We start from the raw sequence: 57,275 nt of genomic DNA, 5'->3' as shown, positions 1-57,275 counted from the left end.
CCGGATGGTCGACGTCGCCGAGAAGCCGCCGACGCAGCGGCGCGCGGTCGCCGTCGCGCGCGTGCGCATGCGGCCCGAGACCGCCGCTCGCCTCGCGCGTGGCGACACGCCGAAGGGCGAGGTGCTCGCGACGGCGCGAATCGCCGGCATCATGGCCGCCAAGCGCACGCCGGAGCTCATCCCGATGTGTCACGCGATCGCCCTGACGCACGTGGCCATCGCGCTCGACGTCGACGAGGCCGCCGCGCGCGTTTCGATCACGGCGAGCGCCGAGGCCACGGACAGGACCGGCGTGGAGATGGAAGCGATGGTGGCCGCGTCGGTCGCCGCGCTCACGCTGTACGACATGCTCAAGGGCATCGATCGCGAGATGGTCGTCGAGGACGTGATGCTGGTGGAGAAGAGCGGTGGTCGATCGGGACACTTCCGGAGGTCGCCGTGAGCGCGACGCGTATCCGCCGCGAGGCGCTCTCGCTCGACGAGATCATCCAGATCGTGGCGCGCCCCGAGGCGGGCGCGATCGCCACGTTCCTCGGCGTCGTTCGCAACACGAACGACGGCCGCGCCGTGAGCCTGCTCGAATACGAGGCCTACGGCACCATGGCCGAGGCTGAGCTCCAGCGGATCCTCGAAGAGATCGAGCGTGAGATTCCGGGCGTTCGTGTCGCAGCCACGCACCGCATCGGCGCGCTCCACGTCGGCGACGTCGCCGTCGCATGCGCCGCGAGCGCCCCGCATCGCGGCGAGGCGTTCCGCGCGTGTCGCGAGCTCATCGATCGCATCAAGGCCAGGCTCCCGATCTGGAAACGCGAGCACGGCCCCGACGGGCCTTACTGGGTCGGCTGGGAGGACGCGCGCTGCGCGCCCGACCACGGCGAACACGGACATCACGCGCACGCGCACCACGGCCGCGCGCACGACGAGAAGCGCTGACCTCAGAACGCGTCGATCCGGATTGCTTCGAGCTCGCTCCCGTCCTCGACGCTCCCTTGGCTCGCGGGCACCACCACGAGCACCTCCGCCTCGGCAAAACTCGTCACCGCGCCCGACGCCTGATTCGGCAGGATCCGCGCGCGCATCGGCCCCGTGCCCGGCTCGATCCGCGCGCGGACGAACTCCTCGCGGCCCGGCGTACGCTCGTACGAGCCCACCACCACCACGCGCTCGCGCTGCGGGAGCGGCGCCGGGTCACCTTGCAACGCTCGCACGAGCGGCGCTCCGAAGAGCAGCCACGTGAGCGACGCGCTCGCGGGATTGCCGGGCAACCCGAGCACATGCGTGTCCCCGGCGCGGCCCACGGCGATCGGCTTTCCCGGCTTGATGGCCACGCGCCAGAAATCGAGCGTCACGCCGGCCGCTTCGAACGCGGGCCGCATCACGTCACGATCCCCGACGCTCACGCCGCCGATCGTCACCACGAGATCACTTCCGCGCAGCGCCTCCACGACCGCCGCGCGCGCGACGTCGAGGTCGTCCGGCACGTACGCGCCCACGCGCGCGATCGCCCCGATCTGACAGGCTGCAGCCGCGACGAACACGCCGTTCGACTCGGCGATCGATCCGGGTTTGCCCGGCTCGCCCGGCGATCGCAGCTCGTCGCCCGAGCACAGGATCGTCACCACGGGCCGCTGCGCGACGAGCACGAAAGGACGATCGAGCGCCGCCGCGAGAGCCGCGTGACCCGGCCTCATCCGCGTGCCCCGCGCGATCGCCACCGCGCCCTCCGCGAGATCGGATCCACGTCGACGGATCCACGCGCCCGCTCGTGGCGCCTCGCGGATCACGATCACGTCGCCGCGCCGCTCGACGTTCTCCTGCATGATCACGGTATCCGCGCCCTCGGGCAGTCGCGCGCCCGTGAAGATCCGGCACGCGCTCTTCGGCGCGAGCGCGGGCCTCTCGCCGCCAGCCGAGCTCTCGCCGACCACGGGCAACTCGAACGGCCCGCCTCCCTCGACATCCGCGGCGCGCACCGCGTAGCCATCCATCGAGCTGTGATCGAACGCCGGCATCGGCGCGCGCGCGACGAGGTCCTCCGCGAGCACGCGCCCGGCGGCCTGATCCACGCTCACGCGCTCCTTGCCCACGGACTTCGCGGCGGCGAGCAGACGCGCGAGAGCGTCGCGATACGAAAGCATCAGTGCTTCCTCCCATGCTTGCCGTGAGCATGGCCGTGCGCGGCGTGTTTCCCGCCTCGCCCGGACGCCAGCGCGATCGCGTGGGCCAGCGTCGGTGCGAGCAGCGCATCGACCGCGAGCTCGACGGCGCTCGGGCTGCCTGGCAGCGCCGCGATCACCTTGCCTCGCACCACGCCGGCGATGGCGCGCGACAGGATCGCGCGGGGCCCGATCTGATCCCACGAGAGCCTGCGGAACGCCTCGCCGAAGCCGTCGATCGTCTTGTCGAGCATGGGCGCGATCACCTCGATCGTCCGGTCCCGCGGCGCGATCCCCGTCCCGCCCGTCAGCACGATCGCGTCGGCCGCGTCCGCGTCGCAGACGTAGTGGATCGCCTCGCGGAGCTCGTCCGGCTCCTCCCGCAGGATCGCGTGCGAGACGACGGTAAAACCCGCCGCCCGCAGGCGATCGACGAGCACGCGGCCGCCCACGTCGTCGCTCGGCGTGCGCGTATCGCTGAGGGTGAAGGTGGCGACCTTGAAGACCTCGGGTTTTTCGTTGGTGCTCATAAATTCAACGACTCCTCGGCTCGATGACGACCGAGCGGTGCGGCATCGTGAGCGCCTCTTCCATGGGGCCCGGATCGAAATCGAAGTGCCGCTGCCGGAGCGGCCGCTCGGGGAACAGCAGGCGCAGGCGTACGTGCGGCGGCGCTGTCGGGGGCTTCTCGGGCGAAAAGAGCGTGCGCGCGATCTTCCCGCCGGGAAATGGCGAGATCACCGTGATGTCCGTCGCCCCGCGCGCCACGAGCGTGTCGATGAGCGTGTTGTCCGCGGCGCCTCCGTCGAGGTGCACGTCTCCGTCGAGCCGCGGCACACGCGCGTACACGACCGGGATGAAGCACGACGCCACGAGCACGTCGTGCATGTCGCGCCGCTCGTGGTTCGAGTGCACGACGAGCGCGTCCTTCCTCCCCGCAAAGAAGCGCCGCGCGTGTGTGGTCGCCACGAGCAGCTCCGTCTCCGTCCCGTGGAGCTTCTTCTCGGGCAAGAAGCGCTCGAGCGCGCCGCGCAGCACCGCGCTCATCCCGAACGGGCTCCACTCGCTTTGCAGGTAGCGCCGCGACACGACGGGCGTCTTTGCCATCGACCGCCAGAGGTCCGGTCCCGCGGCCGCGAGGCCCGCGACGAGCGCCGCGCCGGAGATGGATCCCGACGAGGCTCCCGCCACGAGATCGAAGCGCTCGCCCGCGGCCACGAGGCGCGAGAGCACGCCGAACTGGAACGCCGCCCGGCAGGCGCAGCCGGGCAAGGACAGCGCTCGCACGCCGAGGTCTTATCAGAGCCCGTGTTCGACGTCACCCTTCGCCGGGGCGGCGGCCTTCGGCGCGGAAGCGTGAGGCTTGCTGCGCGCGTCCATGGCGTCGGCGCGCGCGCTGCGCTACGCACGTCCGCGTGGCAGAGCCGCTGATCCCCTACATCACGCTCCCCGAGATCCCGCTCGGTTTCCTGCTCGACGTCCCCGTCCTGGGCAAGCTCTTCGACCCGGCGCATCCGCCGTCGATCAAGCCGTTCGGCACGCTCGTCGCGCTCGGCGTCTACATCGGCTCGGTCATCACGATGCACCGCGCGAAGGAGCGCAACCTCGACACGAAGAAGATGAACGAGTTCATCTTCTGGGTCGTCGCCGCGGGGTTCATCGGCGGGCACGTCCTCGACGCGATCTTCTACCACCCGCAGCGCGTCGCTCGTGATCCGCTCTACCTGCTGATGCTCTGGGATGGCCTGTCGAGCTACGGCGGCTTCATCGGCGCGATCATCGGCTGCTTCGCGTACAAGTTCATCAAGCGCGAGAAGGTCCTCGCGTACGCGGACGTCGTCGTCGCGACCTTCCCGATCGCCTGGATCTTCGGTCGGGCCGGTTGCTCCGTCGTGCACGATCACCCGGGCCGCCTCTCCGACGCGTGGTTCGCGGTTCGTTACCCGATGGGCAGCGGCTGGGTCGGCCGCTACGACCTCGGCCTCTACGAGTTTTTCCTGACCATCCCGCTCGCGATCATCGTGACGCTGCTCTGGCGTCGCGGCCCGCGGCTGCCGGGCTACTTCACCGGCGTCATCTGCATGGCGTACGCGCCCGTGCGCTTCGTGCTCGACTTCTTCCGCGAGGAAGAGGGCGCGAGCATGCTCGGCGGCGATCCGCGGTACGGCGGCCTGACGCCCGCGCAATGGGCCTGCTTCGGCCTCTTCGCGATCGGCGCCTACTTCACGTTCGTGCTCGCCAAGGACAAGACGGCGGCGCCCACGGACGGCGGGCCGCCCGCGGCTGGCAAGAAGAAGCGCAAGAAGAAGGCTCGCCCCGTGGAGAACACGGCTGCGGACGAGAGCAGTGAAAGCAGCGAGAGCGGGGCGACGGGTCAGGAGAGCTGAGGGGCGGAGCGTGCGTCGCTCGACGCGATCCACGGCGTTCGTGGCTCGCGTCGAGCGTAGCTGCCGAGCATCACTCCGCGTCGAAGAGCGCGGGCTCGGCTTCGATCTTCGGCTGGCTGTTGGCGCGGAAGTTCCGCGGGAACCACGCGTCGGGCGCGCGTCGGATGTTGTGGCGGTCGGCGAACTTCGTGAACAGGTCGAACCACTCGAGCCCGGGCAGCTCGCTGATCTTCTGATCGACGCGCGCGATCGCCTTGCCGTCGAGGCCGTCGAAGAGGAAGCGGATCGTGTGAAGGACGTCTTCCTTGGAGCACATACCGTCGCCGACGGGGGTCCAGGCGAGCTTCAGCGCCGCGGAGACGATCTTCGCCGTCATCGGATCGCGCTGCAGGCGGCGCTTCGCATGCTCGCGATAAAACGCGTAGTGGCGGAGCTCCTGCTTCATGATCCGCTGGCAGATCTTGTTCAGGATCGGGTGATCGATCCGCTCGATGAGCGCCTGGTAGGCGCTGTACGTCGTGAACTCCTGGATCGTGCCCCAGACCATGTGCACGCCAGGCCAGTGCGTCGGGAAGAGCTTGCCGAGCATGTTCTGCCCGAACTCGTCGATCCGCTCGCCGGGGCTGCGCGAGAGGAACATGTCACGCCGGTACGTCGGAGAAAGCGGCTCGCCCAGCGCTTCCATGAACCTGCGGAAGGCACGTCCGTGGAACTCCTCCTCGTACATCCACACGCAGAGGAAGGGCGCGATCTCCGGCTCCTCGTACACGGCGTTCGTGGACATGAGGGCCTTGGTGTAGAAGAACGTCGAGTTCTCCGTCAGCAGGAAATACCGCAGGCAACGGATCGCCTCGGGGGTCATCGGGTGCTTCGGGACCTCGGACCAGTCGATGTCCGAAAGGTCGACCCTGCCAGACGAATCCATCAAGCGCTCGATGTTGAAGTGCTCCGCCATCGCGTTTTGAACCTCGGGGAACGGGTCGTAACACGATTTACGTCCGACGACGCAAGCGGATCCTCCGTCCCGGTCGCCCGGGCGCCGAACGTCTCACGACGCCTGTTTTTTTCGCTGCGTAAAGCCTTTCGCCGCCCTGATTTCAGCGACCGAACGGCGATGAGACGGGAGGGGTCGGCGAGGCGGCGGAGGCGGGGGCTCGGGGGCTGCCGCGGAGGAATCGACGCGCTCGGGGACGAACGGGCCGAGAGAGGCTCCCTTGACGCGGGAAGTGGGCCATATATCGTGGGCTGTAGCTCGTCCCAGGAGGTACGGTCCTCGCCATCGTGATGCGAGGCAAGTCTCCGAGGGGAGAGTGTTCGAGGCGAGCAAGAGGGCGCGAGCCTCGGAGGCGAGGCGCTAGGATCGATGGTGCGCAGGTTTTTCGATGGCTGAAGATTCTCGTAAGTTGTTCGTAGCAGGGTTGCCCGACTCCATTACCGAAGATGTTCTCCGCGGGCTCTTCGAGGCGACAGGAGGCAACGTCGTCGAGGTGAGCCTGCCGAAGGATCGCGCGACGGGTCGGCCGCGCGGTTTCGGGTTCGTGACGCTCGCGACGAGCGAAGAGGCGAACGCCGCTCGCGAGTCGCTGGACGGCTCGTTCCAGGGCGGCAAGTCGATCTCCGTGCGGCCCTTCCAGGCCGAGCCTCCGCGCCGTGAAGGCGGCGTGGGTGGCCCGCGGCCGATGGGCGGCGGCATGGGCGGCGGTGGTGGTGGCGGCGGTGGCGGTGGGCCTGCTGCGGCAGCGCCTGACCGCACTCTCTACGTCGGCAACCTCCCGTACGACGCAAGCATCGAGGAGGTCGAGTCGATGATCACCTCGACCGGTGCGGGCCCCGTCGTGCGCGTGCACTTGCCGATGGACGCGGACGGACGCAAGCGCGGCTTCGGGTTCGTCACGATGGCGAGCGCCGAGGCGGCGAAGGGCGCGATCGAAGCGCTGCGCGGCGTGGACGTGCGTGGCCGTCGGCTCGTCGTCAACCTCGCGCATCCCAAGGGCGAACGTCCGGCTGGCGCGGAGCGTTCCGGCGGCGGCGGTTACGCCGGCGGCGGCGGCGGTTATGGCGGCGGCGGCGGCGGTTATGGCGGCGGCGGCGGCGGTTATGGCGGCGGCGGTGGCGGCTACATCGGCGGTGGTGGTGGGTCGAGCGGTTACGCCCCCGCGCCTCCTCCGCCTCCGCAACGCAAGACGTTCGACGATCGTCGTCGTCGTGGCGGCGGCGGTGGCCACGACGGGGACGGCCCTGGGGGTGGCGGCGGACGTCGCAACAACAAGAACTGGGGCCGCGACGACGACTGGAGGGACGGCGGAAAAGACGACGAGTGATCGAGCTCGGCGAGCGGCTGAGCGTCAGCTCGGGCTCGCCCGTCACGGCTCGTTGGCGATCTTTGCCCAAGGTCGTGCTCGCCGACGTTGACAGCGGCGGGAAATTCCGTAGGTTACCGCCCTCCTTTGCGCCCCCCCGTCGTGGTGGGTCGTGGAGGGCGGGTTTCGCGGCACCTCACGCGAGCGTGCCTGTGACCGAGCCGGCGCGAAACCGGTGAGTTTCAGGAGACAGCCATGCGCGACATCATCAAGCTGACGTGCGGCAATTGCAGCCGGGCGAACTACCACACGACGAAGAACAAGCGGACGATGTCGGACAAGTTCGTCATCAAGAAGTTCTGTCCGGTGTGCCGCAAGCACTACGAGCACAAGGAAGGCAAGATCTCGAAGGGCTGATCGGCCTTTCCCGGATCTGCCTGTGCACGTGTGAATGTGATTGACGGGTGGATCCATGGCATGGCCATGGGTTCGCCCGTGCTTGCTGCTGAACGGGTGCGCCCGACCTGAGCAGGTGCTCTCGTTGCGACACCCCACCATGGATGATAGGACCGCCGTCTGCCCGTGCGGCATGGATGCACGTCTCGGGCGGACCGGACCCCAAGCTTCGAAGGCGATGCGATGATCTTCGACTGGCTCTACGGCCTGTTCTCGAACGATCTCGCGATCGATCTCGGCACCGCCACGACGCTCATCTACGTGAAGGGCAAGGGCATTGTCTCTTGCGAGCCTTCCGTGGTGGCCGTGCAGCGCGACAACCGCGGCGGCAAGAAGGTGCTCGCGGTCGGCCGTGAGGCGAAGGAAATGCTCGGGCGCACGCCCGGGAACATCCAAGCCGTGCGGCCGCTGCGCGACGGCGTCATCGCCGACTTCGAGATCACCGAGGCGATGTTGCGTTACTTCATCGCCCGCGCGCACAACCGCCGCACGCTCGTCAAGCCGCGCATCATCATCTGCGTGCCCTTCGGCATCACCGAGGTCGAGAAACGCGCGGTGAAAGAGAGCGCGGAGGGCGCGGGCGCGCGCGAGGTGTACCTCATCGAGGAGCCCATGGCGGCGGCCATCGGCGCCGGTCTTCCGATCACCGAGCCCTCGGGCAACATGGTGGTCGACATCGGCGGCGGCACGACCGAGGTCGCGGTCATCTCCCTCGCCGGCATCGTCTACTCGCAGAGCGTGCGCGTCGGCGGCGACAAGATGGACGAGTCCATCATGGCGTACATGAAGCGCAAGTACAACATGGCCATCGGCGAGCAGACGGCCGAGCGGATCAAGATCACGATCGGCAACGCGTATCCGCTCGAGCAGCAGCTCACGATGGAGGTCAAAGGGCGCGACATGGTCGCGGGTATCCCGAAGACCGTGGTCGTGAACTCGGACGAGATCCGCGAATCGCTTGCAGAACCAACGAACGCGATCGTCGACGCCGTGCTCGTCGCGCTGGAGCGCACGCCCCCCGAGCTCGCGGCGGACATCGTGGACAAGGGGATCGTCCTCACCGGCGGCGGTTCCCTCCTGAAAAATCTCGACGTGCTCCTTCGCGAAGAGACGGGGCTGCCGGTGATGGTCTGTGACGATCCGATCAGCGCCGTCGTTCTCGGCAGCGGAAAAGCGCTCGATCACCTCGAGCTTCTGAAGGAAGTCACGATCAGCTGACCGGAGCGCGTGTGCAGGTAGCGTCCGCGCGTCTCTCGTGGCATCGAGGGAAGAGCGGGGACCTCCCTCGCGTTGTCTGATGCCGCCTTCCCGGCGGCAGCGCCGCCCGAAGCATGAACTTCAAGCGTTACCGCGACCTGGCCATCGTCCTGCTCGCCCTGGCGGTGCCGTTCTGGTTCCTCCGGGCCAGCATGCGTGATCCAGGCAAGGTCACGGGCGCGGACAAGGTGATCGTCCGGATCGCGACGCCTCTCCAGTATGCCGCGGCGACGCTGGCGCGCGGGCTCTCGAACATCTGGGGCGACTACATCTACCTGGTCGACGTCAAGGAGGACAACGCGCGGATCGCCTCGCAGAACGCGCGCCTCCGCGAGCGCGTGCGCAAGCTCGAAGCGCTCGAGGAAGAGAACCGGCGGCTCCGGCGCCTGCTCGATCTGCGCACGAGCGTCCGCACCGACGTCGTAAGCGCGCAGGTCGTCGGGAAAAACACGAACGAGTTTTTCCGCGTCGCGCGCGTCAGCCTCGATCGCGAGTCGCGCGATGTGCAGCCGAACCTGCCTGTGATCTCGCCCGACGGCGTCGTCGGCACGACGCTCAAGGTGTCGGGTGACACGATCGACGTGCGGCTCGTCGTCGACGCGGGCAGCGGCGTCGACGTCGTCGTGCAGCGGACCGGCGCGCGTGGGTTCGTCCGCGGGACGGGCGACGAGACGAAGTACCTCTGCAGCGTGGAGTACGTGCAGCGCACCGATGAGGTGGAGGTCGGCGATCTGCTCGTCACGAGCGGCGTCGGGAAGCGGTATCCGAAGGGCATCCCGGTCGGCAAGGTGACGCAGGTCGTGAAGCGGGACTTCGGCATCTATCAGCAGGTCTACGCGACACCTGCCGTGGATTTCTCGCGGCTCGAGGAGGTGCTGATCGTCACCTCCGCGCCCACGGAGGAGGCCCAGCCGGCCCCTGCGGCGTCAGGCTCGTCCACGCCGCGGCGGTAAGGTCGGGAGGAGAGAGGACGATGCGAAACACCGCATTTCTCGCTGTCGGCGTCGCCCTTCTCATCATCCAGTCGAACCTCTACCGGCTGATCGGGCGGCTGCAGATCGCGGGGATCACGCCGAGCCTGCTCCTGCCGCTCGTGGTGTTCATGGGCGTGCACGAGTACTCGATCGCGCGCGGCGCGGCGCTCGCGTTCTTGCTCGGCTACCTGCTCGATCTGTTCTCGGCCGCGCCGATCGGCCTGTTCACCTTCATCACGGTCGCCACGTTCGTCGTCGCGCGCGCCGCGGGCGTGCGCCTCGCCGCGCAGACGCTCCTCACGAAGGTCGCGCTCGCCTTCGCCTTCGCGCTGCTCGAGGGCGTGCTCATCATCGTGCTCACGGCGATCTTCGGAACCGACACGGCGAGGCCGCGCGCGCTCGCGACGCTCGTCGCGCCGCACGCGATCGGGACGGCGCTCTTCGCGCCGCTCGTCTTCAGCCTCGCCGAGCGCGTGCATCAGGCGACCATCAACGTGCCGAGGCCGGGGGAAGGAGGGCAGCGATGAGCCTTGTCGTTCAGCGCTCCGACGTCAGCGAGTTCAGGCGCCGCTTCCGCTGGATCGCGCTCGCAATGGCGGTGCTCCAGCTCGTCCTGATCGGGCGTCTCTTCCAGCTCCAGATCCTCGAGGGCGCCGACAACAAAGCGATCGCCCGCGAGAACATCGTCCGTCGCGTCACGCTCGCCACGACGCGAGGGCTCATCCGCGATCGGAGCGGCAAGATCCTCGCGGCGAGCCGGCCCTCGTACAACCTCTACGTCGTTCCCGAGCGGATCGACATGCAGGTCGTCTGGCCGAAGCTCGTCGAGTACCTCGGCGTCGGCGTGGACGAACGCGCGCGGCTCGAAGCGCTGCTCACCACGATCCGCGCGAGCGAAGGGCCCCGGAAGAGCCAGCAGATCCTGCTGAAGGAAGACATCTCGCGCGACGCCGTGGCCACGCTGCGCACGCACGACGCGGAGCTGCCCGCCGTGGACGTCGTGCCCGTGCCGGTCCGCTACTACCCGTACGAAGAGGTCGGCGCGCACGCGCTCGGCTACATGGTCGAGGTCGACGCGGAGAAGCTGAACCAGCTCCGCAGCGCGGGCTACGTCGAAGGCGATCGCGTCGGCGCGACGGGCATCGAGCGCGCATGGGAGAGCTACCTGCGCGGCACGCGCGGCTGGGAAAAGGTGCTCGTCGACGCGAGGGGCCGGCGCAGGCCCGGCGGCGAGGGGATCATCGAGGAGCCGCGGCGCGTCGATCCGATCCCGGGCCGCGATCTCCGGCTCACGCTCGACGCCGACATCCAGCGCGCGATCGACAAGGCCATGCGCGGCGAGCTCGCGGGCGGCGTCGCGCTGATCGACGTGCGCACGGGGCGCATCATCGGCCTCTACTCGAAGCCGAGCTACGACCCGAACGCGCTCTCGGGCGGATCGGGCAAGCAGGTCATCCGCGACGCGTTTCGCAGGCTCTACTCGGATCCGCTCAAGCCCGCGCTCGACAAGACGATCTCGGGCGCGTATCCGCCAGGCTCGACGTTCAAGCCGTTCACGGCGCTCGCGGCGCTGGAGAAGGGGCTCATCGACCCGCGCCAGGCGACGAACTGCCGCGGCGCGCTGACCTTCGGCAAGCGCACGTTCCGGTGCACGCACGTTCACGGACCGGTGGATCTCCACCAGGGGATCGCGGAGTCGTGCAACGTCTACTTCTACCGTCTCGCGGCCGAGCTCGGCGTGGGCATGGACGTCATCGCCGAGATGGGTCAGCGCTTCGGCCTCGGCGCGAGGACGGGCCTCGGCGTGAACGCGGAGGCGGCCGGGCGCATGCCGACGCGCGCCTGGATGACCTTGCGCAACAAGGGCCAGTTCCGCCTCGGCTTCGGCCTGAACGCGGCGATCGGCCAGGGCGCGACGACCGTGACCGTCCTTCAGCTCGCGCTCGCGTACGCGGCGCTCGCGAACGGCGGCACGCTCTACCAGCCGCAGATCGTGCGTGCGGTCGAGACGAGCGCGGGCACGGTGGTGCAGGAGTTCGCGCCGCGTGTGCGGCGGCAGATCGACGTGAGCCCCGAGAACCTCTCGCTCGTGCAGAAGGCGCTCTACGCGGGCGTGAACTCCGAGGAGGGCACCGCCTTCAAGGCGCGCGTGCTCGGCGTGGACATGGCAGGCAAGACGGGCACAGCGCAGGTCTCGCACAAGCTCGCGCGTGGCGCCGAGGCCGAGCGCGTCTGGTACTTCAACCGCGAGCACGCATGGTTCGCGGGCTACTCGCCGTCGCGCGCGCCCGAGGTCGCGGTCGTGGTCCTCGTCGAGCACGGCGGCGCCGGCGGCAAGCACGCGGCGCCCGTCGCCTTCGAGGTCGTCCGCGCCTACAACGAGCTCGCGCGCGAGCGCGGCCCGCGCGCCGGCGTGAACAACGCGGGCAACACGCGCACGCAGCCGAAGCCTGATCGTGGAGGCTCCCCGTGATCCGCGGCGACGTCTCCCCCCGCGCGAGGGATCACTTCGACTGGCCGCTCTTCATCGCGGCGGCGCTCATCGCCGTGCTTGGCGTGGTCAACCTCTACAGCGCGACCAGCGTCTACCAGGGTGTGCGCGCCGAGCTCTACATCAGCCAGATCTACTGGCTCGTGCTCGGCGGCATTCTCGGCGGCATCCTCGTCGCCATCGACTATCGCCACCTCGAGCGCCTCGGCTACGCCATCTACACCTTCGGCGTCTTCTCGCTCATCCTCGTCTTCATCTTCGCGAAGGACTTGCGAGGCTCCAAGCGCTGGATCGAGTTCGGCGCTTTCCGCTTCCAGCCGAGCGAGTTCATGAAGGTCTTCCTCGTCATCGCACTGGCGAAGTTCCTTCACGACGATCCACGCAGCGAAGGGCGCACGCTGAAGGACCTCCTCGTACCCGCGCTGCTCACGGGCGTGCCCGCGCTGCTGATCCTGAAGCAGCCCGATCTCGGCACCGCCTCGATTCACGTGCTCGTCTTCCTGATGATCGCCGCGCTCACGCGGGTCCGGTGGAAGAGCGTGGTCACGTTCATCGTGACCGTCGCCTGCGCTCTCCCCATCATCTGGAACTACGTCCTGCTCGACTACCAGAAGGCGCGCGTCACCGTCTTCTTGCGGCCCGAGGACGACATCCTCAAGACCGGCTGGCACGCGCATCACTCGCGCGTGGCCATCGGCAACGGTGGGCTCTTCGGCAACGGGTACATGAAGGGCACGCAGAACCAGTTCAACTTCCTGCCCGATCAGTTCTCGGACTTCCCGTTCCCGGTCTTCGCAGAGGAGTGGGGCTTCGCCGGCAGCGTGCTGCTCGTGCTGCTCTACGGCTTTCTCTGCCTGTGGTCGATCCGCATCGCCTCGCTCGCCAAGGATCGCTTCGGCGCCGTGCTCGGCGTCGGCTGCGGCGCGATCCTCTTCTGGCACGCGTTCATCAACGCAGGGATGGTCTGCGGCATCCTCCCCGTCGTCGGCGTGACCTTGCCGCTCTTCTCCTACGGCGGCTCCAGCGTGACCACGATGCTCATGTGTGTCGCGCTGCTCATGAACGTGTCGATGCGTCGCTACTCGGTCGTCCCCGCGCCTGATCGCCTTTGAGAGGGTGATCGGGAGCGTGGCGCCGGGGTTTCACCCCGGACCCGACGAGGGGCTGTCCGCCCCTCGACCCGGACCAGGGCAAGCCCTGGACCGCTGGTGCATCGACCGCGGTGCGGTCGATGCAAGAAGAGTGGATGGCTTGTGGAAGGCCCGCTCAGCGGATCGAGCTGCGCGCGAGCCGCGTGTCGATCGCGAACGCGTAGGCCGCGAGCGCGTCGCGCGCGGTCATCTTCACGCCCCCGCGCGCCGCGCGCACGGTCGAGCGGAAGGAGAGGTAGCGGCGTCCATCGAGCCCGAGCATGAGCGGCACGGTGGAAGGATCCCGCGGCGCATCCGAGGCGCCGAACAAGCTCGCGGCGCTCGCGAGCTGGCGTGCCACGAGCCCATCACACTGCTCGATCGCCTCGGCGTAGCGGCCGTTCGCGATCGCTGCCTCGACGTTGTGGACGAGCGCGTGATCGCCGTCGGACCAGAGCTCCGCGAACGACAGTCCCACGCCTCGTGACGCCTCGGCGTGCACGCCTGCTTCGGCCTTCGATCCGAAGTTCACGCCCGCGTTGTTCGAACCCGGCGCTGAAGTCGGTGCCTGTGGTGCTTGCGGGACGAGCGGCGCGAACGGCTTCGGCGGCGGGAAGACCGAGCCTCGCGTCCGACTGCGCACCGACTCGGGCGCGCGGGGCCGACCCGCCGTCGGCGGCGGATGCACGGACGGCGGCGGCGGGGGCCGCACGGACTCGGTCTTCGGCAGGATCGGCGCCTCGGCGGGTGGCGCGATCGCGAGCTGCGCGCTCGACGGCGCCGGCTCTTCCTGCGCCTCGGGGAAGCTCGTGACGGGCAGGGGAGGCGGGCGCATCGCGGGGCTCTTCAGCTCCTCGGGCTCCTCGATGCCCGTGTCGGGCGGCACGCTTCCCCAGGCGCGGCTCGGGGCGACGCGGTTGACCATCGCGGCGCTCACGGGCGGACGATCGCTGCGCGAGGCATCACGCAGCGCCGCGGCGAGCCCTTCCTCGGCCGGATCGTAGGCCTCCGCGGCCGCGGCGCGCACCGACTCGGGGATCTGCGACTCGAACGACGCGAGCACGACCTGCGTGATTCGCTCCAGCGTCTCGTACACGCCCATGCCCGTCTTCGCCGACGCGGGCAGGGACGGCGCGCGGAAGCGGTTCAGCATCCGGTCGAGCTCCTCCATCGGGAGCACGTCGGGCAGGTCGCGCTTGTTGTGCTGGAAGACGATGGGCATGTCCGCGACGTTCCGGCCTTGATCGGCGAGGTTGTCGCGCAGGTTGTCGAAGCTCTCGAGGTTCGCGTCGGCGCGCGCGATTTGCGAGTCGCTCACGAACACGATGCCGTCGGAGCCCGTGAGCACGAGCTTGCGGGTCGCGTTGAAGTAGACCTGGCCGGGGACGGTGAAGAGTTGCAGCCGCACGTTCATGCCGCGGATCGGCGGCAGGCGCATCGGCAGGAAGTCGAAGTAGAGCGTGCGGTCGACGGGCGTCGCGAGCGAGACGAGCTTGCCGCGGTGCTCGGGCTTGGCCGTCGCGTGGATGTACTCGAGCGTGGTCGTCTTCCCGCCGAGCCCCGGGCCGTAATAGACGATCTTGAAGACGAGCTCCCGCGAGAGCGGGTTCACCGACGCCATACGCGAGGCGACGATAGCATCATGGCCACCCGCCGCGTCGAATAAGCCGCAGGATCGAGGCGCTTGCGAGGGGTCGGGACGAACGAAGGGCGGAGAGCGTAGGGATCGCGGGGAGAGGCGAGCGCGCGAGAGCTAGCGAACGCCCACGAGAGGACGCGGTGCGGCGTCGCCTTCGCCCATCGAGAGCGTGAGGGCGACCGTACCCTTCTTGCCCTGGAAGTAATCGAGGCGGAGCTGGTGACGGCCGGGCTTCAGGAGCTTCGTGCCCTGGGCCTCCTGGGGCATGTGCACGCCGTCGTTGTCGATGAGCTTCTCGCCGTCGATGTAGAGGATGGCGCCGTCGTCGGAGAGGAGCTTGAACGTGTAGCCGGATTCGCGCTGCACGTCGAAGGCGCCCTCGTAGCGGATGGCGAACCACTCTTCCTGGGCGAGGACGCCGGGGAAGCCGCCCGAGAACTCCTGGCGCCCGACGATGAAGCTGTCGGTGAGCAGCGTCGCGAAGGGGACCATCTTGGAGAGGTCCGGCATCTTCGTCGTCGTGTCGGGGATCACGTACGCGTAGCCCTTGAAGGCGCCGAGCGAGCCGTTGCCGAAGGCGATGCGGCCGTTGATGCGCGGCGGTTCGACGACGGGCTTGGTGGTCCCCGTCTGCGTCGGCGTCGTGGTGGTGGGCCGCTGCGCGTTCGTCGGGCGGCGGATGCCGCGGGACGGTTGCCGCGTCGGCTGCGCTTGCTGCTGCTGCTGGTTCGACGGGGGACGGTTGTTGACGTAGACCGTGCAGCCGCCAAGGGCGACCGCGGAGGCGAGAAGGGCGAGCCGAAGCGAGCTGTGCGACATGGCGTCTCCTGGGGAAGAAATCGATACGAGGCGGTAGACGGTCGGAGACGATTTTGCAATCACCGCTTCGTCTGGAAATCGACCTGCCCGGTTTCCGCCCCACGCCAGGACGAACGCTGCCGGCCCTGATCGAGCTCGCGCCACGTCGGCGAGAGCTGCGCCAGGACGAGCGAAGCCACGCACGTGAGCAGGCCGAGCACCGCGGCGACGTTCATCCCGAGGTCCGATTTGCCGTCCCGACTGGAAATGTGCACGGGCCTGGCAAAAATCACGCCGAAGAGGATGCCGGCGGCGAGGCCGCCCAGGTGGGCGATATTGTTGATGACCACGCCGACGTTGGCCTGGTTGACGGCGAAGCCGAACACGACGTTGAGCAGCACGGCTTGCAGGGCGAACCGTTTCCACTGTGGGTTTCGCTGCCGGTACAGCATCCCGAGCACGAGCCCCATGACGCCGAAGACGGCCCCGCTCGCGCCCGCCGTGAGCCCCCCACCCGAGGGATCGAAGAACAGCGTGTAAGCCATCGAGGCGACGAACCCGAAGACGCCCGTCACGACGTAGGTGAGGAGCAAGCGCGCCGGCCCCACGGCGGGCTCGGCGATCCGGACGAGCCACGAGAGCACGAACATGTTGCCGATCAGGTGCAGCGCGCCGAAATGCACGAAGATCGCGGACACGAGCCGCCACGGCTCCGCGAAGACGAGCAGCACGTGGAGCGCCCCGAACCGGAGGGTGTCGATCGGCGCCGGGCGAAGCAGCGCCGAGAGCCCGTCCTCGGAGCCCCCGGCGCGGAGGGCGACGTAGATTTGCGCCGCGAAGACCAGGATCGTGAGTGCAATCACGAGCTTCGAGGCGAACAAGGCTTCCGGGTCGAGGCGCGCGCCGAGGCGATCGATCGAGCGAGCGACGGTGGAGAGCGCATGCCCGCAGCGCACGCAGCGATCGAAGCCCGCACCGTTCAGCGCGCCGCAGCGCGCGCAGGGCACCGCCTTCGTCCGCGAGGAGTGAGCTTCTTCTGCCAAGTCGACGCTCCCTTGGTGGAAATTCCGGCTTCTCCGGCGAGAAAATCCGTTCGAGGCCGGACGATGGAGCGCGTGACCGCGCGCCGGGGCTCAATGTGGTGGCGATCGCCCGTAAGGTCGAGCGGCAAAGGCCGTTCTCCGGGCGTGCAAGCGTTAGCTCTCGCGTTCCGTCCGCTCGCGCCGCCCGCCCAGGATCCGATGGCGGCGCTCTTGCTCGCGGTCGGGCTCGGTCGTGCGAAGCCGTCGCCGGTCCAGGCTGTGCGGCCGAGGCCGAGTCCAGGTATGGTGGCGTCCGTGGCCGTTGCGCGTACGGATCTCGAAGCAGAGCGCGAGCTCTGCGAGCGCGCGAGGGCCGGGGATCGCGCGGCGCTCGGGCAGCTCCTGCGTCGCTACGGGCCGATCCTCTACCGCTCGGTGCTCTTGCCGCGCCTCGGGCGCGAGGCACTCGCGCAGGACGCGCTCGCCGAGACGTACGCGCGCGTCGTCGAGCGGTTTCATCAGTTCCAGTGGCAAGACGCGGGCATCTACCCGTGGCTGCGCGTCGTGGGCTTGCGGATCGCGTACGACATCCTGCGATCGCGCAAGCGCGAGACGCTGTACGAGCCCGACGATCTGCAGCGCGAGATCGACGCGGCCGACGCCGATCCTTCGGCGAACGGGGAGGCGGAGCTCTGCGAGAAGCGCGACCTCGCCGAGGCTCGCGCGCGGGTAGAGTCCGCGCTGCGATCGATCCATCCGCGCTACGCGGAGGCGATCCGGCTGCGCGTGCTCGAGGAGCGATCCCGCGAAGAGGTGGCGAGCGCGCTCGGCGTGACGGTCTCGACGTTCGACGTGGTGCTGCACCGCGCGCTCGCGGCGCTGAAGAAGGCGATCGACGTGCCTCGCGTGGCCGAGGGCAAGCTCGCGTCGAGGGAGGCTCCGCGATGAAAAGGGAGCACAAGCTCAGGTTGGTTCATCCCGACGAGCGCGCGACGTTCGAGGACGAGCCGCCGCCGTCGCCCGAGGAGCTCGCGGAGGCCGAGGCGCTCCGCGTATCGCTCGAGAAGGGAGAGCACCCGCTCGCCGTGGTGCTGCGATCGGCGAGCGCGCCGGCGTCGCTCGATGATGCGCTGAACGATGCGTTGATCGAGCGAGCGCTCGGCAAGAGCGAGGCGCGCGCCGAGGACGAGGACGAGCCGGCGACGGCTTCCGAGCGCGCGGGGGCCGCGAGGCTGCGTGACGCGCTCGACGCGCCTCGCGGCGAGGAGCGGAGGGTGCCGCTCGCGGAGCTGGCCGAGGCGCTCGTCGCGGCGCACAGGCCGCGCTCGATCGAGCCGCTCCGCAACGAGGCGCTCATCGCGCGCGCGCTCGGACGAACGTCGGCGCAGCCGCGCAAGGGGCGCGTGCTGTCGGTCGTCACGGCGGCGGTCGTCATGGCGGCCGCGGCGGCAGCGGGCTTCGTGATCACGCTGCGTCCTTCGGCGGAGAGCACGGTCGCGGAGGCGCCGGAGCTTCAGCGATCGCGCTCGGCAGGCGAGCTCTTCGACACGCCGTTCCCGCGCGTGGGCGGTGCGTCGGCGCGCGTCGATCGCATCGCGAGCGCGCGCGCCACGGAGCTCCGTCAGAACCGCTTCGCCTTGTGGGGTGTGCGATGACGCGCCGCTCGGTGAAGATGGCGATCGTGGCGATCGGGCTCGCGGTGATGGGCACGCTCGGCGTGAGCTGCGCGCGTTCCGCGGCGACGCAGCCTTCGGCGTGCGAGCCCGGTGCCGCGCCGGTCGTCGACTCGGTGCTGCTCGCGTTCCTGTCGAAGGCGCGCGCCGCACACCACAAAGCCGATCTCGCGGAGGCCTCGGGCGACGTGGCGGCCGCGATCGCCTCGCTCGAATCGCTCACGAGCGGCGCGCGTCCCGGCGGCGCGACGCCGCTGCCCGAGGCGAGCGAGGTCCTGTCCGACACGTACGCGCGGCTCGCCGATCTGCGCAGCGCGCAGAGCGAGTTCGACGCGGCGCTGCGTGACGTCGATGCGGGGCTTTTGCTGGCGAAGGAGACGACGTACTTCCGCGGTCATCTCTTCGAGGTGCGTGGGCTCGTCGAGGAGCGGCGCGCGAAGTCGATGCCCGAGGGCGAAGGGCGCGAGCGCGCGCGCAAGTCCGCGATGGATGCGTTCGACGAGGCCGTGCGGATCCAGGACCAGGTGATCTCCTCGGCGCTCGGCGACGCCGGCCCGCGCTGAGCACGCGCGTGGCGAGCGAGGAGCCCGTCGCCGACGTCCGCGAGGGGGGGACGTGGACCCCGCGGCAACGGCTGAAGAACGACGTCGTGTACGTGCTCGTGCGGGCGCTGCTCGCCTTCGCGTTGTTCCTGCCGCGGCGTGTCCTCCGCGCGGTTTGTCGCGCCCTCGGGTTCGTCGCGCACGCCGTCCTCCCGCGCACGCGTCGCGTCGTCGCGACGAGGCTCGAAGTCGGGCTCGGGAGCTCGAAGGTTCGTGCTCAAAGTGTCTTCACGACGGTCGCGGAGATGCTCGCGGACACGCTCGATCTCCTGCGACCGGGCGAGCGCGCGGGCGCGCGGCTCTCGCTCGATCCGACGTCGCGCCGCGTGTTCGCGGAGGCGCTCGCCGAGGGGCGCGGCGTGGTGTTCGTCGCAGCGCACCTCGGGCCCTGGGAGCGCATGGCCGCGCTCCTCGTCGAGGAGGGTTTTCCCGTGGCCACCGTCGCGCGCGAGAGCTACGACCCGCGCTTCACCGAGCTCTACGAGCGGCTGCGTCGTCCGCGCGGCGTTCGTTCGCTCTACCGAGGTCGGCGCGGCGTCGCGCTCTCCATCGCGCGCGAGCTCGCGGAAGGCCGCGCCGTGGGATTTCTCGTCGACATCCCCGCGCGTGTGCCCTCCACCACCCGACGCCTCTTCGGCGCCGATGTCCTCGTCCCGATCGGGCCCGCGCGCATCGCGCTCGCGCGTCGATCCGCGGTGGTGGTAGGCACGTGTGCGCCTGCCGCGTCCGCGCCGACGACCTCGGGTTCGTCGCACCCGATCGTCTTGATCTCCCGGGTTTCCCTGGACGATCTTGGGCCGGAATCTTGCGCCGAGGACGTTCTCGTGACGAGAATCACGGCCGAGCTCGAACGACGCGTCGCGGCATGGCCGGAGGCGTGGCTCGGGAGCTTCGTGCCTCCCGGGCGTCCGGCTGCGTTGCGGCGCGCGCACGATCCTCACTAGACTGCATGCACGGTTCCGCGTCCGCTACGTCCGGTTCTCCCATGATGCGTGTTCCTAGGCCGGTGCCCGGGTGCGACATCAAGTCGCTGCCGCTCAGGCCCGACGAGGCTTACCTGCTCTCACGCATCGACGGCGTGGTGAGCGAGCGTGAGCTCTCGCTCATCACCGGTCTCTCGCAGGCCGAGGTGACGACCGCGCTGGATCGGCTCTTCGTGCTCGGCGCCGTCGACTTCAACGAGCCGACGGCGCCCGTGTCCCGCCGCGCTCACCCGAGCGTGGCGCCGTCCTCGGGAGCCGCGTCGACCCGGGGAACCGAGGGCCCGTCGAGCCGCACGTTCGAAGGAGGCTTCCGCGCGGGGCCGTCGTCGCGGAGGTTCGAAGGGACCGTCGACGCGCCGCCCGCGAGCCGCCGGAGCTTCGAGCCGCTCGCGGATCTGCCGCCGCCGACCCGGCGCAGCATCGAGCTCTCGGCCGAGCGACGCAGCGGCCCCGACACGGGTGGCGACGCGCCGCCCGCGACGCGTCGCGCGATCGACCTCACGGTCGAGCAGCCGCGGATCGTCGATCCAGAGCTCGAAGAGCCCGTCGATCTCGATCACGCGAAGAAGAAGCGGGTCCTCGAGCTCTACGACGCGCTCGACGAGCGCAACCACTACGAGCTGCTCGGGGTGAGCATCGACGCGGACAAGAAGCAGATCAAGAGCGCGTACTGGGTGCTCGCGCCGGAGTTTCACCCCGACAAGTACTTCCGGAAGAAGCTCGGCACGTACAAGCAGCGGATCGAGGCGATCTTCGACAGGCTCACGCTCGCGCACGACGTGCTCACGTCGAAGCAGCGCCGCGCGGAGTACGACGCGTACCTCGAGCAGACGCGGCGGAACCGGACGATGGCCGCGCTCCTCGAGCACGATCCGATGGACATCCCGGCGGTCGTCGCTGCGGCCGAGGACGTGCCGGGGAGCGGGCCGCCGACGTCGCCCGGGCGCCTCGTGGGCGCGAAGCTCGCGTCGACCCCGATACGGCGCACGCCGCCCGACGTGGCGGGCGCGTCTCCCCCGCCGACGACACCTCCTTCGCCGGCGACTGATCCCTTTCGTCGTTTCGACGCGACGCGGAACGAGGCGCGGCGTCTGCAGCTCGATCGGTACGTGCTCGCGGCGAAGGTGGCGCTCGAGCGGAGGGATCTCGCGGCCGCCGCGAACGCGTACCGGCTCGCGGTGGCCCTCACGCCCGAGGACGAGGCCCTCGCGCGCAAGGCGATCGAGATCCAGCAGCAGGCGGCGGCGGAGCTCGCGGAGGGCTTCTTGCGTCAGGCCGAGTACGAGGCCAGCCAGGGGCGCTGGTCGGAGGCAGCCATGAGCTTCGCGAATGTCTGCAAAACGAGGGGAGACGACCCCCGGCCGCACGAGCGTGTCGCGTTTTGCACGCTCAAGACCGGCCAGAACAACCGGCGCGCCATCGACTTCGCGCGGCGCGCGGTGAAGCTGGCACCTGGTGTCGGCGAGTACAGGCTCACCCTGGCGCGGGCTTACATGGCCGCCGGTCTGGAGACGAGCGCGCGGGTCGAGATGGAGCGCGCCGCCGAGCTTTCACCGAACGATGCTAGGATACGCGAGGCGATCGCGCAGCTTCGCGCACAGATGAAGAAACCAGACGGCGCCGATCCCGAGAAATGATCCCCGGCGGCAGCGGTCTCGCCGTACTTTGGCACGTCTCTCCCCGGCACCCCCCTCCACGGAGCACCTGAATCGATGGAGCGCGTCATCGGAATCGATCTCGGCACCACGAACTCGTGCGTGGCCATCGTCGAGGACGGCGTACCGACCGTCATCCCGAACCGCGGCGGTTACAAGACGACCCCTTCGATGGTGGCGATCACCGAGGCCGGCAAGCGCCTCGTCGGTCACATCGCGAAGCGGCAGGCGATCACGAACGCGGAGAACACGGTCTACGCCGCCAAGCGTCTCATCGGGCGCAAGTTCTCTTCGTCGCAGGTCAAGCACGCGACGCTCTCGGCGTCGTACCGGATCGTCGAGGGCCCGCACGGCGACGTGCGAATCCAGCTCCGGGACAAGACCTACTCGGTCCCCGAGATCAGCGCGATGGTGCTGCAGGAGATGAAGCTCTTCGCAGAGGACTACCTCTCGGAGCCCGTCACCAAGGCCGTCATCACGGTGCCCGCGTACTTCAACGACGGCCAGCGCCAGGCCACGAAGGACGCGGGGCAGATAGCGGGGCTCGACGTCATCCGCATCGTCAACGAGCCGACGGCCGCCGCGCTCGCGTACGGCTTCGAGCGCAACGTCGAGAAGACGATCGCGGTCTTCGATCTCGGCGGCGGCACGTTCGACATCTCCATCCTGGAGATCGGCGCGGGCGGCGTGTTCAAGGTCATCGCCACCGCGGGCGACACGTTCCTCGGCGGCGAGGATTTCGACGCGCGGATCATCGACTGGCTCGTGCAGGGCTTCCGCGATCAGACGGGCGTCGATCTCAGGCAGGATCGCATGGCGCTGCAGCGGCTCAAGGACGCCGCCGAGAAGGCCAAGTGCGAGCTCTCGGGCGTGCGCGAGACGGAGATCAACCTGCCGTTCATCATCTCGAGCGGGCGCAACGAGGCTCTGCACCTTCAGCGCACGCTCACGCGCGACGCGATGGAGTCGCTCTCGGGCGATCTCGTCGAGCGCTGCGTCGAGATTTGCCGCCAGACGCTGGAGGACGCGCGCATCGAGCGCGAGGAGATCGAGGACGTGATCCTCGTCGGCGGCATGACGCGCATGCCGCGCGTGCAGGAGGCGGTGCGCCAGTTCTTCGGCCGCGAGCCTTGCAAGGGCGTGCACCCCGACGAGGTCGTCGCGCTCGGCGCGGCCGTGCAGGGCGCCGCGCTCGTCGACGAGTCGAAGCAGATGGTGCTGCTCGACGTCACGCCGCACGCGCTCGGCATCATGACGTACGGGTCGAACTTCGAGGAGCTCATCCCGATGAACACGACCGTGCCCACGAGCCGGTCGAAGATCTTCACGACGAGCCGCGACAACCAGACGGCCGTGAAGATCCTGGTCATGCAGGGCGAGAGCGCGCAGGCCGAGGGCAACGAGCTGCTCGGCGAGTTCGTCCTCACGGGGCTCCGGCGCGCGCCGAAGGGTCAGGTCGAGATCGAGGTGACGTTCGCCATCGACAGCGACGGCATCGTCTCCGTCGGCGCGAAGGACCTCGAGACCGGCCAGCAGCAGTCGATCCAGGTCACGGCTTCCAGCGGCCTCACGAAGGAGGAGGTCGGCGCGATGATGGAGGCCGCCAAGGAGTACCTCGTCGAGCGTCGCTCCAACGACGAATTCGAAGGGGTCAAGCAGGAAGCCGAGAAGGTCATCGTGGACATCGAGAAGATGTTCCCGAAGGTACAAGCCATCGTTCAGTCCAGCGATTTCGGGCGCGACGCCATCGAGAAGGCGCGCGCCATCCTCGAGCGTTGCCGCGATGCGATCGCCCGCAAGGATTTGACCGCGCTTCGTGGTCAGATGGACTCGCTCGCCCGCACGCACCGCATGTTCAAGGGCGTCATCGCCAGGCCGCAGGGGTGAGCACGGCGCGACGCTTTTTCGGGGTGTGATGTCGCAAAAGCCTCCCGAACGATCGAACGAAGAGACCGGAGACGAAGGGCCGGGCCCGGAGGGCAAGGGCGCCGCGGATCGCGGCGCGCGCAAGCCCGTCGTGCCGCGTGGCCTCGGCCTCGCCGGCGACACCGTGCGTCCGCCGCAGCCCGTGGTCTCGTTCGGCGACTCCGAGCCGCTGCCGGACTTCATCCAGGATCGCGAGACGTTGCCGCCGCCCATCCCGATGGAGCAGCTCGTCGAGCAGATGATGAAGCCCGACGTGGAGGAGGAGCCGCGCGGGTTCTCCGCGGCCGCCGAGACGATCCCGCCGCCGGCGAGCGACGTGGACACGGTGCGGCCGCGCGGCGACGACGCGAAGACGATCCCGCCGCGCGGTGACGACACGATCCCGCCGCGACCGCTCCACGAGGCGAAGACAGTCCCGCCGAGCGGCGACGACACCGAGCCGCCGCAGCGGGACGACGCGAAGACGATGCCGCCGCGCGCCGACGACACGGTCGACATGCGGCAGGACGATCTCGCCACGATGCCGCCGCCGCTGCTCGATCAAGACACGCTCCCGGGCCTGGCGCCGAACCTGCTCGAGGAGCACGAGCCGCTCTACCGCGGCATCGCCGCGCGCGAGTCGTCGTCGTCGCTCACGGCGCGGGCCCTCGACACCGCGGAGGCCGTATTCGAAGAGCTCGGCGTGGAGCTCTTCCGCGCGAGAGACACGTTCGGGACCGAGCCGCCGCCGCGCACGCTCGAGACCGAGCCGCCGCGTTCGCGTCCCGTGGAAGAACCTCCGCGTTCGCGTCCCGCGGAAGAACCTCCGCGCTCGCGCCCGGCGGAAGAACCTCCGCGCTCGCGTCCCGTGGAAGAGCCGCGCCCCTCGGACGAGCCCGTGCGCGCGCGTGTGCCCGCGCCTCCGCCGACGCCCGAGGAGACGCCGCGTCCTCGCGCGACGGTCGACGATCGACCTCGCATCTCGCCACGCCTCACGCCTCCGCGCACCGTGAAGCCCACGCTGGACGCGCCTCCGCCTCCGCCGGCGCCGAGCAGCGCGGCGGGTCGTCCGGGCTCGCATCGCCGGCGCGGATCGGAGACGGGAACACGCAGCAGCGAGTCGCTCATGTCGGGCGAGCGCTCCTCGCCGGTGCCGCATGTGCCCGTGAGCGAGCGGCTCAACGAGGTGCGGTCGCGGTACGAGGCCGGGGATCATCGCGGCGCGCTCGCGCTCGCGGAAGTGATCCTCGCGGACGCGCCGGACAACATCGGCGCGCTCAGTTACGCCGAGAGCTCGCGGCAGATCTTGAAGCAGAAGTACATGGTGCGCATCGGCGACATGAGCCTCGTCCCGCGCCTCCGGGCTTCCGTCGAGGAGCTCGCGCGCGGCCTCGACGAGCGAGGGCGCCTCGTCGTCGCGTCGATCGACGGCGTGGCCTCGATCGAGGACATCATCGGCGGCGCAGGCCTGCCGACGATCGAGGTGCTGCGGGTCGTCCACGATCTGCTCGTGGCGCAGAAGCTCGAGCTCGTGACGTTCTCGAGAGGGAGACGATGATCAAGCGACAGGGGGGGCGGGGCGCGTGGGGTCGGACGCTCCTCGCCATCGCTTTGGGCCTCGGCGCGACGTACGGAGCCGCGCTCGCGGCGACCGCCGGCGTCTCGGCGGAGCCTGCGGACGCGGCGGGCGTCGAGCTCGCCGAAGCCGTCCTTCCGCCGAGCACCGCTGGCTCCGGCGCGCTCCCCGCGTTCGCCGCCGAGCCCATGGCCGCGCACGCCGATCCGGTCGCGAGCTACACGCTCCGCGCCTCGCTCGATCCGAAGCTCCACCAGGTGCGTGGCGAAGGCACGATCGTCTGGCGCAACGCCTCGCGCATCCCGCAGCGCGAGCTCTGGCTGCACCTCTACCTGAACGCCTTCAAGAACGAGAAGACGAACTACATGCGGCAGCGCGCGCGAGGCTTCCGCGGCGGAGGCGCGCTCGCCGACTACGGCTGGATCCGCGTCTCCAAGCTCTTTGCGCGCGAGCTCGAGGCCGAGCTCTGGGACAAGGCCGATCGCCACACGCCCGGCGATCCCGACGACGAGACCGACATCCGCGTCCCCTTGCCGCGCGCGATCGAGCCCGGCGAGACGCTCACGCTCGACGTCGCGTTCGTCTCCGATCTGCCGAGCGTCACGCTGCGGACCGGGTTCGACGAGAGCTTCCACATGGTCGCGCAGTGGTTCCCCAAGCTCGCCAAGATCGAGCCTGACGGGCGCTGGGCGCACTTCCCGTTCTATCGCTTCTCCGAGTTCTACGCCGACTACGGCAACTACGACGTCACCATCGACGCGCCCGAGGGCTACGTCATCGGCGCGACCGGCAGGCTCGACAAGGAGACCGCGAAGGACGGCCGCGTCGAGCGACGCTTCCTGCAAGAGGACGTGCACGACTTCGCCTTCACCGCGTGGGATCACTTCCGCGAGGTCACGGCGACGACGGCGGACGGCGTCGCGCTCCGTTGCCTCTATCCGCCGGGCTTCGATCGCGTCGCGACGATCGAGCTCGACGCGGTGCGGTTCGGGCTCGAGCACTTCGGCGCGGCGTACGGAAAATATCCGTACGGCACCGTCACGATCGTGCATCCGCCGCGCGACGCCGGCGAGGCCGGGGGCATGGAGTACCCCACGCTGATCACCACGGGCGGCGCATGGTGGATGCCCGAGACGGGCGCGCGCGCCATCGAGGGCGTCACGATCCACGAGCTCGGGCATCAGTGGTTCTACGGGCTCGTCGCGACGAACGAGCATGCCTTCCCGTTCCTCGACGAGGGCCTCAACTCGTACGCCGAAGGCGAGTCCATGGAGGCGCGCTGGCCCTCGAACTCGGCGCTCCGCGTGCCTGGAGGCTTCGGCGTCGCGCTCCCCGCGGCCTACCGCGTCGCCGCCGCCGAGGTCGAGCACAACGAGGCCGTCGCGCAGTCCGCCGCGCGTTTCGCGAGCGGCAGCGACTACGGCTCGCTCGTCTACTCGCGCACGGCGACGATCTTGAACACGCTCGCCGGCGTCTACGGCCCCGATCGCGTCCGCGAGGCGATCGGCCGGTACACGCGCCGCTACCGCTTCCGCCACCCCGGGCCCGAGGAGCTCCTCGGCATCATCCGCGACACCATGGGGCCCGACGCCGAGCTCGCCGCGCGCCAGGCGATCTTCGAGCGCGGCTGGGTCGACTACTCGGTCGCCGAGCTCAGCTCGAACCGGATGAATCCGCTCGGCGGCGTCTTCGGCGATCCGGACAAACCCACGGCCGCGCCCGTGCTCGACACGTACGGCTATCGCGGCCGCGTCCTCGTCCGGCGCCGCGGCTCGCTCGTCTTCCCCGTCGACATCGACCTCGTGATGGACGACGGCTCGACGAAGCGCGTGCGCTGGGACGGCAGGGGCGTCACGCACGAGATCGACTACGAGGGCGAGCGCGACCTCGTCGCGGCCGTCATCGATCCCGAGCATCGCGTGCTGCTCGACGACGACCTCTTGAACAACGCGCAGAGCGTGCGAGGCGGCGGGCCCGGCTCGCGGGTGCTCGAGCGTGGCATGTTCGGCGTCGAGCTCCTCCTCTGGCTCCTCGCTCCGTGAGCACCATGAACCACGCGCAAGGCACGATCGAAGAGAGACCTCTCGCGCGCAAGCGCCCCGGGGTGGTGCTGCTCGCCTACGCCTTCCGCCTCGTCGCGGCCTTCCTGATCGCGTGGCCCTACGCCGTCACGCTCGGCGGTGCCGTCTCCGGTCATCCGCGCGGCGATGCCGTCCTCTTCGATCAGGGCGGCATGCTCCTCCTCGAAGCGCTGCGCCGTTCGACGGGCGCTCTCCGGCCGGCGACGTCGAGCTCGCTCTTGCTCTTCGTCCTCGTCTGCTTCCTGAGCCTCTTGCCGCTCGCCGCGCTCCTCGGCGCGCTCGGCGCGAAGGGCCGCGTCACGGCCCGTGATCTCGGCGCGTGGGCGCTCCGCCCCATCGGCACCTTCTCGCTCCTGCTCGGCGCGGCTGCGATCGTGGAGGCGATCCTCGGCGGCGTCGTGATCGGCATCGGCAACGCCGTCGCGCGCAGGGAGACGATCGACCTGCGCGCGGCCGATCAGATCCGCATCGGCTTCGTCGCGGGCGCGCTCCTCCTCGTCCTCTTCGTCTCCGTCTTCCACGACCTTGCGCGTGTCGCGGCCGTGCGCGGCGAGCTCGGCTTTCGCGCCTCCATCAAGCGCGCCTTCGCCGCCCTCCGCAACGCGCCGCTCTCGCTCCTCGTCGGCTGGTCCTCTCGCGCCGCGCTCGGCGCCGTGCTCCTCGGCGCCGCGCTCGTCGTCGCCTCCCGCATCGGCGTCGAGCGCCAATCGCAGGTCTTCGCCGGATTCTTGGTGCACCAAGCATCCGTGCTGGCGGTCTTCTTCCTCCGCGCGTCCTGGCTCGCGGCGGCCATCCGCCACGTCGATCGCGTCCTGCCGAAGACCATGACCGAGCCTCTCGTCCCGGCCTCGCTCCCCGAAACCCCCGCCGAGAACGACGCCGAGCCTCCGCAGGACGCGCTTGCCGACGCGGGAGATCCGGCCGAGCCTCCCGCGCCGCTCGGCGTCCTCGCGTCAAACCCCGAGGAAAACGCTTCGGCGGAGGCTTCGGACCCGGCGTCCGTTCGCGCCGAAGAAAAAGTTGTCACGGAAGAACGATTGGACGCTTGACTTGGGAGACGTTCCGCGTAACGTACGCGGTCCACGGAGCTCGCGAGAGCAAACGCGGAAAACGCCCAGGTAGCTCAGTTGGTAGAGCAGCGGATTGAAAATCCGCGTGTGGTTGGTTCGATTCCGACCCTGGGCACTACGTTTCGATTCCCGACGCTGCCTCCCCTTCGAGGCGGCGTCCGTCATGAGCGTCACGTCGGCAACATGACGTCGATGCAGCGTTTCCCCGGCTGATGCAGAATGCAGATGGCCGGGTGGGCTGCGGTTGCTGTCCTCTCCGGCGCTGGCTCGGGTTCTTTGCTTGGCGCCGCGGCGCCGGGAGAGGCGGCAACATGAGAGGCAAACACGCGGTTTGCGTGGGGATCGGCGCGACCTTGGCCATCCTCGTCGGACTTTCGGCGGGCGCTTGTGGTGGAGGTGGCAGCTCCACGCCCACGGGCTCGGCTGGCGCGGCGCAAGGCGGCATGGGGGGCCAGGGCGGCACGGGCGGCGACGGCGTCGGCGGCAGCATCTTCACGGGCGGCGGACCGCCTTGCTCGAACCTCGAATGCCAGCAGGCGAACTGCGCCGGCGGCGCGAAGACCACGGTGACCGGCAAGGTCTACGATCCGGCCGGCAAAACGCCCCTCTACAACGTCACCGTCTACATCCCGAACGAGCCCCTGAAGCCCCTCCCCGAGGGCGCGAGCTGCGATCAATGCGGCTCCGTGCTCTCCGGTGACCCGGTGGTCACTGCCCTCACGGACACCGAGGGCAAGTTCGTCCTGGAAGACGTCCCCGTCGGCAAGGACATCCCGCTCGTGATCCAGGTCGGCAAGTGGCGCCGGCAGCTCGTGCTGCCCGAGGTCACCGAGTGCGTCGACAACCCGCTCACCGACGCCCAGCTCACGCGCCTCCCGCGCAACCAGTCCGAGGGTGACATCCCGCGGATCGCGCTCACCACCGGCGGCGCCGATCCGCTCGAGTGCCTCCTCCGCAAGATCGGCATCGACGACGCCGAGTTCACGCCGGCCGACGGCCCCGGCCGCGTCCAGCTCTTCGCGGGCCCGGGCGGCTCGAACAAGTACGCCGCGTCGCTCAACAACGGCGTCAACTTCGCCGCCGCGACCACGCTCTGGGGCACGCTCGACAGCCTCAAGAAGTACGACGTCGTCCTCATGGCCTGCGAGGCCAACCAGAACCCCGGGCAGAAGCCCGAGTCCGCGCGGCAGGCTCTGTTCGACTACGCCTCGCAGGGCGGGCGCATCTTCGCCTCGCACTGGCACAACTACTGGCTCGAAGAGGGCCCCGAGCCCTTCCCGCAGACGGCGGTCTTCAACCACCAGTCCGACCTCGCGAACCCCTTCACCGCGAAGATCGACGACACCTTCCCCAAGGGCGCCGCGCTCCGCGACTGGCTCGTCAACGTGAACGCCTCGACCACCGCCGGCGAGCTCGTCATCAAGGAAGGACAGCACACGGTCGACGAGGTCAACCCGGCCATCTCGCGCCGCTGGATCTACGGAGAAAACCCGGGCTCGGTCCAGTACCTCACGTTCAACACGCCGATCGGCGTCCCCGAGGAGAACCAGTGCGGGCGCGTCGTCTTCAGCGACATCCACGTCTCGTCGGGCGACGAGATCGGCGCTGCGTTCCCGAGCGGTTGCAAGACGACGGACCTCTCGCCGCAGGAGAAGGCGCTGCTCTTCATGCTCTTCGACCTCTCGGCCTGCGTGCAGCCCGACGACGAGCCGCCCATCCCGCCGAAATGAGGCTGGCGCCGGATCCCTGCTCGACTATGGGAGGGCGGGTATGCGGATCGTCTCGTCCCTCCCGTCGATCGTCGCGGCCCTCGTGTTCGTCGCCGCGTGTTCCGCCGCCACGCCCGAGCCCGTGACGGCCGGCCCGCCGCCGCCGGCCCCGCCTCCCGCGCCGCCCCCTGCGGCCGCTGTCCCCACCGACAAGCCCGCCGACGCGGCGCCCGCAGACACGACCGCGAAGCCCGCCGAGCCGCCGCCGGCCACGAGCGCCATGGCCACGCCTGCGCCCACGCCCGTGCCTTCCGCCGAGCCCTCCGCGTGTCCTCCCGACATGAAGCTCGTCGAGGGCGAGTACTGCACGGAGGTCGAGCACAAGTGCAAGAAGAGCTGGTTCGACAAATCGAACAAGAAGACGGTCTGCGAGGAGTTCGAGCCGGTCAGCAAGTGCGTCGGCAAGAAGGTGAAGAAGCGCTACTGCGTCGACACCTATGAATGGCCGAACCAGAAGGGCGTGCGGCCCGAGGTGATGAACCGCTTCCACCAGGCGCAGATCAAGTGCGCCTCCGTCGGCAAGCGCATGTGCACCGAGTCCGAGTGGAACTTCGCCTGCGAGGGCCCCGAGATGAAGCCCTTCCCGCACGGCTACGTCCGCGACGCGGCCAAGTGCAACGGCGACCACCTCTGGGACGATCCCAACATGAAAAAGGTCGCCGCGCGCGACGGAGACGAGCTCGCGCGCCTCTGGAAGGGCGTTCCGAGCGGCTCCCAGCCGAACTGCATCAGCGACTTCGGCGTCGCCGACATGCCGGCCAACACCGACGAGGTCGTCGCGAGCGAGCAACCCAAGGGCTCACGCCACGCGCTCTACGACAGCGTCCACACCGGCGGCCCCTGGTACAAGGGCGTCCGCAACCAGTGCCGCCCCAAGGTCTACACGCACGACGAGGACTTTTATTATTATTTTTTGAGCTTCCGTTGCTGCGCGGAGGCCGACGGCAAAGCCACCGATCCGCGCACGCCGTGGCAGGTCCGCGACAAGTGGACGGTCCAGAAGGTCGAGAAGCGCGCCGGTTTCACCATCGCCGAGATGCAGAAGAAGCTCGAGGCGAAGAAGCAGGGCCAGTGCACCTGCGCCGCGCAGGACATCCTCTGCAAGACCATGTGCGGCACGTTGCTCGGCCCCGGCGCCGTCGACGCGAAGCACTGACCGCCCAGTCAGTCGTGTCGCCGAGTCACCCACCCGAAACGCGGATCGGCGGGGGTTTGTGGCGCGCGCGCCAAAGGTGTACCTTGGCGATCCCATGTCGGAGTCCCAGGACGTCCCCGAGCGCCTCGGCCGCTACGAGATCGTAGAGCGCCTCGCGTCCGGCGGCATGGGGGAAGTCTTCATCGCGCGTTTCGTCGCGCCCGGCGGCTTCGTCAAACCGGTGGCGGTCAAGCGCATCCATCCGCATCTCGCGGAGGACGAGACCTTCATCCACATGCTGCACGACGAGGCCAACGTCGCTGCGGCGATCCGGCACCCGAACATCATTTCGACGATCGACGTCGGCTTCGAGGCCGGCAATCACTTCGTCGTCCTCGACTACGCGAACGGCGACCCGCTGCAGCGCATGCTGCGCGACCTCAAGAAGCACCACGGCGCCGCGTTCCCCGACTGGATGGTCGCCTGGATCGGCGCCGAGGTCGCCTCCGCGCTGCACGCCGCGCACGAGGCCAAGAACCTCGAAGGCGAGTCGCTGGAGATCATCCACCGCGATGTCTCGACCTCCAACGTGATCCTCTCGGACGCCGGTCACCCCATGCTCTTCGACTTCGGCGTGGCCAAGGCGAAGCAGCGCATGGTGCAGACCTCGCACGGCGAGCTGAAGGGCAAGCTCCCGTATATGGCCCCCGAGACGTTTCGCGGCGAGGCCGTGGATCGCACCGTCGACGTCTTCAGCCTCGGCGTCATGCTCTACGAGCTCTGCACGGGCAATTCGCCCTTCGCGCGGAACTCCGATCTCGAAACGATCATGGCCCTCCAGAGCGCCGTCGTGCAGCCGCCGAGCCGCGTGCGCGACGCGATCCACGACTCGCTCGATCCCATCGTGATGCGCACGATGGCGCGTGATCGCGCCGAGCGATACCCGACGGCCCTCGCCGTGGAGAACGATCTGCGAGCCTGGGCGCGCGCCCGCGGCGCCCCGCACGACGCCGCCTCGGCCGCCGCGTGGATCGCCGAGATGTTCTCGGATCGGTGCGCGTTCCGGAAGGCGTTGCTCGCGCGCGTGGCGAGCAACGCGCCGCGATCGCAGATGAGCTCGTCGCCGCGCATCAATACGCTGACGCCGGGCGCGTTCACGCCTCCCTCGCGTCCCCCCGGGCAGCTCCAGACGCCGACGCCCGGGCAGGTCTCGCACACCCCCGCGCCCGTCTCCGCGCCCCTCTCCGGCATGACGCCGGCGCCGAGCAGCTACGTGCCCTTCCCGAGGACCCCGATTCCGAACGGCTCGTCGAGCTCCTCGATCCCGGGCGTCGCGCCGAGCGACCCGCAAGGGCTCAGGCCGGAGTTTGCTCCGGCGCGGAGCGCGGCCTCGAGGATGCCCGTCTTCCTCGGCGTGCTCGTCGCGCTGGTCCTCGGCTGCGGCGCGTTTCTCGTTCTCGGCGTGCGAAGCAGCGACGACACGACCGCGGCCGCGGCGCCCCCGTCGGCCGTCACGCCCGTGCCCGAGCCCTCGGCGATCCCGGCGGCGCTCACCGCGCCCTCGTCCTCGGCCTCGCAAGAGCCGCTGGCCGCGTCCGCCAAGCCCTCCGCGAAGCCCTCCGCGACGACCCCGAAGGCGGGCTCGGCGCCTCCGCCTCTGAAGAAGGGCGGACCTCTCGTTCGGAGTTACGACTGATGCGTCGTTCGCCGCTGCGATGGCTCTCCATCGCCCCCGTCGTCGCTTGCTTGCTCGTCGCGCCCGCCGCGCTCGGCGCGGGCCCCGCCAAACCCACGCCCGAGCAGCGCGAGGCGCGCGCCCTCTTCGACCAGGGCCTCGCGCTCAGCGACGAGGGCAAATGGTCCGAGGCCCTCGAGGCCTTCCGCAAGTCCGACGACATCAGCCCTTCGACGAACGTCCGCTTCAACATCGCCGCCTCGCTCCGCGCCCTCGGCCGCTACGTCGAGGCCCGTGACACCCTCGACGGCGCGGTCGCCGACGCCGAGGCGCGCAAGACACCCATCAAGCCCGCGCTGAAGACCGAGATCGACAAGCTCCGCGAGGACGTCACCGGCAAGATCGTCCGCATCGAGCTCCAGAAGAGCCCGACTGACGCGGAGGTCACCGTCGACGGCGTGCCCTTGAAGCTCTCCTCCGACGGCCGCGCCGAGCTCGATCCCGGCAAGCACGTGTTCGTGATCAGCTCCAAGGGCCACGACACGACCACGGTCACGAAGACGCTCTCGCAGGGCGACACGACCCTCCTGCTCACCGCGCCGCGCACGGCGGCCGTGGAGCCGCCCAAGCCCCCGGATCCGCCCTTCTACAAGCGCGGCTGGTTCTGGGGCACGGTGGGCGGCGTCGTGGGCGCCGCCGCCGCGGTGACCGTGATCGTCGTCGTCACGCGCCCCGACGCGACGGCGGTGGCCGGTCCTCCGACGAGCACCGTCGATCGCGTCTTCCCCGCGGTCGTGAGGTTCTGATGCAGCGCGCCGCTCGCGAAACGCCCCGTCCTCGCCGGCGCGCGGCCCTCGCGCTCGTGGTCGGCTCGCTCCTCGCCCTGACAGCCGGTGCGCTCGTCTCGGCGTGTGGATCGGACGTCGCTGGAGATCCGAGCTACCTGCTCGTCGAGCTCGTCCCCGTCGAGTCGCCTGCCAAGCCCGGCGCCGCGCGCGTCGTGGTCACGAAAGACTCGACCGAGATCGCCGCGCTCTGCGTGAACCTCGCGGGCGACAGCCCGGCGAGCTTCGTCCTCAAGCGCGACGCGGGCAAACCTGCGACGGATCGCATCAACATCGAGGTCCTCTCGTTCGCGACCTTGAAGGGCCAGGAGAACGCGGGGCCGGGCAAGGAGTTCGCTTGCCCGGAGCCGCTCCCGCCCACCCTCGGCGACGTGCAGACCATCGACGTCGACTTCTGCGAAGGAGCGACGCGCAAGCTCGTCTTCCAGGTCGGCTCCGTGTGCGGATGCGACGACGCCGACGCGGGACCCGGCGACGACGCCGGGGACGCGAGCCTCGACGACGCGGGCGAGAGCGACGCCGGTGACGTCGACGCCGGTCCGTCCTCGTGTGGATGCGCGCCTGGCTTCTCGTGCGGCGTGGGCCTCACGACCACGGGCGCGACGTGCGCGCCTTCGACGTGCTGCGGCGCGAAGCTCTCCTCGGCTTGCGCGCTCGGGAGCTGAGCCCGTTCGGATTGCGCGCGCGCCGCGATCGGCGCGACCATGAGGCATGTCCCGGCCGCCCGCTCCTCTCGCGCTCCGCGGCGTCCTCGCCGCGGCCTTCGCTCTCCTCCTCGTCGTGTTCGGCTCGCATTGCGGCAGCGACGTCGAGCCCGTGACGACCACCGACGTCACGCTCGTCATGGGCGTCGGCACCGAATGCGCGGCGCGCCTTCGATCCATCACGATGAAGGTCGAGACCGGCGAGCGCGTCGACGCCAGCGAGATCATCCTCGTCGCGAGCGCGGCGGAGCTCCCCCTCGCGCGCCGCATCTCGCTCTCGGATCCCGAGGGCACGAAGCACCGCGCCTCGGCCGCGTTCGACCTCGCGCGGGACGACGGTTTCACCGTCACGGAGACGCTCTTCACCGAGTTCCCCGCGGGCACGACGGGCGTGATCCCGCTCAGCTTGCCGTGTGTTTGCCTCGAGCATCCTTGCCCGACGGGGTACGTCTGCGAGGAGAATCCTCCGGGCAGCGGCAAGCCTTCCTGCGCCCCGCGGCCGAACTGCGGGGACGGCGCGTGCGTGCCCGGCGAGTCGTGCGGCTCGTGCCTCGTCGATTGCCCGTGCAACTGCGGCGACATGATCTGCGAGGGCACCGAGACGTGCGCGAACTGCCCGGGTGATTGCGGCGAGTGCTGCGGCAACGGCATGTGCGACACGGGCTTCGGCGAGAACTGCTCGAACTGCGCGGCGGACTGCGGCGACTGCTGCCCGAACGACACGTGCGACACGAGCTTCGGCGAGAACTGCTCGAACTGCTCGCAGGACTGCGGCGAGTGCTGCGGCGACGGCGTCTGCAACTTCGGCGAGAAGTGCTCGACCTGCTACGACGACTGCGACTGCTGCGGCAACGACGTCTGCGAGGCGGCTGAGATCCTCTGCGGCGCGTGCGTCGAGGACTGCGGCGCGTGCCCCGACTGCGGCGACGGCGTCTGCCAGAACTACGAGAACCACGACAAGTGCCCGACCGACTGCCCCGGCGGTTGCGGCAACGGCACCTGCGGCGCCGGCGAGACGAAGGCCAACTGCCCCAAGGACTGCGGCGAGGTCTGCGGCAACAAGTCCTGCGGCGGCACGGAGAACTGCTCGACCTGCGCGGCCGACTGCGGCGCGTGCTGCGGCAACGACAAGTGCGACTTCGGCGAGACGTGCCTGACCTGCCCGGAAGACTGCACCGGCGCGTGCTGCGGCAACGGCACCTGCGAGAGCGGCGAGACGTGCACGAGCTGCGTCTCGGACTGCGGGCCCAAGTGCGGCGACGGCGTCTGTCACTGCAGCGAGGCCGTCACCTGTCTGGCCGACTGCCCCGGCACCTGCGGCGACGGCACCTGCCAGGCGTTCGAGACCTGCCTGAGCTGCCTCGCGGACTGCGGCGCGTGCGCCGGCACGTGCGGCGACGGCACCTGCACGAAGAACAGCGAGAACCAGTGCACGTGCCCCGCGGACTGCGGCGGCAAGTGCCCGCCGTGAAACGCCCGTGAGGCTCCTCCACGTCGCGGCCGAGCTCGCGCCCGTCGTCCGCTTCGGCGGCATCGCGGACGGCGTCGCCGGGCTCGCCCGCGCCCTCGCGTGCCTCGGGCACGACGTCACCGTCGTGATCCCCGCGCCTCCGGGCGTGCCGCTCGATCCGGAGATCCCGATCGCGCCCGGTGTACGCGCGCGCGTCATCACGATCCCCGACGTCCCCGCGCACCTCGGCGTCTATGGCCATGAAGCCGACGGCGAGCACGAGAACGCGCGCCGCTTCGCCCTCTTCGCGCGCGCCGCCGCTGCCATGGCCGCAGGCTTCGACGTCGTCCACGCGCACGACTGGCCCGGCGCGGCCGTCCCGTACCTCCTCCGCGCGGCCTCCGGCCCTCGGCCGCGCACCGTGCTCACGATCCACAACCTCGCGTTCCAGGGCATCTTCCCGCCGGAGACGCTCGCGCTCCTCGGCCTCGGCCGCTCGCACTTCCACCCGGGCGCGCTCGAGTTCCACGGCCGTGTGAACCTGCTCAAAGCCGGCATCCTCGCCGCCGACGCCGTCACCACGGTGTCGCCCACGTACGCGCGCGAGATCCTCGATCCCGCCTACGGCGAGCTGCTCGACGGTGTGCTTCGCGCGCGCGTCCCGCAGGGCGGCGGCGTGCTCGGCATCGTCAACGGCATCGACGTCGAGGCCTGGGATCCCGCGCGGGACAAGGCCCTCGCCGCGCCGTTCGGCCCCGACGATCTCGCCGGCAAGGCCCTCTGCAAGCGCGCGTTTCTCGCGGAGGTCGGCCTCGATCCGGACGCCTCCCGCCCGCTCGTCGTCTCGCTCGGCCGCGTCGTGCCGCAGAAAGGCGCAGACCTCGTGGCCGCTGCAATCCCCGCGCTCTGCGGCGCCGGCGCGACCGTCGTCGCAGCCGGCGCCGGCGACGAACGACTCGAACACGCCCTTGCGTCCGCGGCCGCCGCGCACCCGACGCACGCGCGTTTCCTCGGCCCGATCCCCGACACGATCGCGCGCCGTCTCCTCGCGGCCGCGGACGTCCTGATCATGCCCTCCCGCTTCGAGCCCTGCGGCGTCGTGCAGCTCGAAGCCCAGCGCTACGGCGCCATCCCCGTCGCGCGGCGCACCGGCGGCCTCGCAGACACCCTCGTCGACGAAGGCGAGCATCCCGGCCACGGCACAGCCGTCCTCTTCGACGCGCCGACGCCCGAAGCGCTCGTGCTCGCCGTCCACCGCGCCCTCGCGCACCTCGGCAGTCCCGAAGGTGCGTCGTTGCGGAGGCGCGTGCTCGAGGTCTCACCAGGTTGGGAGCGCCCAGCGAGCCTGTACGCGCATCTCTACGGTCGACTCAGTGCGTCGGGAACGGGGCCGTGTACCGCATGAAGCGCCGCAGGTAAGGCGTGTCGAACTGGACCTTCGTGATCCGCTCGACGGGGATCAACGTCGGCGACTCATCCCATCGCCCGAGCGCATCCACGTAGTGGAGGATGATCGTCTCCTCGCCGATCTCGAGCAGCCGGCCGAGGTAAAAGTCCCCGTCGTCATCGCCCTCGTCCTCACACTCGATGATGACGTCGGCATGCTGCGACTGGATGGAGCGCAGCGCAGCAGGAAACCCTCGAAGGTCGACCTCGAACGGCAAGCGCAGCCCACCAAGCAGCCCCTCGCCGACGAGCATGCGATCCCAGTGCTCCTCATGGGCGCCCCGCTCATGGGCAAGCACGTCTTCCAAGCGGAAGAGGGTGTACCCGTCGGGCTCGAAGTCATCGAAGCAGTGGATGAGCCCAAGCTCAGGCCCAAGGCCGAGGAGGTACCCATGCAACGACGGCTCGCCCGACAACCGTCGCTCGAGCCGAATCATCTTCCCCGTCCCAACATGCTCGACCAACGACGCGTACATGGCTCTCCGCGCAAAACCCACCAGAACAGCGCCAGCATAGAAGCAGGGGCAGAACACCGGCAAGATTCCACGAGGCGGCGCGGAGAGCGGGGCTTTGCCCCGCACCCCAGCGGGGGCTGTCCGCCCCCTGCACCCCGGACCAGGCACGGCCTGGACCGAAGGCCGAGAAACCGCGCGATGCGCGGTTTCTCGGACGGCCCGCGGCAAGACCACGAAGGCCTCGCCCATCGAGACGGCAGCGCTGCCGTACCGGCGAGCGGACACGTCAGGGCTGCGGTTTGGACTGGCAAGGTCGTCGCTGGTCTTGACCTGACCCGTTCGATGAACTGCGCATCGCGCAGTTCATCGACCCCGAGTCCAGCGCTTGCGCTGGTCCGGGTCCAGGGGTGGACAACCCCTGGTCGGGGTCCGGGGTGAAACCCCGGCGCGGCGCTACGCCCTCACGAGCCCGCGCTGCGCGAGTTCCTCGCGCAGCTTCGCGGCGCTGTCGAACACGATCGCCTGCATGCCGATGGCGCGGGCGGCTTCGCAGTTCTTGTTGCGATCGTCCACGAAGAGCGCCTGCTCGGGGTGCTTGCCGAGCCTCTGGCAGGGGACGAGGTAGGCTTTGGGATCGGGCTTGCGTGCGCCGGTCTCGTACGAGACGAAGGCGCCGTCGAGGAGCTTGTCGAGGTTGCAGCGCTCGGCGATCCAGCGGTACCAGGGTGGGTAGTTCGAGAGGGCGTAGAGCTGCACGTCGGGTGCGGTTTGGCGCAGGTCTTCGAGGAGCTCTTGGATGCCGGGGAGCAGGGTGTAGCTCTCGCGGACGACGTTGCAGAAGCCTTCGGCGTCGAACGGGCGACCGGGCAGGAACGTCGCGAGGAAGGTGCGCTCGTCGATGCGGCCGAGTTCGAAGTCGATCCAGGCTGTGGGGTGCTTGTGCTGGAGCAGCTCGGGCAGGGTCATCCCGAGGAAGGAGGGCATGACGTCGTGGAAGGGGTCGCGGACGAGGGTGTCCATGACGTCGAAGAAGAGGAGCTGCGGCCTCGGGGACACGGCGGGAGGATGGCAGCGGGCGATGGGGTGGGGAAGGGGAGGCGGCGAAGAGGCCTGCGATGGGGGCAAAGAGCGTTCGGGATGCTCCGAGAGGCGCTTGCAACGCTTGCAAGCGGCGTTTGGGATGCTCCGAGAGGCGCTTGCAACGCTTGCAAGCGGCGTTTGGGACGCTCGTAGAGGCGCTTGCAACGCTTGCAAGCGGCGTTTGGAACGCTCGTAGAGGCGTTTGCAACGCTTGCATGCACCGTTTGGAACGCTCGTAGAGGCGTTTGCAACGCTTGCATGCACCGTTGGGGACGCTCGGAAAGGCGTTTGCAACGCTTGCACGCACCGTTTCGGACGCTCGGAGGCCGGTTTGCGCCGCCGGACGACGACGGGAGCGCCATGGAGCTCATCTGAAACGCGCTTCGCGGGGGGCGTTGCCCGCGCGCCCGTCCGGCTCTACCCTGTTGGCAAAGCATGGGATCCCATGAATCGGAACCGGAGTCCACCCGCGACGCCGAGGTGACCGCGGCGCTCGACGCCCTCCGGCACGTGGTGCGGGCGCTCCGGCTCTCGTCCACGGCCGTCGAGAAGGCGCACGGGGTGAGCGGCGCGCAGCTCTTCGTCCTCGGCGAGCTCGCGACGGGCAAGAATTTTTCCATCGCCGAGCTCGCGGCCCGCACCGCCACGGACCCGAGCTCCGTCTCCGTCGTGGTCGGGCGCCTCGTCGAGCGCGGCCTCGCCGTCCGCCGCGCCTCCCCGAACGACGCGCGCCGCGCCGAGATCGCCATCACCCCCGCCGGCAGCGCCCTCCTGAACGAGGCCCCGGCGCCGATCCAGCGCAAGCTCATCGCGGCGATCACCGAGATGCCCGAGGACGAGCGCGCGGCCCTGACGCGGGGCCTCGGACGGGTGGCCGCGGCCATGGGCGCGCCCGACGGTCCCCCGCCCATGTTTTTCGAAGGCGAGCCAGCCTCCCGACGCTCGCGAAAGGAATGATCCACGCCCCGGATCTCCCGGCGCCGCCTCCCCCCCCGCGCGTCGCCGCGCCCTTCACGCTCGCCGAGGCCGTGCATTGCTTCGGACGTGACACCGTGGCGTTCCAGGCGCTCGCGCCCGGCATGCGCGCGTGGAGCGACGGCGCCGGGGCGTGGGTCGCATTCGCGGACACGGGCCAGGCGTGGCTCGCGGTCGGCTCGCCGCTTTGCGCGCCCGAGGAGACGGGGCGCGTGGCGCGCGCGTTCGTGCAGGCGGCGCGCGCGGCGGGGCGACGCGCCGGGTTCTGCGCGGTCGAGGATTTCCCGCGCGACGCCTTTTTCGAGCGCGTGCCCCTCGGCCGGCAGCCGGTCTGGGATCCGCTGCAATGGGAGCGCATCCTCGCCGGGCGCAGGAGCCTCCGCGAGCAGATCCGCCGCGCGCGCGCCAAAGGCGTACGGGCGCGCGTGGCCTCCGCGCACGAGCTCGGGGGCGAGCTCGGCGCTTCGATCGAGGCGCTCGCGTCGAAATGGCTCGCGGGGCGGCGCGGCGGGCCCTTGCGCTTCTTGCTCGCGGTGGACCTCTTTTATCGTCCCTCCGAGCGGCTTTACGTCGTCGCCGAGCGGGCCGATCGATTGGTCGCCGTGCTCGTGGCCGTGCCGGTGCCCGGCCGAGGCGGCTGGTTCTTCGAGGACATTCTCCGCGCGGACGACGCGCCGAACGGAACGGTCGAGCTCCTCGTGGACGCGGCGATGCGGCGGCTCGCGGGCGCGTCGTGCGGGCGGGTGACGATGGGCCTCGTCCCGCTCGCGGGGCCATTGCCGCGCTGGCTGCAAATCCTGCGGCGTCTCGGGCATAACGTCTACGATTTCGAGGGGCTGCGCGCATTCCGGGCTCGCTTCGCGCCGGAGGTGTGGGAGCCGGTCTGGTTCGTCCACCCGCGCGGCACGAATGAAATCGTCTCCTTGTGGGACGTGGCCTCGGCGCTCACGGGCGGGCATCCGCTTCGTTTCGCGCTTCGCGCGTGGACAGAAGGCAAACGCCGCCCGCTTCGCCGCGCGTCAGGCGGCTGACGCCGGGGTTTTGCTACGACGAACATTTCCATTCTTGACGCGTTCGCGCGCCGGCCGTAGCAAGGTTTGTCCTCACACCTGGAGGGTCTCCTTGAAGAAAGTCGCCATTCGCGTGGGCGCTGGCCTCGCGGTCGTGATCGTCGTGCTCTTGATCGTGATCGCGATGCAGCCGTCCACGTATCGGGTCGAGCGTCACGCCACCATCGCGGCGCCTTTGGACCTCGTGTTCACCAAGGTCAAGGATTTTCGGACCTGGGACGCGTGGTCTCCCTGGTCCAAGCTCGATCCGAACATGAAGACGACGTTCACCGGCACGCAGGGCGAAGTCGGCGCCGGCTACGAATGGGTGGGCAACGACGAAGTCGGCGCGGGACGGATGACCATCACCGCGATCAAGCCGAACGAGCGCGTGGACATCAAGCTGGAGTTCCTGAAGCCTTTCGAATCCAAGGCCGACAATGGATTCTCGGTCGAGGCGGCGGGCAACGAGACGAAGATCACCTGGTTCATGAAAGGCGAAAACGACTTCATGTCGAAGGCGTTCTGTCTGTTCATGGACATGGATGCGATGATCGGGAAAGACTTCGAGAATGGCCTCGGCAACTTCAAAAAGGTCGCCGAAGAGGCCGCGAAGGCACAACCCGCCGCAGCCGAGACGGTGAACGCCGCCGCGCCGAAGTGACACGCGGGCCCATGTGGCGTTTCCAGGCTTGACAATTTTGTTATGCCTGTGTACAGGCGCACGTTGCGCGCAAAGCGCACGTACGACAATCGCCCTGTCCCCTTACCAGTCCTGGTATCGACAGCTCCCGCCGAGCTTTCCACTCCTTCCCCCCGACCCCTGAAGGCGGTTTCTTCGAGGCGAGGGCAGCGGAGCTGCCACCTCTCCTGCGCCTCCATGAGGAGTCAGCCATGAACGACTCTGTCGGAACGAACGACCTCTCGGTGCAAATGCGCTCCTTGAGCGTCTTCAACATGTGGATCTCGCGGATGATCTACGCCGCGGCCAAGCTGGGAATCGCCGACTCGATCCAGGAAGGCCCGCGGAGCAGCGATGAGCTCGCGGCCTCCCTGGGGGTCCACGCGGGCGCGCTTTATCGGATGCTTCGGGCCCTCTCCGGAGCCGGGGTTTTCACCGAGCTACCCGAGCGGCGGTTTGCCCTGGCCCCCCTCGGCGCGACCCTGCGCACCGGCGCCCCCGGATCCATGCGCGACTTCGTGCTGCTGTTCGGCGGCGACGTCTACGCGCGCGCCTGGCTCGATCTGCTCTCCAGCGTGCAGTCCGGCAAGACGGCCGTCGAGCACGTCTTCGGCGCGCCGCTCTATCCTTATCTCGCGGGCCACCCCGAGGACGCTGAGCTCTTCGACAAGGCGATGACCAGCTTCACCCACGTCGATACCGCCGCGGCCGCCGCGCGCTACGATTTCTCCGCGTTCCGCACGGTGGTCGACGTCGGCGGCGGTCACGGCAGCCTTCTCGTCGCCGTCCTCGAGAGGAACCCGGAGCTCCGGGGTATCCTCTTCGATCAGCCGCACATCCTCGAGGGGGCGCGGGCGCGGGTGGGCGCGAGCGCGGTCGCGGCGCGGTGCGAGGTGGTCGCCGGTGACTTCTTCGAGGCTGTCCCCAGCGCCGACGTCCACATGCTCAAGCACATCGTCTGCAACTGGGACGACGACGCGGCGATCCGGATCCTGAAGCGTTGCCACCGCGCGCTCCCGCCGGGCGGGCGGGTCCTGGTGATCGAGTCCGTGATCGGCTTCTCCGCGCCCGCCGAGCTGCTCGACGTCCACCTCCTCGCGGTGGTCGGAGGGCGCATGCGCACCGAGCAAGAGCACCGGGATCTCCTGGCCGCGGCGGGCTTCCGCCTGACGCGCCTGCTCCCCACCGACGTCGGCCTCGAGCACGTCGTCGTCGAGGGTGTGCGCGAGCCATGACGCGGCCGGGGGGCGGCGAAGGGGAGGACATCGCGAGAGTTCGAATACGTCGCCAAGCATTCGCGCATGGACCACTTCACCGTGCACGCGCGAGGAGGGACCATGGACCTATCCTTCGACCCGCGTCATCCGGACTTCATCGAGGATCCTTTCCCGGCGCTCCTTCACCTGATGGAGCACGAGCCCGTCTTCTGGAGTGAGAAGCTCCACGGATGGGTGCTCACGCGTTACGACCACGTGCGCGCGTCGCTGCGTGATCCGCGGCTGTCGGCCGATCGCGTGCGCCCGTTTCTCGCCCATTTCAAGGGTCCGGAGCGCGGGACGGTGCAGAGCCTCGTCGAGAGCCTCTCGATGTGGGCGTCCTTCAACGAGCCTCCGGTGCACACCAGGCTCCGCGGCCTCATGAACAAAGCCATGACGTTGCAATCGGTCCTCGGGCTCGAGCCGCGCGTGCGCGCGCTCGCCGACGAGCTGATCGATGCAGCGCTCGAGCGCGGCGAAATGGATATGATCGCCGACTTCGCCTATCCCCTCTCCGCGACGATGATCGCCGAGCTCTTCGGCGTGCCGCGCGCCGACGTCCCCTTGCTGAAGAAGTGGTCGGACGAGCTGGGCGCGTTCATCGTCCAGTCGCGCACGCTCGCCAACAAGTACGCGATCGCCGCCGGCGGGCTCCGCGCCATGACATCCTATTTCGAGGACGTCGTCGCGGAGCGGCGCCGGCGCCCGCGGGAGGACATGCTCTCGCGCCTCATCGCGGCCGAGGAGAAGGGCGACTTCCTGAGCGCGGAGGAGCTTTTCGCGTGCTGCGCGCTTCTCTTTTTCGCAGGGCACGAGACCACGACGCACCTGATCGGCAACGGCATGATCGCGCTCCTCCGCCACCCCGAGGCGCTCGCCGAGCTCCGGGAGCGGCGCACCGACGTCACGCGGATGAGCTCCGCCGTCGAGGAGATGCTGCGCTGGGACGGGCCGCTGCTCATGATGGCTCGCGTCGCCTTGGAGGACGTCGAGCTCGGAGGCAAGCGCATCCTCGCTGGCTCGCGCGTCTTCCTCATGATCGCCGCGGCGAACCGTGACCCGCGGGTGTTCCCGGAGCCGGATCGTTTCGACATCCACCGGCAAGACAACCGGCACATCGCCTTCGGCAACGGTATTCATTACTGCATTGGAGCACCGCTCGCCCGCCTCGAGGCGCGTGTCGCCTTCCCGAGGCTGCTCGAGCGCCTGCTCACGCCCGAGCTGGCCACATCGAAGCTCGTGTGGCGGGACGCTTTCGTGGTACGCGGGGTAGAAAAGCTCCCCATGCGTTTCGCGCGGCGCCCCGTTGCACCCGAACCTTGCACGCTATCCATGCTCTCCGGAGGCAAGGTGGCATCCACGCTGGATTGAAGATCAGGAAATCATCGTACCTGGGCACAGGGTAAGGACATTCATGGTGCAACCTGGGTTGGAAGAGGAGTGCGCTGCGCTGCGCGCGCGGGTCGTCGAGCTGGAGGCGCGCCTCGCGGCGACGGAGGCTGCCGGGAAGGACCAGCATCGTGCGGGGAGCGCCCCCGACGCCGAGAGCGAGCTGTCGCTCCTCCGGGCGGCGCTTCATACCCTCGCCGATGGCGTCATCGTTTGCGACCGAGAGGGCCGGCTCGTTTACTCCAATGCCGCGGCGGAGGCGATGCTCGGGCAAGCTACGACCGACGCCAGGCCCCCGGACTGGTCGGAGCGATATGGCCTCTTCCTCCCGGACGGCGTGACCCCGTTCCCGTCGAGCGAGTTGCCCCTCTCCCGCGCCATGCGCGGAGAGGTCACGGACCGCGTGGAGATGTTCACGCGGAGCGAGCAGCATCCCGAGGGTGTGTCCATGGCCGTCTCCGGCCGGCCCGTTCGTGGCAAGGACGGCGATCTGCTCGGCGCCGTGGTCGTGTTTTGCAATATCGGCGAGCGGAAGCGATACGAGGCCGAGCGCGAGCGCCGGCAACGCGCCGATGCGCGACGCACGGCCGCCGAAAAGGAGCGGCTCCGGATGGCGCGCCTCCTCCAGGGGCTGCTCGACAATCTCGACGTGGTCGTCTGGGCGGTCGACCCGAAAGGCATCTGCACCTTCCACGAAGGTCGCGGCGTGGAATCGGCCGGTCTCACGCGAGGACAGCTCGTCGGGCAGAATTTCCTCGACGTCTATCCCAGCGACCACGTGGCCCGCGCGCTCGCGGGCAACCACATTCACGTGATCGACGATGGGGAGGAGGTCATCTGGGAGCACTGGATGGTCCCGGTGACCGAGGACGACAAGCGCGTCTCGGAGGTCATCGGCATGAGCGTGAACATCACCGAGGCGCACCATGCCAAAAAGGAGATCGAGGCGAAGCTCGCCCTGATCGAGCGGCAGCAGGAGGTGATCCTCAATCTGGAGACGCCGGTCATCCAGGTCTGGGATCACGTCCTCACGCTCCCCATGGTGGGCGTCGTCGATAGCCGTCGCGCCGCGCGCGTGACGGACGACCTCCTCGCCGCGGTATCGCGCACGCAGGCGCGCTTCGCAATCCTCGACCTGACGGGCGTCGAAGTGGTCGACACGGCGACGGCAGGGCACATGCTGAACATCCTCAGCGCCGTGCGCCTCCTCGGGGCCGAAGGGATCATCACCGGGATCCGGCCCACCGTCGCCCAGACCATGGTCTCGCTCGGCCTCGATCTTACACGTGTGCGGACGCTGGCCACGTTGCGCGATGGCCTTTCGTTCGCGATTCGGCGACTCCCGTCGAGCTGACCGGCAGAGCAGGCGCCTGGCCCACGCATTGCCTGCCCAGCGCGCAGGAGCTCGCGCCGAGCGAGCCCAGGCGCGGGCGATGGATCTCGATACGACGATTCGCTGGACGGGGACGCTCATCGACGCGGCCGGCGTGGCGGTGATCGCGCTGGGCGTCGTGGCGGCGACCGTGAAGGTCCTTCACCGGGCCGCCGTGCGATCCTTGCCCGGCGACACGTATCACGAGTTCCGCGAGATCGTGGGCCGGTCCATCCTGCTCGGGCTCGAATTGCTCGTCGCCGGGGACATCATCCGCACGGTCGCCATCCGCCCGACGTTCAGCAGCGTCGGCGTCCTCGTGGTCATCGTGCTCGTGCGGACGTTCTTGAGCTGGACCCTCGAAGTCGAGCTGTCCGGGCGATTTCCCTGGCAGCGGCGGTGACGGGTTTTTCCGTGCGGCTCATTCCGAGGCGTCGTCCGCGAGGTATTTGGCGAGCGTCTTGACGTCGATCCCCAGGCGCTCGGCCGTGCGCGACTTGTTCCCGCCGAGCTCGGCGAGGGCCCAGCGGGCATAACGTTGCTGCACCTCGCGCAGGGGCAGCACGGGCCCGGCGAAATGCGGAGCCGGCGCGCCCTCCGCGGCCGCGTGTGGCAGCGCCGCGTCGGCGAAGAGCGCTTCGGCCCCGCGACCGAGGAGCACGAGACGCTCCACTGCGTGGGCGAGCTCCCGCACGTTGCCCGGCCAGGGATACTCCAACATGGCCAGCATGCATTCGCGCGAGAGACGCTCGACGCGGGAGGTCGGGTGGCGCGCGCGCGCCTTGGCGAGCAAATCGGCGGCGAGCTCGGGCAGATCCTCGCGACGCTCGCGCAAGGGCGGCACGTTCACCGGGACGACGTCGAGCCGGTAGAGCAGATCCTCGCGGAAGAGGCCCTCGGCCACGCGGCGGCGCAGGTCGCGGTGCGTGGCCGTGACGATTCGCACGTCGATTGGCGCCTCTTTCGTCGAGCCGACGGGACGGACGACGCGCCGTTCGAGCACGTCGAGCAGCTTGGCTTGCAGGGCCGGCGCCATTTCGCCGATCTCGTCGAGGAAGATCGTGCCCCCTTCGGCCTCGGCGAAGAGACCGCTCCTGCGCGTGGTCGCGCCCGTGAAGGCGCCTTTGGCGTGACCGAAAAGCTCGCTCTCGAGCAGCGGCTCGGGCAGCGCGGCGCAATTCACCGTGACGAACGGACCCCGCGCGCGGCCGCTCTCGGCGTGCAGATACCGGGCGAGCAGACCTTTCCCTGCGCCCGTGGGCCCCATCAGCAGCACGGGCGCGTCGCTCGGCGCCACGCGGGCGAGCACGTCGAGCGCCGCGCGCATGGCCGGGCTTTTGGCGACGATCCCCGCCTTCGTCGCCTCGTCGCGCAGCGACTTGCGGAGCGTGCGGGCCTCGCGCCGAACGCGCGACTCGTCGAGGGCGCGGCCCAGATACACGACGAGCTCGTCCAGCTTGAAGGGTTTCGTGAGGTAATGGTATGCCCCGCGCCGGATCGATTCGATCGCCGTCTCCATCGCCCCGTAAGCCGTCATCACGAGGACCGGCAGATCCGGCACCGCGCGGCGCGCGGCGGTCAAGAGCTCGATACCGTCCATGCCTGGCATGCGCAGGTCCGTGACGAGCGCGTCGACCGGCTCGGCCTCGATCCGCGCGAGCGCCTGCTTGCCCGTGGCCACGGCGGACGCCGAAAAACCGTGCTCGGCGAGGCCGTCGGCGAGCATCTCGGCCATTTCGAGCTTGTCGTCCACGATGACGACGTGTGGCGTGTGGGATCGATCAGGCATCGGAGCACTCCTCGCCTTGGGCAGGCACGTGGATGCGCGCGCGGGTCCCGCCGCCCTCGTGGGGTTCGAGCACGAGCGAGCCGCGGTGGATGTTCACGATCTCGTGGACGATCGCGAGGCCGAGGCCCGAGCCCGCGGGCTTCGTCGTGAAAAACGGCTCGGTCGCGCGGGCGATGTCCTCGGGCCGGATGCCCGCGCCGCGATCCTCGACGATGAAAGCGACGCCCGCGTCCGCGGCGCGCACCGACAGCGCCACGAGCGTCCCGGGGCTGCTCGCCTCGCAGGCATTGAGCAAGAGGTTCACGACCGCGTGCTCGAGCAGATGAAGATCACCCGCCAGCGTGGGCAAATCCTCGTCCACGACCGACATGAGCGCGACGTGCGCGGCGACGAACCGGTGCTCGACGAGCCTTTGCGCCCCGCGCGCGACGTCGCCCGGATCGACGGGGCGCAACGAGGGGGATCCGCCGCGGGCGAGGTCGAGGAAGCCGCGCACGACCTGGGTGATGCGATCGGCCTGCTCGCTGATGGTGCGCGCCGCGCGCGCCGCTTTCGGGTCCTCGCCGACGCGGGCCGCGAGCTGCTCGGCGCGGCCGACGATGACGCCGAGCGGCGTCGAGATCTCGTGCGCGATCCCCATGGCCAGCGTGCCCGTCGTGGCCGCGCGGCTCGCCCGCGCGAGCCGTTCGTCGCTCTCGCGCACCAGCGCGGCGAGGGCGAGCTGCTTTTCGAGCTCGAGCTCGCGACGCTGCCGCCGCAAGGCCGTCGCGCCGAACGCCACGATGAGCGCGCACGGCACGAGCACGCCGATGAGCAACCGTCCGCGGGCTCGATCCCATCGATCCCGCTCCTGCGACGCGCTCGCCACCACCGCGGTCGTCCAGCGGCCGAGCGGTCCCGCGTCGGTCGCGTCTACCGCGGCCACGGCCCTTCGGTTCGGCAGCCCGAGCGCGACCGCGTCCTCCCGCTCGAGCCGCGTCGTGTCGCGCCCCTCGTTCACCGCGCGCGTGAGCGGATCGCTCTGGATCTGCCGACCATCGGCCGCTTGCCACAGCGCCTCGTCGGGCGGCCTTACCAGGACCACGAGCTCCTCCGGGCGCTCGATTCGCGCCGAAGGGCCCATGAGCCACGCGACGGGCACCGTCAGTTCGACCGTCCTCCCTTCGGTCGAGGGCACGCGCACCGACATCGTCCGCGGCGGGCGTGCGCTCGGCGCGCTCTCCGACGAACGGACCTCGATGCTCGGATAGGCCTTTCGCATCCCCGCCGAGGGCCCGTGGCCCGCGGACACGTCGTCCGCGACGAGCAGGGCATCCCGCCGCACCGCGGAGAGCCGCGCGGAGAGCTCGTCCGACAGGAGGAGCGCGAGCATCTGCTGTTGCCGCGTGAGGGCCACGAGCGCGCCTTCGAATTCGCGCTGCTCGTCGAGCAACGCGAGCGCCGTGATGGCGAGCACCCCGAGCGCCGCCGTCCAGACGAGCCAGCCGCGCCGCATCGCCCTCGCGATCCGCGAGGGGAGCGTCCGGAAGGGGAGGGGAGGCGAAGGCGATCGCATGGCGAGGGCGTTTTCCCGCGGCAGATCGCTGATTGCAGCGCGCATGCCACCACGGCGCGGGGCTCTATCCTGCGCGGGACCGGGACCGCATGCAGGGAAATTTTCCCGGCCCGCCAGGGAATTTTTCCCGTCTCGCGCCGAGGTCGACGCCCGGATCCCGGTGGAACCGGCGCGCCATGTCCTTGGCATCGTTGGTGCTCATACGGCAGGCATGCTTCAGAGCGATCGCGCCGTACGGCGGCGGTGGATGACGCTGCTTTCGCTTGGCCTCTTGCTCGTGCCGCGGGGTTCGTCGGCCCAGGAAGCCGCGGCCACCGCGCAAGCGCCGGGCCTGCGGGCTTTTTCGCTCCGCGAGGCGATCTCCTTCGCCGAGAAGCGGAACCCGGATCTCGTCGCGGCCCGCGCGCGGGTGCAGGCCGCGCAGGCCGCCGCGCGGGTGCCCCGCGCGCAATGGCTCCCCTCCGTCGGCGCGACGGCCCAGATCCTCGGCTCGACGGTCAACAACTCCACGGCGACCATCCTCTCGAACCCTCGCGTCGACCTGCCGCGCATCGGCGCGACCCGCATCTCGGCCGAGCCGGACTTCACGCCGTACGCCTCGACGCTCGTCGCGGTCGGCCTGCGGCAGGAGATCTTCGATTTCGGCCGGATCGCCGCGCAGACGGCAGCCCTCGACGCGCAGGCCGCGCTCGAACGGCAGCGGGCCGAAGGCGCGAAGCTCGACGTCGCGCTCGAGGTCACCGAGGCGTACTGGGCGGTGCGCGCGGCGAAGTCGGTGGCGCAAGCGGCCGACGAAGCCGCGGCGAGGGCCTCGACGCATCGGGATGCGGCGCGCGCGGGCGTCGACGCCGGCCTTCGAACGCCCGTCGAGCTCGCCCGCGCCGAGGCCGAGGTCGCGCGGTTCGAGGTCGCGAAGGTGCGGGCCCAAAACTCGCTCGCGGCCACGCAGGCCATCTTCGCGGCCGTCGTGGGCGTGCCCGACGCGGCGCTCGACGCGGGCGGCGAGGCGGGCGAGGAGGAAGCGCTCGGGTCACTCGACGAGCTGCTCGAGCGCGCGCGGGAAGGCGGCGCCGAGATCCACGAGGCCAAGGCGCGCGTCGACCTCGCGAAGGCCGAGACGCGCGCGGCCGCGGCGCAGATGCGGCCCGATGTTTTCCTGACCGCCGCGATCTCGGGGCGCGCGGGCGGCGCGCCGCCCTCGAACGGATCGACCGTGGGCGGGCACGGCTTCGCGCCGCTCGTGCCGAACTGGGACGTCGGCGTGGTGTTGAGCGTCCCGATCTACGATCCGGTGCTCGCGGCCCGGCGTGACGCGCTCCGCGAGGTCGAGGACGTGCGCGAGGCCGAGCTCCAGGCGACACGCGCGACGCAGGAGGCGGCCGTCCGGCAGGCCTACCTCGGCCTCGTGGCCGCGCGTCAGGCGCTCGGGGCGCTGGAGCGCGCCGCGGCTGCGGCGAAGGTGAACCACGAGCAGGCCGAGGCGCGCTTCAAGGCCGGGCTCGGCACGATGCTCGACCTCGTCGACGCCGAGGCGCTTCGCGTCGAGGCCGAGGTCGAGCGGGCGGTCGGCGGGTTCGAGGTGGCGAGGGCGCGGGCCGCGCTCCGGCGGGCCGTGGCGGAGGTGCGCTGATGAAACGAATGGATCGGCGGGTGATGGGCGCGCTCGGCGCGACGCTGCTCGTGGCCCTCGGCGGCGGCGCGGCGCTGCTTCTTCGGGCGAATTCGTCGGACGTGACGCCGCTCTCCGCGCAGGCGAAGGGCGCGACCGTCGTGCCCGCGCGCGAGGCGACCTATCGGCCCACGCGGCGCTTCGTGGGCACGCTCGCGCCGTGGCAAGAGGCGAACGTCGGCCCGCAGCTCGTCTCGGCCTACGTCGAGACGGTGCTCGTGCGGCCCGGGGATGTCGTGAAGCGCGGGCAGGTCCTCGCGACGCTCGACTGCCGCAATGCGTCCGCGGGCAGCCAGCGCGTCGCCATGCAGGCCCGCGCCCTCGATCAGCGACAGCGAGCCATCGCGAGCGAGGCGGCGCGCGTGCAGGGCCTCGTGGGCGATGGATTCGTCTCGAAGAACGAAGCCGAGCAAAAGGCCGCGCAGAGCGCCGCGGCCGAAGCACAACTGAAGGCGCTGCGCGCCGAGCTCGCGGGCAAGGCGCTCGAGGTGAACGATTGCGTGCTCGCGGCGCCGTTCGACGGGGAAATCACGCGCCGCAACCTCGATCCGGGCACGTTCGTGCGGCCCGGGACGGCGCTCGTGTCGATGGTCGATCGCGCGATCGTCCGCGTCACGGCGGACGTCCCCGAGGTCGATTTCAAGGCGGTCACGCCGGGCGCCGACGTGAAACTCCGCCTGCTCGCGACGGGGAAAGAAATGACGGCGCGCATCGCGCGGCGCTCTCCGGCGGCGGATCCCGTGACCCGCACGCTGCACGTCGAGATCGACGTGCCCGACCCGGAGCGCACGCTCCCCGTGGGGACGACGGCCGAGGTCTTCACCGAGGTCGGCGCGCCGGAGCCCGCCATCGAAATGCCCCTCCGCGCGGCGACGGTGCGGGGCTCGAAGGCGACCGTGATCGTCGTCGAGGGGGACATCGCGCGAAAAGCCACGGTGCGTGTCCTCGGCGAGACCGGAAAGAGCCTGTTCGTCGAGCCCTCGATCTTGCCTGGATCGCTGCTCGTGCTCGAGGGCCGGGCGCAGATCCGCAATGGCGACGTCGTGCGCGCGAAGGTCGAAGGCGCTGCTGCGCCCGTGCCGTCGCTCCTGCCCGTCTCCACGCCCGCGCCCTCGGGAGGGGCGGTCCGATGACGCGCGTCGCGCTGCGAAACCCGCTTGCGGTGCTCGTCATCGGCATTGCGCTCATGGTCTTCTCCGCGGTCGTCACGCCGCGCCTGGCCGTCGACACCTTCCCCGAGCTCACGCCGCCCGTGCTCATCGTCGGCACGCTCGCCTCGGGGCTCGGGCCCAAGGACGTCGAGAAGACGATCACCTGGCGGCTCGAAAAATTCATCGCCGCCACGCCCGGCGTCGACCACATCAAGAGCGAATCCCGAAACAGCCTCAGCATCATCTACGTGTGGCTGAAATGGGGGACCGACCTCAACGCCGCGCAATCGCTCGTGCAGCAGCAGGTCGCGTTCGCGATGTCGTCCGTCCCGAAGACGCTCGGCGTCCTGCCGCCGTTCGTCCTGCAATACGATCCTTCGAACGCCCCGCTCATCCAGATCGCTGTCCACGGAGGTGGGCTCAGCGGGCCGCAGCTCTACGATTTCGCGGTCAACACCGTGGAGCCCATCATCGAGGGCATCCCGGGGGTCGCGAGCGCGTCGCCGAACGGCGGCCGCGAGCGCCAGATCAACGTCGTCGTCGACCCCGTGCGCGCCGAGGCGCGCGGCGTGACCTCGGGCGAGATCGCCGCCGCCGTGGACAAGGCGAACGCGCTCTTGCCCTCGGGTCGCTTCATGGGCGCGGGTTTCGAGGCGAACGTCTACACGAACGCGGTCGCGCCGCGCGTCGCCGACATCGGCGAGGCCGTGGTGAAGGTCGTGAATGGGCACCCGGTGCTGGTGCGCGACGTGGCCACGGTCGAGGACGGAGGCACGCTCCCCACGCAATTCGTCTCCGTCGACGGAAAGCCGGCCGTCTACCTCAACGTGCTGCGGATTCCCGGCGGAAACACGGTCGCGATCGTCGAATCGATCCGCGAGGCGCTCGCGCACCTGCCGGAGCTGCCGCCTGGAATGGTCGTGCAGCCCATCTTCGATCAATCGACGTTCGTCGAGGGCGCGATGAAGGGGCTCGGGCGCGAGATCGTGCAGGCGCTCTTCCTCATCGCGGGGGTCATCCTGATCTTCCTGCAGAGCGGGCGCTCGGTGCTCATCGCGGCCATCTCCGTGCCGCTCAGCTTCGCCGTCATCTTGCTCGTTCTTTACGCGACGGGCCAATCGCTCAACGCCTTCACATTGGGCGGGCTGACGCTGGCCATGGGGCCGCTCGTCGACATCTCGGTCGTCGTGCTCGAATCGATCCATCGCAGGCGCATCGCCGGCGACGACGACGCGACGGCGGCGCTCCGGGGCGCGAACCTCGTCGCCGGGCCCGCGCTCGCCGCGTCGCTGTGCACCATTGCGGTGCTCCTGCCGGTCGTCCTCCTGACGGGGCTCGCGAAAAAGCTCTTCTCGCCGCTCGCGCTCACGGTCGCATCCGCGATGGTCGCCGGATACTTCGTGAGCATGCTGGTGACGCCCGTCGCCTGCCGTTACCTGCTCGGCCACGGCGAACCGGGAAAACTCGCGCGCGCGTTCGAACGCGGCGTCGAGAGGCTCGCGGGGGCGTACGCGGCGGCCCTTCGCGTGGCGCTGTTCCACCGGGGCGCCGTCGTCCTCGCGACCGTCGTGCTCGTCGGGGGCAGCGTTTATGGCGCGTCGCGGCTCCCGAGCGCGTTTTTCCCCGAGATCGACGAATCGATGGAGCGCGTCTACGTCCGCCTCGCGCCCGGGACCTCGCTCGAAGAGTCGACGCGTGTGTTCCAGGAGATCGGGCAGGCGCTGCGGGAGGAATTGCCCAGGGACGAGGTCGAGCTCGTGCTCATGAACGTCGGATCCCCCAGCAAGGCCCGCGCGAAGATGAACAGCCCGAACGCCGGCCCGCACATGGGGTTCCTCCGCGTCGCGCTCGTGCCGCCCGAGAAACGAAAGCATTCGCAGCGCGAGATCGCCGACATGATGCGCGCCATCCTTTCGCGTCGATTCCCCGGCGTGGATTTCTTGCAGGCGCCCGGCGGGCTCGTGGCCAGCGTCTTCTCGAATGGATACATGGCACCGCTCGTGGTCGAGGTGCGCGGGGACAACCTCGAAGAGCTCGACACCCAGGCCCGCGCCGTCGCCGAGGTCGCGCGGACCGTGCCGGGCGTCCGTGACATCTACACGACCCTCCAGCTCGATTACCCGGAGCTGCGCCTCGCCACCGACAGGCAAGAGGCCGGCCTCGTGGGCGTGACCGCGCGCGCCGCCGCGCAGACGACGCTCGAAGCGACGCTCGGCAACATCAATGCTCCTTCGGTCTGGGTCGACGGTTCGAATGGCCAGTCGTATTACGTGGTCACCGCGTACGACCGCGGGATCGTGAACGAGGCCGACAGGCTCCGCGAGATCCCGATCCGCGCGACGACGAAGGGCGCCGTCACGCTCGGCAGTTATGGCGCGATCGAGCGCTCCGCGGGCCCGATCTCCATCGAGCGCAACCACCTCCAGCGCGTGGCGCACGTCCTCATGCAGACCGAGGGGCGTGATCTCGGCAGCGCCGCCGCCGACCTCGAAGCGCGGTTGAAGCAGGACCCGCGCACCCGCGACGTGCGATTCGCCATGGCCGGACAGGTCGAGCTCATGCGCACGACCTTCGGCGGCCTCGGCGTCGCGCTCGGCCTCGCCGTCATGGTCGTCTTCATGATCATGACCATTCAATTCAAGTCGCTGCGACTCCCGCTCGTCATGCTGTTCACGATTCCCGCGTGCCTCGTCGGCATCGTCGCGGCGCTCCTCGGCGCGCGTGAAGGGTTTTCCATTCCCGCGCTCATGGGGATCCTGATGGTCATCGGCATCGCGGTCTCGAATGGCATTCTGCTCGTCGACCACGCGAACCGCGCATTCCAGGCAGGGAAAGACCTCCTCGACGCGGCCGTGGAGGCCGGGCGCGCGCGATTCAGCCCGATCGCCATGACGAGCCTCGCCACCATCATCAGCTTGCTCCCGACGGCGCTCGGTCTCGAACACGGGACGGAGTCGAATCGCCCCCTGGCCCTCGCCGTGACCGGCGGCCTTGCTTCGTCCACCTTCCTGTCGCTCTTCCTCGTGCCCGCGATGTTCGTGTTTCTGGCGAAACGAAGGGCCGAGGACGCCTTGCCCGCTGATTGATTCGTGCATGAACCGGGGGAAATCGATGCCTCGCCTTTTGCGTTTTCTGCTGCTCCTCCTCTTCGGGCTCGCCCTGATGACCGGGGTCGGGTACGTCGCATTGACACGCACGACGCATCGCTGGTTCGAGACCGACCTGCGCGCTCGTTCGCTGTTCGTCGTGACCGCCACGAAGCAGATCCTCGCGCGGAACTGGGAGCACGGCCACGAGGGCCTCGCCGACACGCTCGAAGACATCACGCGGGACGAGCGCGTCATGGGCGCCGCCGCGTGCACGCTCGACGGCCAGCGCCTCGCTTCGACATCCGTGTATCCGCTCGATTACGGGTGTCGCTGGGTCCTCGCGCGCATCGAGCAGGAGGGCGCCGAGACGAACCCCTGGACGACGACCGAAGCGCTGCCCGGCGGCCGCGTGCACCTCAGCGCGATCACGGTCGCGGCCGAGGGCAAACCCATCGGCCGTGTGCTGCTCGTGCACGATCTCAGCTATCTGGAGCGGCGCGAGGCGACCACGCGGAACCTCCTCCTCGCGGCGTTTTTCGTGCTCTCCCTCGGCGCCGCCACCATCACGATGATCGCGGAGCGCCTCGCCTTTCGCGTGTGGACCTCGGAGCTAAGGCGCGCGTTGTCGGGCGAGGTGACGCGTGATTTCAAGCCGCTCGTCGGGGACGTGCGCGCGCTCGTCGAGCGCCTCGCCAGCGAGCGCGATCGCGAGGCGCGGGGCGGCCCGTGGAACCCGGCGCGATTGCGATCCACGCTCACGACGCACCTCGACGGCGAGCGCGTCATCATCCTCGCGAACCGCGAGCCCTACATTCACGACAAGACGCCCACCGGCGTGCGGGTCCTGCACCCCGCGAGTGGCCTCGTGACCGCGCTCGAGCCCGTCATGCGCGCGTGTTCGGGGGTATGGGTCGCGCACGGCAGCGGTACCGCCGACAAGGAGACCGCGGACGCGCGTGGCCACGTGAAAGTCCCGCCCGGGGAGGAGTCCTACAGCATTCGACGCGTCTGGCTCAGCGAGGCCGAGGAGAACGGGTATTATTACGGTTTCTCGAACGAGGGCCTCTGGCCGCTTTGCCACGTGGCGCACGCGCGCCCCGTCTTCCGCGCCGAGGACTGGGAGCATTACGTCCGCGTGAACCGGAAATTCGCCGACGCGGTCTGCGAGGAGGTCGACACCGAGGACCCGATCATCCTGGTGCAGGATTACCATTTCGCGCTCGCGCCCCGCATGATCCGCGAGCGCCTCCCGCGCGCGACGATCCTGACCTTCTGGCACATCCCCTGGCCGAGCGCCGAGCGCATCGGCATCTGCCCCTGGCGCGAGGAGATCATCTCGGGGCTGCTCGGATCGAGCATCGTCGGGTTTCACACCCGAGAGCATTGCAACAACTTCATCGACGCGGTCGACACGTTCATGGAGAGCCGCATCGACCGGGAGGCGAACGCGATCGTCCAGGGGGCGCGGCGGAGCCTGGTCCGGCCATACCCGATCTCCATCGAATGGCCCGTGCACTGGCTCGAAGAGCTGCCGTCCGTGGCCGAGTGCCGCGCCTCCGTGCGCAGGGAGCTCGGTTTGCCCGCGGACGCGCTCCTCGGGGTGGGCATCGACCGCCTCGATTACACGAAAGGCATCGAGGAGCGCCTCCAGGCGGTCGACGAGCTTCTCTCACGTTACCCGGAGTTCCGCGGCCGTTTCACCTTCGTGCAGCTCGCCGCGCCGAGCCGCACCAAGATCGCCCGCTACCGGGAGCTGAACGATCGCGTCGAGGCCCTGGCCGACGAGATCAACGCGCGGTGGGGGAAGGGCGACTACCGCCCCATCATTCTCCTGCGCTCGCACCACGAGCCTCCCACGGTCTTCCGTTATTACCGCGCAGCCGAGCTTTGTTACGTGTCGAGCCTCCACGACGGCATGAACCTCGTGGCCAAGGAGTTCGTCGCGGCGCGCGACGACGAGCTCGGCGTGCTCGTGCTCAGCCAGTTCACCGGGGCGGCGCGCGATCTGACCGAGGCGCTCATCGTCAATCCGTACGACCTCGGCCGGGCCGGCGACGCGATGGCCGCGGCGCTCCGCATGCCCGAGGACGAGCAACGCGAGCGGATGTCGTCCATGCGCCGCATGGTCTCCGAATTCAACGTCTACCGCTGGGCCGGACGCATGCTCGTGGACGCGGCGGAGCTGCGCCGCCGCGAGCGCGTCTCGGGAAGGCTCTCCGCGCCGGCAGTGCTCGCGCGGGCAATAGGATCGTGAACGGAGCATGGGTCTTTTCCTGGGGCCGTTTCGCTGGGGCGTTGCCCCAGGCCCCACCGGGGCTATCCGCCCCTGGACCCGGACCAGCGCAAGCGCTGGACCTTTTGTCGATGAACTGCGCGATGCGCAGTTCATCGCACAGGCCGAGGCAAGACCGGCGACGACCCTGCCAATCAAGACCGCCGCAACTGGCAACGCTGCCTGTAGAACTCATCTCATAAACCGTCCAGGAGCGCCCTGAGGTACACGACGATGCATCCGAGATGGACGAAGCCGAGGAAGTTTTCGGCGTGACGCTCGTACCGAACCACGATGCGGCGGAAGCTCTGGA

The 57,275-nt window shown here is 69.7% G+C and carries 48 protein-coding genes and 1 tRNA gene (1 of these 49 running past the window's edge); 38 read left to right on the top strand and 11 right to left on the bottom strand.

Features of this window, described 5'->3' with window-relative positions:
- A protein-coding gene (moaC, locus tag QHF83_RS11705) for a cyclic pyranopterin monophosphate synthase MoaC (RefSeq protein ID WP_282417874.1) crosses the window boundary here: on the top strand, window positions 1-442 show its 3' end. Its footprint begins 497 nt before the window's first position; the window shows 442 of its 939 coding nt (coding positions 498-939); its start codon lies beyond the left edge, outside the window; its stop codon occupies window positions 440-442.
- On the top strand, window positions 439-933 hold the full coding sequence (locus QHF83_RS11700) for a molybdenum cofactor biosynthesis protein MoaE (protein ID WP_282417873.1): 495 nt from the start codon (window positions 439-441) through the stop codon (window positions 931-933). Before moaC ends, QHF83_RS11700 begins: the two co-directional genes overlap by 4 nt.
- Window positions 934-935: 2 nt before the next feature.
- On the opposite strand, the gene glp is transcribed toward QHF83_RS11700, so the two are convergent.
- Genes glp through QHF83_RS11685 form a run of 3 tightly spaced genes read right to left on the bottom strand, consistent with a single transcriptional unit; the run spans window position 936 to window position 3,443 of the window.
- A complete protein-coding gene (gene glp / locus QHF83_RS11695; protein WP_282417872.1) occupies window positions 936-2,138 on the bottom strand; it encodes a gephyrin-like molybdotransferase Glp in 1,203 nt (400 codons plus the stop codon).
- Window positions 2,138-2,686: a MogA/MoaB family molybdenum cofactor biosynthesis protein gene (locus QHF83_RS11690; RefSeq protein WP_282417871.1), complete on the bottom strand. Its 549-nt coding sequence runs from the start codon at window positions 2,684-2,686 to the stop codon at window positions 2,138-2,140. The genes glp and QHF83_RS11690 overlap by 1 nt, the downstream gene beginning before the upstream one ends.
- 4 nt (window positions 2,687-2,690) lie before the next feature.
- A complete protein-coding gene (locus QHF83_RS11685) occupies window positions 2,691-3,443 on the bottom strand; it encodes a patatin-like phospholipase family protein (RefSeq protein ID WP_282417870.1) in 753 nt (250 codons plus the stop codon).
- Between the two features lie 128 nt (window positions 3,444-3,571).
- Here QHF83_RS11685 and QHF83_RS11680 point away from each other — a divergent pair, with 128 nt between their 5' ends.
- Window positions 3,572-4,543, top strand: a complete 972-nt coding sequence (locus tag QHF83_RS11680; RefSeq protein ID WP_282417869.1) for a prolipoprotein diacylglyceryl transferase family protein — start codon at window positions 3,572-3,574, stop codon at window positions 4,541-4,543.
- Window positions 4,544-4,613: 70 nt separating this feature from the next.
- On the opposite strand, the gene QHF83_RS11675 is transcribed toward QHF83_RS11680, so the two are convergent.
- Window positions 4,614-5,498, bottom strand: coding sequence for an acyl-ACP desaturase (locus QHF83_RS11675; protein ID WP_282417868.1), 885 nt, complete (start codon window positions 5,496-5,498; stop codon window positions 4,614-4,616).
- Between the two features lie 427 nt (window positions 5,499-5,925).
- Here QHF83_RS11675 and QHF83_RS11670 point away from each other — a divergent pair, with 427 nt between their 5' ends.
- From QHF83_RS11670 to rodA, 7 genes are all read left to right on the top strand, one after another.
- Window positions 5,926-6,864 (top strand): hypothetical protein, encoded by a 939-nt coding sequence (locus tag QHF83_RS11670; protein WP_282417867.1) that lies wholly within the window; start codon window positions 5,926-5,928, stop codon window positions 6,862-6,864.
- A 234-nt stretch (window positions 6,865-7,098) separates the two neighbouring features.
- Entirely contained in the window at window positions 7,099-7,260 is a 162-nt protein-coding gene (gene rpmG, locus QHF83_RS11665) for a 50S ribosomal protein L33 (protein WP_136930735.1), read from the top strand.
- Window positions 7,261-7,482: 222 nt separating this feature from the next.
- Entirely contained in the window at window positions 7,483-8,517 is a 1,035-nt protein-coding gene (locus QHF83_RS11660) for a rod shape-determining protein (protein WP_136930736.1), read from the top strand.
- A gap of 113 nt (window positions 8,518-8,630) precedes the next feature.
- Window positions 8,631-9,509: a rod shape-determining protein MreC gene (mreC, locus tag QHF83_RS11655; protein WP_282417866.1), complete on the top strand. Its 879-nt coding sequence runs from the start codon at window positions 8,631-8,633 to the stop codon at window positions 9,507-9,509.
- Between the two features lie 20 nt (window positions 9,510-9,529).
- Window positions 9,530-10,057 (top strand): hypothetical protein, encoded by a 528-nt coding sequence (locus QHF83_RS11650; protein WP_282417865.1) that lies wholly within the window; start codon window positions 9,530-9,532, stop codon window positions 10,055-10,057.
- Window positions 10,054-12,003 (top strand): penicillin-binding protein 2, encoded by a 1,950-nt coding sequence (gene mrdA / locus QHF83_RS11645; RefSeq protein WP_282417864.1) that lies wholly within the window; start codon window positions 10,054-10,056, stop codon window positions 12,001-12,003. Before QHF83_RS11650 ends, mrdA begins: the two co-directional genes overlap by 4 nt.
- Window positions 12,000-13,133 carry a rod shape-determining protein RodA gene (rodA, locus tag QHF83_RS11640; protein WP_282417863.1) on the top strand — a complete coding sequence of 378 codons (1,134 nt, stop codon included), beginning with the start codon at window positions 12,000-12,002 and terminating at the stop codon, window positions 13,131-13,133. Before mrdA ends, rodA begins: the two co-directional genes overlap by 4 nt.
- 154 nt (window positions 13,134-13,287) lie before the next feature.
- Here the strand turns inward: rodA and QHF83_RS11635 are convergent, their stop codons facing one another.
- From QHF83_RS11635 to QHF83_RS11625, 3 genes are all read right to left on the bottom strand, one after another.
- Window positions 13,288-14,772: a gliding motility protein gene (locus QHF83_RS11635; protein ID WP_282417862.1), complete on the bottom strand. Its 1,485-nt coding sequence runs from the start codon at window positions 14,770-14,772 to the stop codon at window positions 13,288-13,290.
- Between the two features lie 132 nt (window positions 14,773-14,904).
- Window positions 14,905-15,609: a PA14 domain-containing protein gene (locus QHF83_RS11630; RefSeq protein WP_282417861.1), complete on the bottom strand. Its 705-nt coding sequence runs from the start codon at window positions 15,607-15,609 to the stop codon at window positions 14,905-14,907.
- Between the two features lie 59 nt (window positions 15,610-15,668).
- Window positions 15,669-16,631 (bottom strand): rhomboid family intramembrane serine protease, encoded by a 963-nt coding sequence (locus QHF83_RS11625; protein ID WP_282417860.1) that lies wholly within the window; start codon window positions 16,629-16,631, stop codon window positions 15,669-15,671.
- Window positions 16,632-16,925: 294 nt separating this feature from the next.
- On the opposite strand from QHF83_RS11625, the gene QHF83_RS11620 reads away from it, so the two are divergent.
- The 17 genes from QHF83_RS11620 (at window position 16,926) to QHF83_RS11540 (ending at window position 37,138) form a co-directional block, all read left to right on the top strand.
- Entirely contained in the window at window positions 16,926-17,558 is a 633-nt protein-coding gene (locus QHF83_RS11620; protein WP_282417859.1) for an RNA polymerase sigma factor, read from the top strand.
- Window positions 17,555-18,265 carry a hypothetical protein gene (locus tag QHF83_RS11615; RefSeq protein ID WP_282417858.1) on the top strand — a complete coding sequence of 237 codons (711 nt, stop codon included), beginning with the start codon at window positions 17,555-17,557 and terminating at the stop codon, window positions 18,263-18,265. Before QHF83_RS11620 ends, QHF83_RS11615 begins: the two co-directional genes overlap by 4 nt.
- Window positions 18,262-18,846, top strand: a complete 585-nt coding sequence (locus tag QHF83_RS11610; RefSeq protein ID WP_282417857.1) for a hypothetical protein — start codon at window positions 18,262-18,264, stop codon at window positions 18,844-18,846. The genes QHF83_RS11615 and QHF83_RS11610 overlap by 4 nt, the downstream gene beginning before the upstream one ends.
- 8 nt (window positions 18,847-18,854) lie before the next feature.
- Window positions 18,855-19,829 (top strand): lysophospholipid acyltransferase family protein, encoded by a 975-nt coding sequence (locus tag QHF83_RS11605; RefSeq protein WP_282417856.1) that lies wholly within the window; start codon window positions 18,855-18,857, stop codon window positions 19,827-19,829.
- Window positions 19,830-19,870: 41 nt separating this feature from the next.
- Window positions 19,871-21,505 (top strand): DnaJ domain-containing protein, encoded by a 1,635-nt coding sequence (locus QHF83_RS11600; protein WP_282417855.1) that lies wholly within the window; start codon window positions 19,871-19,873, stop codon window positions 21,503-21,505.
- A 75-nt stretch (window positions 21,506-21,580) separates the two neighbouring features.
- On the top strand, window positions 21,581-23,410 hold the full coding sequence (dnaK, locus tag QHF83_RS11595) for a molecular chaperone DnaK (protein WP_282417854.1): 1,830 nt from the start codon (window positions 21,581-21,583) through the stop codon (window positions 23,408-23,410).
- Window positions 23,411-23,438: 28 nt separating this feature from the next.
- Window positions 23,439-24,986: a hypothetical protein gene (locus QHF83_RS11590; protein WP_282417853.1), complete on the top strand. Its 1,548-nt coding sequence runs from the start codon at window positions 23,439-23,441 to the stop codon at window positions 24,984-24,986.
- The gene (locus QHF83_RS11585) at window positions 24,983-27,046 is read left to right on the top strand and encodes a M1 family metallopeptidase (protein WP_282417852.1); all 2,064 of its coding nucleotides are present in this window, start codon (window positions 24,983-24,985) and stop codon (window positions 27,044-27,046) included. The genes QHF83_RS11590 and QHF83_RS11585 overlap by 4 nt, the downstream gene beginning before the upstream one ends.
- Window positions 27,043-28,134 carry a hypothetical protein gene (locus tag QHF83_RS11580; protein WP_282417851.1) on the top strand — a complete coding sequence of 364 codons (1,092 nt, stop codon included), beginning with the start codon at window positions 27,043-27,045 and terminating at the stop codon, window positions 28,132-28,134. The genes QHF83_RS11585 and QHF83_RS11580 overlap by 4 nt, the downstream gene beginning before the upstream one ends.
- Window positions 28,135-28,197: 63 nt before the next feature.
- Window positions 28,198-28,270: transfer RNA gene (locus QHF83_RS11575), tRNA-Phe, on the top strand.
- A gap of 196 nt (window positions 28,271-28,466) precedes the next feature.
- On the top strand, window positions 28,467-29,885 hold the full coding sequence (locus tag QHF83_RS11570; RefSeq protein WP_282417850.1) for a carboxypeptidase-like regulatory domain-containing protein: 1,419 nt from the start codon (window positions 28,467-28,469) through the stop codon (window positions 29,883-29,885).
- Between the two features lie 40 nt (window positions 29,886-29,925).
- Window positions 29,926-31,080 carry an SUMF1/EgtB/PvdO family nonheme iron enzyme gene (locus tag QHF83_RS11565; RefSeq protein ID WP_282417849.1) on the top strand — a complete coding sequence of 385 codons (1,155 nt, stop codon included), beginning with the start codon at window positions 29,926-29,928 and terminating at the stop codon, window positions 31,078-31,080.
- Between the two features lie 94 nt (window positions 31,081-31,174).
- Window positions 31,175-32,755: a serine/threonine protein kinase gene (locus QHF83_RS11560; protein WP_282417848.1), complete on the top strand. Its 1,581-nt coding sequence runs from the start codon at window positions 31,175-31,177 to the stop codon at window positions 32,753-32,755.
- On the top strand, window positions 32,755-33,540 hold the full coding sequence (locus QHF83_RS11555) for a CDC27 family protein (RefSeq protein WP_282417847.1): 786 nt from the start codon (window positions 32,755-32,757) through the stop codon (window positions 33,538-33,540). Before QHF83_RS11560 ends, QHF83_RS11555 begins: the two co-directional genes overlap by 1 nt.
- Window positions 33,540-34,244 carry a hypothetical protein gene (locus QHF83_RS11550; RefSeq protein ID WP_282417846.1) on the top strand — a complete coding sequence of 235 codons (705 nt, stop codon included), beginning with the start codon at window positions 33,540-33,542 and terminating at the stop codon, window positions 34,242-34,244. The genes QHF83_RS11555 and QHF83_RS11550 overlap by 1 nt, the downstream gene beginning before the upstream one ends.
- A gap of 46 nt (window positions 34,245-34,290) precedes the next feature.
- A complete protein-coding gene (locus tag QHF83_RS11545) occupies window positions 34,291-35,754 on the top strand; it encodes a hypothetical protein (protein ID WP_282417845.1) in 1,464 nt (487 codons plus the stop codon).
- Window positions 35,755-35,761: 7 nt separating this feature from the next.
- Complete coding sequence (locus tag QHF83_RS11540) at window positions 35,762-37,138, top strand: glycogen/starch synthase (protein WP_282417844.1); 1,377 nt, start codon at window positions 35,762-35,764, stop codon at window positions 37,136-37,138.
- On the opposite strand, the gene QHF83_RS11535 is transcribed toward QHF83_RS11540, so the two are convergent.
- Window positions 37,104-37,487 carry a hypothetical protein gene (locus QHF83_RS11535; RefSeq protein ID WP_282417843.1) on the bottom strand — a complete coding sequence of 128 codons (384 nt, stop codon included), beginning with the start codon at window positions 37,485-37,487 and terminating at the stop codon, window positions 37,104-37,106. The two genes, QHF83_RS11540 and QHF83_RS11535, sit on opposite strands and share 35 nt — an antisense overlap.
- 600 nt (window positions 37,488-38,087) lie before the next feature.
- A complete protein-coding gene (locus tag QHF83_RS11530; RefSeq protein ID WP_282417842.1) occupies window positions 38,088-38,690 on the bottom strand; it encodes an HAD family phosphatase in 603 nt (200 codons plus the stop codon).
- A 459-nt stretch (window positions 38,691-39,149) separates the two neighbouring features.
- On the opposite strand from QHF83_RS11530, the gene QHF83_RS11525 reads away from it, so the two are divergent.
- From QHF83_RS11525 to QHF83_RS11495, 7 genes are all read left to right on the top strand, one after another.
- Entirely contained in the window at window positions 39,150-39,671 is a 522-nt protein-coding gene (locus tag QHF83_RS11525) for a MarR family winged helix-turn-helix transcriptional regulator (RefSeq protein ID WP_282417841.1), read from the top strand.
- Complete coding sequence (locus tag QHF83_RS11520; protein WP_282417840.1) at window positions 39,668-40,720, top strand: phosphatidylglycerol lysyltransferase domain-containing protein; 1,053 nt, start codon at window positions 39,668-39,670, stop codon at window positions 40,718-40,720. The genes QHF83_RS11525 and QHF83_RS11520 overlap by 4 nt, the downstream gene beginning before the upstream one ends.
- Window positions 40,721-40,811: 91 nt before the next feature.
- Window positions 40,812-41,402, top strand: a complete 591-nt coding sequence (locus QHF83_RS11515) for an SRPBCC family protein (RefSeq protein WP_282417839.1) — start codon at window positions 40,812-40,814, stop codon at window positions 41,400-41,402.
- A gap of 230 nt (window positions 41,403-41,632) precedes the next feature.
- The gene (locus tag QHF83_RS11510) at window positions 41,633-42,655 is read left to right on the top strand and encodes a methyltransferase (protein WP_282417838.1); all 1,023 of its coding nucleotides are present in this window, start codon (window positions 41,633-41,635) and stop codon (window positions 42,653-42,655) included.
- 102 nt (window positions 42,656-42,757) lie between these two features.
- The gene (locus QHF83_RS11505) at window positions 42,758-44,047 is read left to right on the top strand and encodes a cytochrome P450 (RefSeq protein ID WP_282417837.1); all 1,290 of its coding nucleotides are present in this window, start codon (window positions 42,758-42,760) and stop codon (window positions 44,045-44,047) included.
- Between the two features lie 46 nt (window positions 44,048-44,093).
- Complete coding sequence (locus QHF83_RS11500) at window positions 44,094-45,419, top strand: PAS domain-containing protein (protein ID WP_282417836.1); 1,326 nt, start codon at window positions 44,094-44,096, stop codon at window positions 45,417-45,419.
- A 79-nt stretch (window positions 45,420-45,498) separates the two neighbouring features.
- Complete coding sequence (locus tag QHF83_RS11495) at window positions 45,499-45,840, top strand: DUF1622 domain-containing protein (protein ID WP_282417835.1); 342 nt, start codon at window positions 45,499-45,501, stop codon at window positions 45,838-45,840.
- Between the two features lie 18 nt (window positions 45,841-45,858).
- On the opposite strand, the gene QHF83_RS11490 is transcribed toward QHF83_RS11495, so the two are convergent.
- Both QHF83_RS11490 and QHF83_RS11485 read right to left on the bottom strand, forming a co-directional pair.
- Window positions 45,859-47,226: a sigma-54 dependent transcriptional regulator gene (locus QHF83_RS11490; RefSeq protein ID WP_282417834.1), complete on the bottom strand. Its 1,368-nt coding sequence runs from the start codon at window positions 47,224-47,226 to the stop codon at window positions 45,859-45,861.
- Window positions 47,219-48,781 carry an ATP-binding protein gene (locus tag QHF83_RS11485; RefSeq protein WP_282417833.1) on the bottom strand — a complete coding sequence of 521 codons (1,563 nt, stop codon included), beginning with the start codon at window positions 48,779-48,781 and terminating at the stop codon, window positions 47,219-47,221. The genes QHF83_RS11490 and QHF83_RS11485 overlap by 8 nt, the downstream gene beginning before the upstream one ends.
- Window positions 48,782-48,992: 211 nt before the next feature.
- On the opposite strand from QHF83_RS11485, the gene QHF83_RS11480 reads away from it, so the two are divergent.
- From QHF83_RS11480 to QHF83_RS11465, 4 genes are read left to right on the top strand one after another with little or no spacing between them, the layout of a single operon-like run.
- Window positions 48,993-50,411 carry a TolC family protein gene (locus tag QHF83_RS11480; RefSeq protein WP_282417832.1) on the top strand — a complete coding sequence of 473 codons (1,419 nt, stop codon included), beginning with the start codon at window positions 48,993-48,995 and terminating at the stop codon, window positions 50,409-50,411.
- Window positions 50,411-51,583: an efflux RND transporter periplasmic adaptor subunit gene (locus QHF83_RS11475; RefSeq protein WP_282417831.1), complete on the top strand. Its 1,173-nt coding sequence runs from the start codon at window positions 50,411-50,413 to the stop codon at window positions 51,581-51,583. The genes QHF83_RS11480 and QHF83_RS11475 overlap by 1 nt, the downstream gene beginning before the upstream one ends.
- Window positions 51,580-54,687: an efflux RND transporter permease subunit gene (locus QHF83_RS11470; RefSeq protein WP_282417830.1), complete on the top strand. Its 3,108-nt coding sequence runs from the start codon at window positions 51,580-51,582 to the stop codon at window positions 54,685-54,687. The genes QHF83_RS11475 and QHF83_RS11470 overlap by 4 nt, the downstream gene beginning before the upstream one ends.
- 25 nt (window positions 54,688-54,712) lie before the next feature.
- The gene (locus QHF83_RS11465; protein ID WP_282417829.1) at window positions 54,713-56,944 is read left to right on the top strand and encodes a trehalose-6-phosphate synthase; all 2,232 of its coding nucleotides are present in this window, start codon (window positions 54,713-54,715) and stop codon (window positions 56,942-56,944) included.
- Window positions 56,945-57,275: the final 331 nt, after the last annotated feature.

It is taken from the genome of Polyangium sp. 15x6, assembly GCF_029960785.1.
Lineage (GTDB): Bacteria > Myxococcota_A > Polyangia > Polyangiales > Polyangiaceae > Polyangium.
The sequence above is the reverse complement of the archived record's forward strand: the minus strand, read 5'-3'. Positions and strand labels throughout refer to the sequence as shown.

What these genes read in the sequence shown, in the direction of transcription:
- glp (WP_282417872.1), bottom strand. Translation starts at nt 2,138, where the DNA reads ATGCTTTCGTATCGCGACGCTCTCGCGCGTCTGCTCGCCGCCGCGAAG.
- QHF83_RS11690 (WP_282417871.1), bottom strand. Translation starts at nt 2,686, where the DNA reads ATGAGCACCAACGAAAAACCCGAGGTCTTCAAGGTCGCCACCTTCACC.
- QHF83_RS11675 (WP_282417868.1), bottom strand. Translation starts at nt 5,498, where the DNA reads ATGGCGGAGCACTTCAACATCGAGCGCTTGATGGATTCGTCTGGCAGG.
- QHF83_RS11670 (WP_282417867.1), top strand. Translation starts at nt 5,926, where the DNA reads ATGGCTGAAGATTCTCGTAAGTTGTTCGTAGCAGGGTTGCCCGACTCC.
- rpmG (WP_136930735.1), top strand. Translation starts at nt 7,099, where the DNA reads ATGCGCGACATCATCAAGCTGACGTGCGGCAATTGCAGCCGGGCGAAC.
- QHF83_RS11660 (WP_136930736.1), top strand. Translation starts at nt 7,483, where the DNA reads ATGATCTTCGACTGGCTCTACGGCCTGTTCTCGAACGATCTCGCGATC.
- mreC (WP_282417866.1), top strand. Translation starts at nt 8,631, where the DNA reads ATGAACTTCAAGCGTTACCGCGACCTGGCCATCGTCCTGCTCGCCCTG.
- QHF83_RS11650 (WP_282417865.1), top strand. Translation starts at nt 9,530, where the DNA reads ATGCGAAACACCGCATTTCTCGCTGTCGGCGTCGCCCTTCTCATCATC.
- mrdA (WP_282417864.1), top strand. Translation starts at nt 10,054, where the DNA reads ATGAGCCTTGTCGTTCAGCGCTCCGACGTCAGCGAGTTCAGGCGCCGC.
- QHF83_RS11635 (WP_282417862.1), bottom strand. Translation starts at nt 14,772, where the DNA reads ATGGCGTCGGTGAACCCGCTCTCGCGGGAGCTCGTCTTCAAGATCGTC.
- QHF83_RS11630 (WP_282417861.1), bottom strand. Translation starts at nt 15,609, where the DNA reads ATGTCGCACAGCTCGCTTCGGCTCGCCCTTCTCGCCTCCGCGGTCGCC.
- QHF83_RS11615 (WP_282417858.1), top strand. Translation starts at nt 17,555, where the DNA reads ATGAAAAGGGAGCACAAGCTCAGGTTGGTTCATCCCGACGAGCGCGCG.
- QHF83_RS11610 (WP_282417857.1), top strand. Translation starts at nt 18,262, where the DNA reads ATGACGCGCCGCTCGGTGAAGATGGCGATCGTGGCGATCGGGCTCGCG.
- QHF83_RS11600 (WP_282417855.1), top strand. Translation starts at nt 19,871, where the DNA reads ATGATGCGTGTTCCTAGGCCGGTGCCCGGGTGCGACATCAAGTCGCTG.
- dnaK (WP_282417854.1), top strand. Translation starts at nt 21,581, where the DNA reads ATGGAGCGCGTCATCGGAATCGATCTCGGCACCACGAACTCGTGCGTG.
- QHF83_RS11590 (WP_282417853.1), top strand. Translation starts at nt 23,439, where the DNA reads ATGTCGCAAAAGCCTCCCGAACGATCGAACGAAGAGACCGGAGACGAA.
- QHF83_RS11585 (WP_282417852.1), top strand. Translation starts at nt 24,983, where the DNA reads ATGATCAAGCGACAGGGGGGGCGGGGCGCGTGGGGTCGGACGCTCCTC.
- QHF83_RS11570 (WP_282417850.1), top strand. Translation starts at nt 28,467, where the DNA reads ATGAGAGGCAAACACGCGGTTTGCGTGGGGATCGGCGCGACCTTGGCC.
- QHF83_RS11565 (WP_282417849.1), top strand. Translation starts at nt 29,926, where the DNA reads ATGCGGATCGTCTCGTCCCTCCCGTCGATCGTCGCGGCCCTCGTGTTC.
- QHF83_RS11560 (WP_282417848.1), top strand. Translation starts at nt 31,175, where the DNA reads ATGTCGGAGTCCCAGGACGTCCCCGAGCGCCTCGGCCGCTACGAGATC.
- QHF83_RS11555 (WP_282417847.1), top strand. Translation starts at nt 32,755, where the DNA reads ATGCGTCGTTCGCCGCTGCGATGGCTCTCCATCGCCCCCGTCGTCGCT.
- QHF83_RS11550 (WP_282417846.1), top strand. Translation starts at nt 33,540, where the DNA reads ATGCAGCGCGCCGCTCGCGAAACGCCCCGTCCTCGCCGGCGCGCGGCC.
- QHF83_RS11545 (WP_282417845.1), top strand. Translation starts at nt 34,291, where the DNA reads ATGTCCCGGCCGCCCGCTCCTCTCGCGCTCCGCGGCGTCCTCGCCGCG.
- QHF83_RS11525 (WP_282417841.1), top strand. Translation starts at nt 39,150, where the DNA reads ATGGGATCCCATGAATCGGAACCGGAGTCCACCCGCGACGCCGAGGTG.
- QHF83_RS11520 (WP_282417840.1), top strand. Translation starts at nt 39,668, where the DNA reads ATGATCCACGCCCCGGATCTCCCGGCGCCGCCTCCCCCCCCGCGCGTC.
- QHF83_RS11510 (WP_282417838.1), top strand. Translation starts at nt 41,633, where the DNA reads ATGAACGACTCTGTCGGAACGAACGACCTCTCGGTGCAAATGCGCTCC.
- QHF83_RS11505 (WP_282417837.1), top strand. Translation starts at nt 42,758, where the DNA reads ATGGACCTATCCTTCGACCCGCGTCATCCGGACTTCATCGAGGATCCT.
- QHF83_RS11495 (WP_282417835.1), top strand. Translation starts at nt 45,499, where the DNA reads ATGGATCTCGATACGACGATTCGCTGGACGGGGACGCTCATCGACGCG.
- QHF83_RS11490 (WP_282417834.1), bottom strand. Translation starts at nt 47,226, where the DNA reads ATGCCTGATCGATCCCACACGCCACACGTCGTCATCGTGGACGACAAG.
- QHF83_RS11485 (WP_282417833.1), bottom strand. Translation starts at nt 48,781, where the DNA reads ATGCGATCGCCTTCGCCTCCCCTCCCCTTCCGGACGCTCCCCTCGCGG.
- QHF83_RS11480 (WP_282417832.1), top strand. Translation starts at nt 48,993, where the DNA reads ATGCTTCAGAGCGATCGCGCCGTACGGCGGCGGTGGATGACGCTGCTT.
- QHF83_RS11475 (WP_282417831.1), top strand. Translation starts at nt 50,411, where the DNA reads ATGAAACGAATGGATCGGCGGGTGATGGGCGCGCTCGGCGCGACGCTG.
- QHF83_RS11470 (WP_282417830.1), top strand. Translation starts at nt 51,580, where the DNA reads ATGACGCGCGTCGCGCTGCGAAACCCGCTTGCGGTGCTCGTCATCGGC.
- QHF83_RS11465 (WP_282417829.1), top strand. Translation starts at nt 54,713, where the DNA reads ATGCCTCGCCTTTTGCGTTTTCTGCTGCTCCTCCTCTTCGGGCTCGCC.